The organism is bacterium SCSIO 12643 (assembly GCA_024398135.1).
In the GTDB taxonomy this organism is placed as follows: domain Bacteria; phylum Bacteroidota; class Bacteroidia; order Flavobacteriales_G; family Salibacteraceae; genus CAJXZP01.
Window position 1 is genome coordinate 749731 of record CP073750.1, and the last position, 57671, is coordinate 807401.

A 57671-nucleotide genomic window follows, 5' to 3' on the forward strand; every position below is an offset into this window, starting at 1 on the left:
ACTAATGCCGCCTTATTGTATTGTTTTACCAATTCATTTTCTGTTAGCCCTGAAACTGTAACCAATGAATCCTTTAAAGCACTTGCATTTTCTCGGACAAACTCATCATACTCAGAATAACGAAGGTCATACTTACCAATAAAAATAAGTTTATAACCCTTCTCATTTAATTTCAGATTAACAAAAGCCTTCAAAACAGAGACATGATTCTTTCTAGGTTCAATTCTACTTACATATAGAATATTTTTATTTCTTTTACCTTCATTCAGCCCCTTTAACGAAGCATTCACTGAATTAGGCGTTATTCCAATTCTCGAAATTGGTATATTATAATGTGTACTAATACTCTCTTGTGAATATTTAGAAACAGTCAATAATACATCCGCATTTACAGATGACCAATAAAATAATGGGCTTTTCACTAGTTTAAAAAGTAACGGAAAATATGCCTTAAACCTCTTTTCACGAAATAAAATATCATGATTTGTTACAATATATTTTCCAACCTTTATAATTGGTGATATATATTGAAAATGGCTATAATCAATTTTTCTTTTAAAAATAATATAGGGCAATTCAAAAATCAATCTAATATATTGATTTTTGAATTTAAATTTAATAAAATGTACATTCTCCAAATTGGGAAATTCTGAAGCCAAATTTGGAATATCATTCGCAACGAAAAAAAAATCCCAAGTTGGGTTTCTTTTAATTAATTCAGAGTATAAACCTTTTATATAAGTTCGGGTTCCTTGATACTTCCCGTCAAATATATGAGCATCAATTAATATTTTCATAGCGATTTTATGAGCTACAATAATAACTCGTAATAGTTATATTTTCTAATTCCGAAAAATTACTTTTCACCATCCATTAACTATTTCAATTAAACACTAATTCAAGATTATTTTACAGTTTCTTCCTACTCAAATCAAAATTGTCTTTAGCCAATATTTTATCAATTGATGAAGAAAAGGCCAATACCCAATAGCAGTAAAACAAAACACTTGAAGAATAACTTCCTGTAAATTGATAAATAAATATGAACCAAAATATAAGAAACCTAAAATCGGACTTTGAAACATTTGTAATTCTGTACAATACTATTTCGACCGCTAAAACTATTACCAGTCCAACATAACCGAATATTGTTAATATTTCCGTTAATACATTTGGTAAACCAAACTTAGAGGTGGGCGTTTGTGTATATGAATAAAAAGACCTAATTATTTCTTGGCCTAGTTCTCTAATTTGCCCCCAACCGACTCCAAATAAATAGCTTCCATGCTCTTTAAGGATTTTATTCGCTAGAAGCCAAGGTTCCGAAATTCTCCCTCTTGCAGAAGAATCATTCCCTGTTAGAATATTACCTAATCGTACAAACACTATGTTTTCCGGAAATAAAAATGATATTATTACAATAATGACAAATACCCCTAACATTAAATATCCTATTTGAGTTAATTTTTTTTTATCAATTCGATGCCTTGTCTTTTTTATAAACAGAATTAGTAAACTAAGAATTATTCCTCCCAATACTCCAAAAGATAAAGATGCAAACAAAGCTACTAAGAGAACCAATACTTTTGGTTTATCTCTTTTTACGATAAAGAAAAATAAAATAGGCGCAAAAGCCATAGAATAGTAGGATGGCTCAATTGTAAACAACCTAAAACGAGGTAATAGACCTACCCTACTAAATTTTGAAACCTCCCAGAACAAGTCCGCGTAACCAATTGATAAAGTCAAAATGGCCAGAATAAAAAACCAGGAATTAATTATTACAACTTTATCAAAAGTCCTAAGTACAATCTCCGGCTTTCTATTAACAGCATCATAAAACCAAATAACTTGGATTAATGTTAAGAAATGCAGCAGCATCGATCGATAATAATAATACCAACCTACATGATCATTAAAAAAATGAGCTATCAAGTATAATCCGCTTATCAAAACAAATCCTTTATATACTTTTCCATATTCATTAACTGACTGAAAAAAAAACAAAGGAGCTAATATTAATGTATATTGGATACCAAAAGGAAGACCCAAATTATTAATAAAGAGAAATATTAAAATAAATAAGGTTATATAATTAAACCGAATTATCATTTCAACCCAATTGTGTTTAAAAACGCCTCTGAGACTTTCTTAATATTAATATCTTCCATACATCTAGGGTCACTAATTGGGTCACTAATAATACCGGAATAGCTATTTTTTTTGATCCAATTTGAGTATTCAAGGTCAACTTCCTCTTTGTATTCTACAGAATCAATTAATGACTGCAAATTATTCTTAGGATCTCGAAGTAAAGTAAAATCAATATGTCTGCACATTGAAAGTCTATTAAAAAAGATTGGAATAAAAGTAAACGCAGGGGTTTTCATTAATGCTGCTTCATACGCAATCGTTCCGGAGATCGTAAAAACTGCTTTTGCTTTATCTATCAAGCTATATGAGTCTGCTCTATATTCTACAAATTCAACATTCTTTAAAGCCTGAATTCGATAATAAAAATCTAGATTTCGATCTCCAATGGCATTCGTATGTTCTTTTACAATCAAAAAAGTATCTTGTGGTAATATTCTCCAAATGTTTTTTATAATCTCAAACTGATTCTCAAAATACCTCCCAGTATTATCAATAGATGCTTCAGGTTGCTTATGTAATGTAAATAGAACAAAATCCTTCTTCAAAACGTCCTCTTCACGTTGTTCCTTGATAAACCAATGATACTTTTTCTTATTTACATAATAAGATAAAAAGCCAAACATAGCTCTCTTCAAACTATCTGGTTTTGTTGGATCATGACTTTCGTAAATTCTTTCACTAAAAAAGTACTTTGCCTTTTTAACAAAATAGGAAATTTTGGATTTTTCATCTAACAAGGTATCGTTTAATGCTAAATAACTTGGTTTTTTAGCCTTTAAAACTGACATATTCTTTTCATTTAATTCTGGATTCTGGCTTTCCAAAATTGAAGACTGAAATTCATCCTCAAAAAAAGCAAACCGGCCTCCTGGAATTCTTACGGTATGAGGAGATAAGAACTTACCTTTTAGCTCTTTATTTAAACTTAAAACCCGATGGGCCAAAATTTCATGAGCCCATGTTTGTTCCCCAAAAACAAAATCAATACTATTACCCTCAAAAAAGCTATAGTATTCCTGAGAAAGAATAGATAAATATTCTACTGCCCACTTTTCATACTTTAATACCCGATCACCCAGAAATAGTTCGTTTATCTTATATTTCCCAATATTTCCTTTATCTTCTTTTTTTGAAAGAATTGAAAATTTGTCAATGAACAACACACTGGATTTAGGATAATCAAGAATTAATTGATCATAGAGCAATTGATTCACAGTAATCCAATAAATATTACAATCCGTTAATTGCTTTGCAACCTGATCAAATAATTGAGACTTCCCGTAATTAGCCACAAAACATACATTCTTAACTTCCATTTCTTCGAATTTCACCATTCATAGATCAATGAGAACAACTCCTTACTTTACTTTTTCCAACTTGTGTGTTGAGTACACACCAGCAACCGAAATAGATTTATAGACAGTGGATAACGGACCTATAGAAACTTCATCACAAACAACTATACTCTTAGTAAACACACAGTTAGACCCAATAAAAATATTATTACCAAACTCCACCGTTCCAACTAACATATTTCTTTTGGTATCAAATCCATGTGTCCAAATTTCACTTCCATTCCCTCCAAACACCACATTGTTCCCAATTTTTATTTTTCGCACCACGTCAAAGTAATTACTTCTAAGAATACTGGAGCCTTCTCCAATGATTACATTTTGATCTTTGAACGACATTCCCGCAAACGCAAGTCCTTTTTTGGGGCCTCCCAAAAAATTCTTACTTGTAATTACTGAATTAACACCTAAAACAACTCGATTTAAACTCTTCAACCGATTTAGTTTAAAAATGGAAGATCCATTACTTAAAATTAGTTCTTCTACATTAATGTAATTCAAATATCCAATTCGTGCATTGCTTATTTTGACTTGGGAACACCTAAAAATATTCAACATTCCTATATGCGAATTATAATCCACTTCAAAACCTAACAACCCGCGATACAGGAATATTCGCACCTTATTGAAAGGTATAAATGCTATTATTACAGAAATAAGTAATTTCATAATTATACTAGTTTAAATTTCCTTTTTTTCAGAATAACTGCACTAAACGCAAAGGTCAAAAATGAACTAAGACCCATGGAAATTGTAACTTTTTCCAAAAAACCCACCCTCAACAAATTCAATAATAGAATAAATATCATCCCATTAAAAATAGCTAAATACAGTTTTATAATATTTTTTCCTTCACGACTATAATATAGTTCCAAATAGGAAGATATAGACCAAAAAAATGTAAACCCTATTATTAAAACAACATTTAAAATATCATACGTAATGTTGCTATATGTATAATACCCTCCTATTAAAACACTCACCCCGGACACCGAAAGAACCAATAAAAACAAATATTTCTTAAATAGATCTATTTTTATTTCCTTCTCGGCCCCAGAAACAAATATTTCTTTTGATAAAAATCCCAAAATTGCAGAATGGGTTAAAGTGATAAGCATGCTAAATCGTTGTGTCAGAGATAAAAATATTCCATCTTGCCCTTCTAAATTTTCAATTCCATTTATTTTACCGTAATTGGCCACATACATGATAATAAAAACTTGAAAAATAGTGGGCCACGAAAATACCACTGACCCTTTTATAGTTTCAATTAAGACATTCAACCTAATTTTAAAACCCATTAAACTCTTCCACAAAACACGCACAAAATACATAATGGAAAAAAGAATCTGACCTATAAATATTACCCATAACTCAAATTTTAAATGACCAAAGTAAAAGAAGATCAAAAGGCACAACGATACCAAATTGGAAGTTAACGTAATTAAAAGTGCTTTATGTGGATTATCAGTTATTCGATAATAAGAAGTTAGAAAAGTAAAAACCGAAATAAATAGGGATCTTGAAACGATAAAAATTATATAATCTTCAAATGGGAATATATAATAATGAATGGCTATTGCTAAAACACCTAGCAAAAATATGATGAAATAAATGTATTGAAAAGTCATTATTAGGCCTTGAATAACCTCCTTCCCATGACTTTTGTTTCTATATAGGTAAAAAAAATACCCACTCAACCCCATATCTAGAAATGGGACTATGACTGCCACAACTGAATAGATATATTCAATTTGAATATATATCAACTGCTCATCAAAAAAAGACAATACGGCTAAGGGCATTAAAAAAATAACAGCCTTATCTAAATAGCTAAGGGCCATAAAGCTCAAAAGCGACATATTATCTTTAAAGAGATTGATAATTCTACTCACTCAAACCATTTTATATGTTACTTAAACAGGTATAAAGTCCATTAATAATTGCTCAAAAACCAATTTATCTCAGCCTAATCGGCAATATTCACACAAGCTCCTTAACCCTAACACCTATTAATCTTATAGTTACAAATTGAATTGATCGCTGTGAATTTAAACTTTTCAAGACCATAAACTATATTGTTTCCAAAATCACTTTTTTGAAAAAGTTTATTTCTAAGCTCTATTACGAATGTTGGAAACATCATTCCATTCCAGACAATAATTACAAAATCTTTCTTTTCCATAGCTTTTCTAGATAATAGCCCTGACTAAATGTAACGCTTCAGCCAACCTTACCCCATTAGCCACGCCCCACATTTTTGCACGAATTTCAAGTGCCTCAGGTGATCTAGGATGGGGATATTCTCTTTTCTCAAATTCATATGCCTCCATAGCTGTGATTTTAGCATTTAAATCCTTTTGACCAATTTCGATAAATAGATTTGGAGTAAAGTGATGCGGATCAGTTGAAGCTCTCCATTCTGTTCCTGACATCGTTTCAAATGTAATTATTGTTTTAACCAATTCATGCTCCATTGGTCTACAGGCCGTAATTACAGCTTCAAAAGTTCTTTGATGATCAATATTTACATCGCCTCCATGATGTGTGAAAACTACTTCGGGTTGGAATTCTGCCTTCTCTTTTTCTATTACTTTAATGATATCAAGTAAAGCAACAGTATCAAAGCGATTATCCGGAAAGTCATAAATACCTACAGACTCATATCCAATTGCTTTCCTTGCTGTTTCAATGTTTTGACGATGTATATCTATTTCACTCTGCCATAGCTTTGGGTCGCGGTGATCAGACCTAGATGTAATCCCTTCACCTAAGATTATTGCTCTTACGGAACATTGAAATTCAGCTACTAACCTATGTACGGTTCCACCAATGCCCAATACCTCATCATCAGGGTGCGCTACTACGACAAATATCTTCTTATTTCTTAAAAATTCTAACATCTGATAAAATTGATTTATTTGATTTCAGAGAAGCTCGAGAAAATTCCATACGAAGATACTCAGTCTCTAAAAATGCTTTTGGATAACCTTCACAATCCAACATGCGTATATAATCAAACACCTCGTTTAACTCTTTTAATTCAGCTACATTTCCCTGATTGGGCTTCCGTCTTGAGAAAACAACAGGCTCACCCTCTTGGGGAATGGGCATAGGATTTAATTGAATAATTGTGTCTATCATTTTCGAGATTACCACAGCACCTCGAATAAAAATCTCCTCCGCTGTTCCAAACAACGATAATGGCGCTTTTAAATAAATAGCACCAGTATCAATTCCCTCTGAAACTTTAATAGCCGATATTTGAGTGTCTACATGACCTCGAACAATTAAATTCTGTAATGGACTCCCTCCTCTTCCATATGGAAGATCAGTCATGTGAAAAACAATACACTCAAATCTGTCAAATATTTCTGAAGGGATAATCTGAGACCAATGAGGAATAAATATTCTTTTTGGCTGAATTTCATATAATTTCTTCAAATGAAAGTCTTTTTCAGAAGAAATTCGAAACCAATTTTCATTCGCTCTTGCCGACAAGTTGTTAAATAAATCATCATGCCATGGCTTTGAAGTTAATAGAATATAATTCATATTATAAATCGTTCCAGGTAAGTGGGGTTCCTCTTTCAAAATCTTTGATGGCTACTTTACCTAATATAGATTCATAGTATCTGGGTTCCATACCATCACCCGGTCTGATAATGCGAACATTTTTTTCCGTAAACATTTCCCCCTTTTTAATCTCATTGACTACATATACCGATCGTTTAAATCGTAAACTGGCATTTTCATCTTTTAAAATTTCATATTTTACTTCACCTACCGCTTCCCAAGCACGCTTTGATTCTATAACCAGAGCCTGAAGCTCAGCAGGCTCAATAGAGAAGGCCGCATCTACCCCTCCCTCTTCTCTGGATATAGTAAAGTGTTTCTCTATTACACGCGCACCAAATGCTACAGAAGCAACAGCAGCCCCAATACCCCCGGTATGATCAGACAATCCTGTATAGCAACCGAACATTTCTCTCATATGACTAATAGTCGCTAAATTGGTATTCTTTGGACTTGCAGGATAGGTGCTCGTACATTTTAATAAAATCAAATCCTTACACCCGTTTTCTCTTAAAACACTCACCGAACCAGCAATATCACTTAAAGTAGACGCCCCAGTTGACATGATAACCGGTTTCCCCGTTTTGGCTACCTTTTTAAGTAATGGCCAATCCTTATTTTCAAAAGAAGCAATTTTATAGACGGGAACATCAAGCTCTTCTAAAAAGTCAACTGAAGTAGCATCAAATGGAGTACTAAACGGAATCAAACCTCTCTCCTTTGCCCGATCAAAAATAGGTTTATGCCATTCCCAAGGTGTATACGCAATTTGATAAAGATCATGTAACGTCTTACCGTGCCATAAGGATTTTGGATCATCAATATAAAACAAGCCTTTATCACAAGGGATCGTCATAGTATCAGCCGTATAGGTTTGTATTTTTAAAGCATGTGCTCCTGCATCTGCAGCCGCATCCACAATTTCTAACGCTTTTTCTAATGATTGATTATGATTCCCAGACATCTCTGCAATAATAAATGGAGCACTAGCATCACTAATTTCAAAATCGGCAATCTTAAAACTATTCATTTTCCTCGCTGTATATTTTTATTATGTATTTCTTTTTATTTATCCAAAAATAGGCCGGATAGCGCTCATTATCACACACTCGTAACATATTAAATTGCTCTGCCAAATTTTTTTGAATATCTAACGCACTATCTTTTGCGGTTCTTTTGGCATAAAACGACTCTTCTCCCTTTTGTTCCCGTGCACTAACATTGGGATATGCATTTACGAATCGAACAATTAAATCATTGGTAACTATTCCCTGTATATGTTTGATTTCAGGTAACAGTTCTTGCCCGGTTAATTCCATATATTCCTGATCATAAATCACTCCAGAATCAATAGATTCCGTTGCTTCGAACAGGGTAACCGGAATTCTATTTTTTCCTTCCAATATTTGCCAAGTCACAGGTGACCAACCTTTCCCCCTTGGCAAATCACTTTCATGAACCACCAAATTATGGGTATTTAATACCAAATTAGAAAACTTCTTTTCACACGCTAACAAACACAAAATATCGCCACTCTCCACTTCATCATGTTTATGAATCAAGGACACCTTGTGCCCCAACTGTTGTAACTTGGTTAATAGTTCTTTTGCATAGGGAATAATCCAAGAACCTTTATTGTCTACTAAAAGTTGAATCTTCATGATATGTTTTTAAATAGATTTTGATAACGACCTTTCACTTGGGAATCAATAATATGCGTATGTCTTTCTTGAATACTCTTCAATTCCAGAAGATTCAATTCTTTCCATGCACTAGCAAAATCTTTAAATTTATTGGAATCCACAAATGCATGAAGGGCCTTAAATCCATTAAAAATTTTCAATTGATTATCAGCGTAATAACCAGAAATTATGGGTAATCGCATAGCGATCGCCTCAAAAAGTAAACCACTTGCTGGCAAAACACCAAAATCAGCACCTTTCATTAACTGACACATTTCAATTTCAGATAGCCCTTGATGGACCTTCACTCTTTCATTTTGTATAAAAGGAGAAAGTGAATCCATGTAGGCATAACTATTCCCGATGACAACATCAAACTCCACTTTCGTATGCTTTACGAACCAATCAAGGGTCAATTTTGTCAGGTTGTAAAAATCAGCTCCACCAAAAGAAATTACTGCTTTTTTCAATTTATTTTTCACCTCATACCCATTAGTCATTGCTTGCAAAAATGCTGGTCTCAATAATGCGTACTTAGGACCTAATGCTGTACCAAAACAGTTACTAGGTAAGACATAATTCTTTTCTTCCACTCCTGGTGCATGATTAATTATTAGATCCACTTCATATGTTCCGCCACCATCATCTTCTATCATCACCACATAGACATCATTCCTTTTTAGTTTACGACAGTAGTCTAACCCAAACCAATATCCATCCAAGACCACAATATCAACCCCTTTAGCATAATCTCCTAAATCAAATGGTATATAGCCTATTCTCTCATCCGGAGTGGTATAAACGAAAGCCTTCAATTCTATTAAATTGAAACCACTTTCAATAATTACCTTCTGAAGACTTTGTGAAGGAGCAGAAACGGCAAAACTGATTTGAAAATTATCCGCTAACATTTTGGCCAGAGCTAAACATCTGTAAAAGTGCCCCCAACCAATTTTAGCATTAGCATCTACTCTAAAAAGAATTTTAGTCATTCAACATCAACTTATATTTTAACTCAGCTAGTAGCCAATCTGTTTCAGTATCAATATCCTGTCCTTCTATTTCAGAAATTACAATATAACCACTATTTGATGTGTAAAGCTTTTGGTTTTCCACAAATTTCTTTAAATCGCAAAAGTAAAACTGTCCCGCATCATGATACATTGTTTCTAAATCTTGTGATCGTGTATTCATATACTCTGGAAAATTCATAATAACTTTGTCGCCCTGAGTTTTTAACGACCTCTGAACAGGAAAGCCAAATGACATTATTGGAAATACAGTGTCAAAATTCCCCTTAACCAATTTAGTAAATGCTTCCGTCAACTTTTCTTTTGTAACGAAAGGAGCCGTTGGATAAATACACACTCCGTAATCAAAATGATTCCCTTGTTTAGTGTATTCTTCAATTACTTCAAGCATTACATCTGAAGTACTAGCAAAATCATCTGAATTTTTCATGGAACGCAAAAAAGGTACTTTTGCACCATATTTCAATGCGATTTCTTTAATCTCCAAATCATCTGTAGATACCATTACCTCATCAAAAAGTTTCGACTCAATAGCTGCGCGGATGGAATACGCAATAATCGGCTTTCCTGAAAATTTCTTGATATTTTTTCGTGGAATCCTTTTACTTCCTCCTCTAGCGGTAATAATCGCTATATTCTTAGGCATTGTAAAATTCGTTTATTTTATCAATAACAAAACACTGTTCCTCATCTGTCAAAGAAGGAAACATAGGTAAACTTAAGCAACGGGAATAATAAGCCTCCGCATTTGGTAGGTCACCTTCTTTCCAACCTAAACCACGATAATAAGGACTAAGATGAACAGGAATATAATGTACTTGTCCAAAGACACCATGTTCCCTTAAATAATCATAAAGTTCTTTTCTTCTATCAGTTAAAATCACATATAAATGATATGCATGTCCAATTCCTTGATCAACGAAAGGTGTCTTGATTTGACAAACATTTTCAAAAGCTTTATTGTATTTCTCAGCAATTTCATTTCTTCTAACTATTCCTCTTTTTGCCCTATCTAATTGAGAAATACCTAATGCACAATTTATATCTGACAAACGATAATTATACCCCAATTCCTGCATCTCATAATACCATCCTCCATGATTTTCATTTAGTTTATTCGGTTCCTTAGTAATCCCATGTGAACTGTATAACTTGAGTTTTTTATACAACTCTTCACTATTTGTTGTTACCATCCCACCTTCTCCGGTAGCGATATGTTTTACAGGGTGAAATGAGAATACTTGCAAATCGGAATAAGCTCCATTCCCACAATATTGAATCTTATTTTTAGAATCCACAAAATAACCTCCTGGTGCATGACATGCATCTTCAATAATCCACATGTCATATTTTAGCGCAATTTCCTTTAATCTTTCTGCATTAATCGGGTACCCTGCAAAATCTACAGGTATAATACCTTTGTATGTTCCTTTAGGAGCTTTTTCTAGTTTTTCTTCTAAGAGATCTAAATCCATCAAATAAGTTGAAGAATCTATATCTACAAAATCTATATCAGCTCCACAATACAATACCGAATTAGCAGATGCTGCAAACGTTATCGGTGTAGTAATAACCTTGTCACCTTTGTTTAACCCTAAAACCAAATTAGCCAAATGCAATGCATCTGTTCCATTTGTTACAGCTACAGCATACTTTGCTCCAACATAATTCGCAAATTTATCTTCAAACTCTTTAACCATTGGTCCCTGAGTCAAAAAGTCCGATTTTAACGTTTGGATAACCTTAGTTATATCCTCTTCTGTTATATTCTGCCTTCCATAAGGTATTATCTTCATAACAAATCAACTTCAATAAATATATTCCTAAATGGTACTATCCACGTGAGATTTAATTAAACTCCTTAAACTATCTATTGTTTCCCATTCGGTATTATCTCCAGAATTGTATGAAAACCCAGATGGAACTAATTTGGCATTTTGTTGTTCTATAAAAGAACTCAAATTAAAAGTTGGCTGCGATGGTAATATTGCATAATAGGTTCCTAGATCATATGTATAAAAAGCATCTGAAGTAGTTATCATCTCTTCATGGATTTTTTCACCAGGCCTTATCCCTACAACCTTTTTCTCACAATCTGGTCCAATCGCTTCAGCAACATCCATAATCCTGTATGAAGGAATTTTCGGAACAAAAATTTCTCCACCCCAAGCATTTTCTATTGCATGGAACACCATATCAATTCCTCCATCTAGTGAAATATTGAATCTTGTCATTTTTTTATCCGTAATAGGTAAAACTCCTTCCTTTCTTTTATCCATAAAAAAAGGTATTACAGATCCATTCGATCCCATAACATTACCATATCTCACCACTGAAAATCTCAAATCACGATCTCCCTTGATATTATTTGCTGCAACGAATAACTTATCCGAGGCTAGCTTTGTTGCTCCATAAAGATTAATCGGGGCACATGCCTTATCCGTAGATAAAGCTACCACGTCTTTAACCCCAGTTTTCAAACAAGCATCAATTACATTTTGAGCTCCAGAAATATTAGTTTTAACTGCTTCATCCGGGTTATACTCTGCTAGATGAACATGTTTCATTGCAGCGGCATGAATTACAATATCAATTCCCTCCATCGCTCTAATCAACCTTTCTTTATCTCGCACATCTCCAATAAAAAATCGAATCGCTGGATATTCATAATGAGGAAACTCCTGATCCATAACAAATTGCTTTTGTTCATCCCTAGAATAAATCACCACTCTTTTAACATTTGGCCATTGACCAAAAATCCTTCTAGTCATTTGCTTCCCTAATGATCCAGTTCCACCGGTAATTAGAATTGACTTACCATTTAAATCCAACATGTTTTTTATTTTATTATTTTAAACTTAGTTATAAGACTCTATTTTTTCTTTCCTAAACCAATTAAATAATGATTCAATTCAATCCCAATTAAAACCAATAACATCAATGAAATAATTACTAGAGGAAATCTAATCATTGACTTATCCATTGCAGAGTTTTTTTCAAATCCAACAGATTGGAAATTTGACACTATATTTAGAATTTCAGATTGTAAGATTCTTGATCTACTCAAGTCGTCCAGTCTTTTATTTACTTTTTGTTCTTCAGAAAAAAGTTTAAGCTCATTTGACGAATCTTTCTCTCCCCCCATATTGATGCTGGTTCCTTGAACAGATTCTTTTTTAGCTTCAAGCAACAAAACATCTTTATACACACTTCTTAGCGAATCTATTTCACTTAAAGAAGACTCCAAATATTGCTGGTTTCTGTCTAACAATTCTTTTTCAGACTCTTCTAGTCTTTTGAAATAGTTATTGTCTACGACATTAGAAACGATATCCTTTTCTAGTTTGATAAATACATTATTAGAATTAGACACAACAATAATCTCGTGTTGACTAAAAGAATATTCTGGAAAATTATCCTTGTAGCTTTCATAATCAAAATTTAGAGCAATTGTCGAGTCAATAGAACTTAAAAACTCATCATAAGTAGACAGCAAATAATTTTCATTAATTACTGGTTGAATCTCAAAACTAACCAAAGACTCCGCTTCCTCAGTTGAAATATGAAATACTTCAGAAAGCATTTTCGTATTTCCTTGCGCAATTAATTCGTCATAAAAACTAATATTTTTATATAGCTGGCGGCCGCTTTCATAGTTCGGTTTGACCACCATGGACGCCTCATATTGAGGCTCCGCTATATAATCCAATAAAAATCCAATTGCTCCACCTAATCCCCCAACTATCATCAACTTGATAATATGCTTTCTAAGAAATAGCAAACAGGCTAAAAAGATATTCAACAATCCAAATATTAAATTCTTAATAAAATCAACAAAACCCTTTATTCCATCACCAATAAAAGTAAACAACTGACTTAAATCTATTTCTTCGTCTTTATGGGAAGTATTATCTGACATGGTTCAAAATTTTCGCGCAAAAGTAGTAATTAATCCCCTTTAATGAAATTAAATTATTCTACCAAGAACCACTATTCTATACAACTCCATTTAAGAATATCATCTTCGGCCAAATCCTTGTTCACGGTCTTTCCTAAAACATTACTTATTTCGCTAGGAGAAATCCCACTTGCGGGTCTCTTCCATGTCAAATGATCACGCGTTAAAACTTCTCCTGAAGATATCTCCCTTGATAAAACCAAGCTTCTTCTTGCATTTTTTCTTGCAGGATTTTCGGTAACAAGAGGTTCCTTCCTTTGCTTACCGATCAGCTCATAAACCAAATCCATCTTTTTATGAAAAAGCTTTAAATCCTCCTTATCCATTGCATGGTAATGGTCATTTCCAGGTAAACTTTTATCATGAGTAAAGTGTTTTTCAAGAACTACAGCCCCTAGCAAATTTGCTATTTTCAAAACTTCCATATCTCCTGGTACGGTATGGTCAGAATATCCAGGAATCGTATTTGGATATCGCTTAAATTGATCAATAAGCATTCCTAAGTTAGCATTTTCATTTAATGTTGGATAATTTAATATACACCCCATCAAACATACAACCGAATCATACTTTGAGATTGTTTCTAAGGCTCTCTCTATTTCCCAATGATAAGATGCGCCCGTAGACAAAATAATTGGCTTTTTATAGCTAGCTAATATTTCAATGAAAGGTAAATTCGTTATATCAGAAGATGATATTTTAAAAACATCCATTAAGTCATTCAAAAAATGAGCCGATTCCACATCAAATGGAGTAGACATAAATTCAATATCCATTGAATCACAATACTTCTTCAATTGCTCAAATTCACTTTTCCAAAATTTATCATATTTCTTAAACAGCTCAAATTGACTTGCTGTTGGTTCTTTTTCTGTATCCCAATACGCAGGACTATCTTTAGAAGCTATCTTACCTGCTTTGTAAGTTTGAAACTTAATCGCATCTGCCCCCCCTTCCTTGGCTTCATCAATAAGACGTTTTGCCAATTCAATAGATCCCTCGTGATTGACACCCGCTTCAGCAATAATATATGGTCTCATTAACCTATCATCACCTTCCTTAAAAACTTTAAAAAAATCTATAATCTTCATTTTATCTATCTATCACGCTATTTATCAATTTCATTACCCTTTTTTTCCCGCCTTTCAAATCACTATCTAGCATCCTAGAACTCATAAACTCACGCACATCATGATTTAAGACTTTTCTAAATGTATCTAAAATTTCAACATCAGATGTTTCATATCCTAAACCAAGATTGTAAAATCCATTTTCTTGAGATGCAAAGAAATGTGTTAATTCTCTTTCATTTTGGCAAAGAACTATACTTGGAACTCCTATTGAAGCTGCTTCGAATGTTGTCCTTCCAGCTGAAGTAAATATTATGTCGGAATTTCTCATTACAGTAGAGATATCAGATACATTGGACTTTATTTCTACGTTTGAATACGTATTTTTCAACTTATTCACTTCTTGATATCCCAACCCAACGATTACCACCAAACTAATATTTCTACTTTCACACTCTTTATTTATTACCTTCAAAACTCTTTCAGTAAAATTATTAGGATCGACTCCTCCAAAGGACAACAAAACTCTAGATACTTTAGGATTAACGTATAGATTATCAGTATACAAAAACTCATTTCTTAAAATAAAATATTTGGCTCCAAAATAATGATTGGATATCATACCCTTTTCAGGATACATTGCGTTAAGTACTAAATCCGCTTTTTTGGCTCCTGAACCTAAATCTTCAAAGTTTATTACTGTACATCCTGCTGCTTTAAGTTGATCAACATAATTCGATTCCGTATCAAGTCTATCATTAATAATTACATCAGGACTCAAATTAAGAATTTCGGGAACAATGTCTTCTGTTTTCTGAATATATACTTCATAATTATATTCCGTTATTTTCTCATACGCTAATTGACTATCAGAATCAACCAGGAAAATAACTTTATGATTCAATATCTCATTTGCAATACTCAGCGTATTGTACACGTGCCCCATACCAACAATATTATTACCAGTAACCACAAATAATAAGGTTTTCTTATTCAAATAATACTCACATAAATTCCAATCCTCAAAGTCATCTATATCTATGGATTCTTTCTTTGATAAGGGGTAAATAGTTACATTATTTCCCAGTCTGGAACTTTCACTAACATATTCAGATTTTGTAATCAAAAAGCCTCCGGTTTCCTTGAAAACCTGAGGTAAATACTGTCTATTTACACGTTTTTCATAATTGGGTTCAAATCCAAAACTAGTTTTCTTCCAGGTTAAATGACTATCATTTACACCTGAAAGTATTGTATCAATATTTGAGTCATTCATCATAAGAATAGCCTGACGCAAACTATTAGATTTCAATAATGGAGAAGTAGGTTGCAAAGTAATTACATACTTATAATCATATCCTCTTGCATCTTTCATTCTGATATAAGCATCATATATTACTGGATCTAAAGTTACACTGTCTTCAGAGATTTCATTCTTTCGCTTTAATGGCACAGCTCCAAACTTCTCAGCAAGTAATAATATCTCATCATCATCGCTTGAGACACAGCAATCTAATTCAACCTTACAGTTTAAAGCATTACTAATAGAATAATAAATCAATGGCTTACTATTCAATGCTCTTAAATTTTTTTGAGGAATACCTTTAGATCCTCCACGCGCAGGGATAACAACAAGTATATCCGATTGTTTATTCTCGTTCACTAAACTCAATGTTCAAAATTAACTGGATTGTATAACTAATTTCATCTCAAATATACATCTAAGCCCTATTATCGCCTAAAGAATAATCAGAACCATTTGGCCTAGTAAGGAACAAATATCAATTTCTTTGTTTCAAAGAAATCTTCTTCGTAATACGCATTTAGGTTAACCTCCTGATAAGCAGATCGAATTTCACGCATTTCTTCATCCAAATCCCCTCCTTTTAATGCTAAAATCCCATTATTTACTCCTTCTATTCTTGGTGCATTTATTTTTTGATGTACCCAATGACGAAACGGTTTCATTCTGGTAACCGCTCGGCTCACCACAACGTTGAACTTTCCTTGTACTTTTTCAGCTCTTCCATGAATAGCTTTAACATTTTCTAATCCTAATGATTCTGAGACAGCCTTAACTACTTTAATCTTTTTTCCAATTGAATCTACCATTAGAAATTCCGCCTCCGGAAACATAATTGCCAATGGAATTCCTGGGAAACCACCTCCGCAACCCACATCTAAGACCTGCGTTCCGGAAGGAAAACTTGTAAACTTAGCTATAGCAAGACTATGTAACACATGTCTGGTATACAATTCATCAATATCTTTCCTGGAAATCACATTGATCTGTTCATTCCATTCCCTATACAAATCATTTAACGCGCTAAACAATTCTTTCTGGTGATCGGTTAAATTATCAAAATATTTCTCAATGATTTCTATTCCATCCATACCGCAAATGTATACCAGTATACCATAAAAAAATAGCCTCCCGCTGTTTCCCAACAACCGGAGGCCCTAACCTACTATACTAATCGTTAATATTGTAATGCAAACTGCGAGTTTCCTATCATATCCTCAAGCATCCCTCTTGCTCTATGAAGTCTGGTTTTCACCGTGCCTTCTGGCAAATCAGTCTGCGAGGCGATCTCAGCATAACTCAGTTCTTTAAAATATCTTAGCGTTATCAACTCTTTATAAATTCCTTTCAATTCGGAAACAAAATTTCGAATAGCTTCAATTCGCTCTTCTTTTTCTATCTCTTCTATTGGAGTTAAAACGTCAGATTTCAAATTATATTCTTGAATCTCTCCATATTCATTAGATATTGCATCTATTGATGTGGTAGACAATGTTTTCTTTCTTAAAGAATCTATCGTATGATTAATACTTACACGTTTTAACCAAGTGCTAAAAGCATGTTTTGGTTCATATTGATCCAATTGCTCAAACGCTTTGGCCATTGACTCCATCATCAAATCGTTGGCTAACTCCTCGTTCTGAACGCGCTTATAAATTTCGAAGAAAATACTCTTAGAGTAAAGATTCATTAATTGCTCATAAGCACGCTGGTCTCCATTTTTAGCTTTTAAGATTAACTCGTAATCTCTTTTTGCTTTGATTGTCAACATAATTCAAATTTTGAGTGAATAAGCGTACTTTTATTTCATATGGCAATTTTTGTCGTTAATGTGAAAAATAATTTTACGATACAAACGTAATTATATCCAACGTTTGCGTTGATCTTCTTTAACAATATTTAAGAAGCTTACCCAAGGGTAAAACAGCATCAAAGCCCACTCTAAAATCCAGCTCCACAGGAATAAATCCAATACTTTTAACCTTCTCATGATTAAAAACTGAATTATACCCTGTAACAATATTTTCACCCCATACATTCCTAAAACAAGCTCGAATCCGAAATTCAAAATCAGTAAAATCACAAACAAGGCATTAAGAATATATTGACTAATAGGATATACCAGTAGCAGTACTTTATGAATCAGTTTATACTTTGGAGCTGTAGTTAGATGTCTCCGTTTTTGAAACTCCCATTTGGCATAGGTACTCTTTGCCACACTATATGTAAATGACTCTGGCGACAACTCTACTCCAGTATTCTTTGAATTAGAAACTTCATTTATAAATAAATCATCATCTCCGGAAACCACATTTAAATGAGAAGTAAACCCTTTTGCATCAAAATACAGATACGAATGATATCCCATATTCCTACCGACCCCCATATATGGCACACCAGAAATGGCAAATGACAAATATTGTACAGCTATCTTATAAGCATCAAATCGAATTAGTTTATTCAGAAAACCGGATTCCTTTTTAAAAGGACTATATCCTAAAACGACTTTCTTAAACATCAAACGCTCCGCCATGTTTCTTAACCATAAATCCGAATCAGGGTAACAATCTGCATCGATAAATACCAAATGAGGATATTTAGCCGCTTTAATTCCCATGGTTATAGCATATTTTTTTCCTCCTTCAAAATCTCCACTTTCAACCAGCTTACTCGTCCTAAAATTAGGATACTTCTGAGAATATTCCCTTAGTACATCAACAGTATCATCCAAACTACAATCGTCTACCACAATAACCTCGAACTCTACATCCTTTTGTGTCATTATCGCAGGTAGATGTTCTCGAAGCATATTGGCATCATCTCGTGATGCAATAATCACGGAAACAGGGTCTGGATGAACTTTTTTATCCTTTTTTTTATAAAAAATAAGACGACTAAAAATGAATAAATGATAGATCATAAACAGGATCAGCGCAATACTATAACCCCACAATACAATAGCATTCAACCCATTAAGATTGAAATCGAATAATTCAATGTATCTCTGAAACTGCTCCAACTAAATTCATTACTGGTTATTTTCCAAAAATAGTCTCAGAATAGGGTCTACCTATAGCAATCACATATCTTTGCCCGCGACTTTTCAACAAATTATCATTGAGATTATTCGCTCTACTTTGATAAGTTTATTGACTATCGTTTAAATCAATTAAACATCTGTTTATAATGGAATTTAAGATTAAAGCAAAAGATGATAACTCTAAAGCCAGAGCTGGTAAAATAAAAACGGATCACGGAGAAATCCTAACTCCTATATTTATGCCTGTGGGTACTGCTGGTACTGTTAAATCGGTCCACCAGAAAGAGCTAAAAGAAGATATTAAGGCGCAGATTATTTTGGGTAATACGTATCATCTTTATTTAAGACCAGGGCTAGATACTTTACAAAAAGCAGGTGGATTACATAAATTCATAAATTGGGATAAACCTATTCTGACCGATAGTGGCGGCTATCAGGTATACTCTTTATCTGGCAGAAACAAAATCAATGAGGATGGGGTCAAGTTTTCTTCCCATATCGATGGGTCAAAACATTTGTTCACTCCGGAAAATGTAATGGACACACAACGAATTATCGGGGCCGATATCATGATGGCATTTGATGAATGTACGCCATATCCATGCGATTATCATTATGCTAAAAATTCCATGCATATGACGCATAGATGGTTAGATCGTTGTATCAATAGATTCAATGAAACGGAAGGAGTTTATGGTCATAATCAGGCTTTATTCCCAATTGTACAGGGGTCAACCTATAAAGATTTAAGAAAACAATCCGCTGAATATATCGCATCGAAAAACGCATTTGGAAATGCCATTGGGGGGTTATCCGTTGGAGAACCTCATGAAGATATGTATGCCATGACCGAGGTTGTTTGTGATATTCTTCCTGATGATAAACCAAGATATTTAATGGGAGTCGGTACTCCTGAAAATATTTTGGAATCTATAGCTTTAGGAGTGGATATGTTTGATTGTGTAATGCCCACCCGAAATGCCAGAAATGGTCAACTATTTACAAGAAATGGGATTATTAACATAAAAAATAAAAAATGGGAAAATGATTTTTCACCATTAGACCCTGATGGCACAACTTATGTTGATCAGTATTATTCTAAAGCATACTTAAGACATCTTATTCATTCCAAAGAAATTTTAGCAGCTCAAATCGCTTCTATACACAATTTGGGATTCTATCTTTGGTTAGTATCCGAAGCACGTAATCAAATTCTTAATGGTACATTTGATGCATGGAAAACTAAAATGGTTAAAAAAGTAACGCAAAGACTGTAAGTTGAAAAAATTAGATATCTATATCATAAAGAAATTCCTGACAACGTTTTTCTTTATTCTTGGGATTATGATGGTGATTGCCATCATTTTTGACGTTTCCGAAAAGCTTGATGACTTTTTAAAACATGATGTTCCAATGGAGGAAATCGTGTTCAATTATTATATCAATTTCGTTTTCTTTTACGGAAACCTCTTTAGTCCTCTATTGATATTCTTATCCGTTATTATTTTCACTTCAAGCATGGCTTTTAAAAGTGAAATTATTGCGATTCTAAGCTCAGGGATATCCTTTAATAGACTTCTCGTTCCATATTTTATCACTGCTACGATCCTGGCTTTAATTTCATTTTATTTTAATCATTTTGTGGTTCCTCATGCCAGTAAGGAAAGACTTGCATTTGAATTAGCCTATGTGGGGTATCACGCGAAAAACCCACATAAAAACCTCCATAAACAAATTAAACCGGGTCACTATATCTATGTAGAAAACTATAATGTGGATCGCGATATTGGTTATAAATTCACTTATGAGATTCTGAATGAAGGAAAACTTGAATACAAATTACTTGCTGATTATATCCAATGGGATACAACTGCTAACAAATGGGAGCTTCGTAACTACTACATTAGAGAAATTCAAGATGGTAAAGAAAAACTTTACGGAGGGAAAGTGATCGATACTACTATGTCGTTTCTACCTGATGAATTTGAACATAAAGATTATAACATTGCGATGATGGACACTCCTGAATTAATGGAGTTTATCGAAGATGAAAAACTACGAGGATCCGAGCTTATTCCCACTTATGAGGTAGAAAAAAATCAGCGAACTGCGATGCCTATTGCGACCTATATTTTGGTTCTAATTGGTGTCTCATTTGCGAGTCGTAAAGTACGTGGAGGAATAGGGTTGCACCTGGCTATTAGTGTGGCAATCAGCTTTATATATATTTTCGCTATGCAAGTCACCAAAGTCTACGCTATCAAAGCAGGCCTTAATCCACTTATCGCAGTGTGGATACCCAACATTTTCTTTGGGATTCTTGCATTTTACTTCTATTATCGCGCCCCAAAATAAATTTAGGGTATTTGAAACCGAGCGTATATGGATTATGCTTACTTTCGATCCTCAAATATTTTCTAAAATAAATTGACGTATGGCAGCATATTTAGAATTCGAAAAGCCTATTGCAGACTTAGAAGAACAATTGGAAAAGGCTTTAGAAATAGCGGATATAGGACAAGTTGATGCTTCACAAACCATCAATGATTTAAAAAAGAAAATCAACGAAACAAAAAAAGAAGTTTATGCCAAATTAACACCTTGGCAAAGAGTTCAGGTATCTAGACATCCTGAGCGACCATATACATTGGATTATATCACTGGAATGACTGATGGAAATTTCGTGGAACTTCACGGTGATAGAAACGTAAAAGACGATAAAGCAATTGTTGGTGGACTAGGTTCTATCGATGGTAAATCATATATGTTCATCGGACAGCAAAAAGGCATCAATACCAAAATGCGTCAATATAGAAATTTTGGTATGGCCAATCCAGAAGGATACAGAAAAGCACTTCGTCTAATGAAATTGGCTGAAAAATTTAATAAACCAATCATTACTCTAATTGATACTCCGGGAGCATACCCAGGATTAGAAGCAGAAGAGCGTGGTCAGGGTGAAGCTATTGCACGTAACCTATTTGAAATGTTCCAATTAAAAGTTCCAATCATTTGTATTGTAATTGGAGAAGGGGCTTCAGGAGGTGCTTTAGGTATTGGTATCGGTGATCGCGTTTTAATGCTTGAAAACACCTGGTATTCAGTTATATCTCCAGAGTCATGTAGTTCTATTTTATGGCGCTCTTGGGAGCATAAGGAAAAAGCTGCTGAAGCTTTAAAACTTACCTCAAAAGACATGCTTAAGAATAAACTAATTGATGGTATTATTAAAGAACCTGCAGGTGGAGCACATTCTAATAAGGCAGACATGGTAAAACGTGTAAAAAGAGAGGTGATCAAATCTGTTAAGGCTTTAGAAGAAATCGATCCGGAAGAGCTTATCGAAAACAGAATTCAAAAATTCTGTGATATGGGCGTCTACGCGAAATAAGCTTCCATAAATATTCTTTTACACAATTGTTCATAATATATATGGACAATTTGTTGAGAAATGTACATTATATTCATTACAATATAATGCAGGTATTCCTGTAACTTTGTGTAAACACATCACGTTAATGAGCGAACAAATTAGCAATACAAAATTCAAAAGAAATACTCCTAAAACATCTCCATTCGGAATGGAGATGGGAAAAATACCACCTCAAGCTCTAGAACTCGAGGAAGCAGTTTTAGGGGCTTTATTGCTAGAAAAAAAAGCCGTTGATGATGTGGTGGATATCCTTTCTCCGGATTCTTTTTATAAAGAAGCGCATCAAAAAATTTATAGTGCTGTAAAAGAGCTTTTCGGAGAATCCAAGCCTATCGATTTACTTACTGTTACAGAAAAATTAAAAAGCAACGGGGAGCTCGAATTTGTTGGTGGACCATATTATATTTCTCAATTAACCAATAGGGTTGCCTCAGCAGCTAATATTGAGTTTCATGCGAGAATTATTGCACAAAAACATATTCTAAGGGAATTAATCCGAATTTCTTCAAATACAATTACAAAAGCATTTGACGATACATCGGATGTATTTGATCTCTTGGACGAGGCTGAAGATGCTTTATTTCAAGTGGCCCAAAACAATATTAGTAAATCAGGAGAAAGCATGTCTTCTCTGGTGCAACAGGCCATTTCAAAAATTGAAGAATTAGGAAATAAAGAAGAAGGTGTTAGTGGTGTACCTACTGGTTTTAGAGATTTAGATGAAATGACCTCGGGGCTTCAACCATCGGATTTGATCATCCTGGCGGCAAGACCTGCAATGGGTAAAACCTCATTTTCTTTAACTTTAGCAAGAAATACTGCTGTGGACTTTGGTCAAGGTGTCGCGGTCTTTTCGCTAGAGATGTCCTCAGTTCAATTGGTTACCAGACTAATTTCTGCAGAAACACAATTGACATCAGAAAAACTTCGTAAGGGGAAGCTAACCGATTACGAATGGGAGCAATTAACTTCCAAAATTGATAATCTATCAAAAGCGCCAATATTTATTGATGATACACCTGCAATTTCTGTATTCGAACTTCGAGCAAAAGTAAGACGACTCAAATCTCAGCACGATATTCAATTGATTGTAATTGATTATCTCCAATTAATGACTGCAGGTGGTAGTGGTGGAAATAGAGAACAAGAAATCTCCACAATCTCCAGATCCTTAAAAAGTATTGCAAAAGAAATTAACGTTCCAGTGATTGCCTTATCTCAGCTAAGTCGTGCTGTGGAAACCAGAACAGGACACAAACGTCCTATGTTATCGGACTTGAGGGAATCCGGAGCAATTGAGCAAGATGCAGATATTGTAATGTTCCTATACCGTCCAAGTTATTATGGATTTACAGAAGATGAAGAGGGCAATTCTGTGGAAGGTATTACAGAACTTATTGTAGCTAAACACCGTAATGGTAAAGTAGATACCGTCAAGCTCAAATTTGTGGATCATTTAGCTAAATTTGTGGATAACGATTATAACGAAATGTCATTTGGAGGAGCATTGCCACAATCCGATGATTTTGGAGGAAATTACACGGTATCAAGTAAAATGAATGATGACCTTCCTCCTGCTGACGATGACTTTGCACCTTTCTAAAAAAAGAGCAACTTGATACGAAAAATATTATTCATACTTACACTGACCATTCTTAGCTCTAATCTTTTTGCGAGTTACATCCTTATTCCTATGGATGAAGATAACCAGAAAAATCATTTAAAAGCTTATGGTATTGCCTTTTGGGTTCTCCAGCAAGATGTTGAAGTTGAATGGTTACTCAACTATCAAGGTGGTAGTTTTATGATCAAAAATTTACAACCAATTGTAAATGAGTGTACCATTCGTAATGTATCTTACAAAATCATATCTGATGCCCAGGCGATTTCCATCAAACAAGAAATCGCAAACCCACAAGCAAATATGGACGTTGTTAAATTGGAAAAGACACCTAAAATAGCGGTGTATTCTCCTAAAAATAAACTTCCTTGGGATGATGCTGTCACTTTAGTTTTAACCTATGCAGAAATCCCATATGATGTGATTTATGACAAAGAAATCATTGAAGGTAAGTTAAATCTGTATGATTGGCTACATATGCATCATGAAGACTTTACTGGACAGTATGGCAAATTTTATCAGGCGTATAAAAATGCGAACTGGTATAAACAACAAGTTGCACAAATGGAGCAGTCTGCAAAAGAACTTGGATTTGAAAAAGTCTCTCAATTAAAACTTCAAGTAGCTCAGAATATCAAAAACTATATCATTGGAGGAGGGTTTCTTTTCTCCATGTGTTCCGGTACAGATTCTTATGATATCGCATTGGCGGCTCATAATACTGATATCTGTGAACGAATGTATGACCATGACCCAGCTGCTCCAAATGCACAGGCAAACTTGGATTTTTCTCAAACATTGGCTTTCACAAATTTCAAGTTAATTGTAAATCCACTTCAATACGAATATTCAAATATTGATGCCACTCCAATTCATGCAAGAACACCTGAAAACTCTGATTTATTTACTCTTTTCGATTTCTCTGCAAAATGGGATCCCATTCCTACAATGCTATGTCAAAACCATACACAAGTTATAAAAGGTTTTATGGGACAGACAACTGCATATTATAAAACGGTTATTAAACCCGAAGTTCTAATAATGGGCGAAAACAAAAGCCTTAACAGCGCAAAATACATTCATGGGACAATTGGTAAAGGTCAATGGACATTTTATGGAGGTCACGATCCTGAAGACTATCAACATTTGGTTGGAGACCCACCTACAGATTTAAACCTACACCCAAATTCTCCAGGATATCGATTAATTCTCAATAACATACTCTTTCCGGCAGCTAAAAAGAAAAAACAAAAGACTTAAACCTAACCAATTAGTTAAAGAAATCCCATCTTAATCCAACAGAAAAACCAAAGTCTTGCATTGGGTAAAATGGAGCCATCATATAATTTGGTTCCTGGAGAACTAACTGTGCAAGGTTCTGAAAATTAACAAACCCTTGAGCTCCTTTAATTCTTGCACTGATGTAAAAATTTAAATAGGGATAATCACCCACTTGATATTGCTCTTGATAGGTAAATGCTCTAATAAATGGAGCATAATTATTTGCGTAATACTTTGTATTCTGCCAATAATCGATTCCATATCGCAATTCCATCGCACCTTTAAACAAATATCTTTGATAATAAAATGAAACCATCCAGGTCCATTCAGGAACATTAACCGGTGCAGATGCATCTACTTGTTGATGAACAACTCCAAAATCAAAGTAATAGGACTTTATTTTAATTTTTTTCGACAGCTTAAAAGAATATTGATTAAAAGACTGCTTATACTGTTTAGGCAAAGCCAAAGAATCGTAATACGTATAATTATCCATGGTCCCGATTTCCCCATCTAATCGTAAGCCCAATCTCTGACTAATAAAACTAGCAGACACTTCATTACTTGTTGAATAATCAAGAATTCTAAACCAACTCAATTCCGACCCTGAATAAAACTGATATTTAACCTCGGGTAGTGATTTTTGCGATTTTCCTCGAACTATGGCTTTAAAGCTTTTATTAATAGGAATGGTTATACTCAACTGAGTTAAATATCCATCACTATTAAAGCCAGATAAGCCTTTTTTAAATTCTCCGTTTAAAAGCACCTTACCTACTTCCAAATCTGATACAGAAAAGATAGCATAATTCTCATTCAAAATAGTATCTCTACCTAATGTCTTAAATTCTGACCAGTTAGCCCCTGCTCCTAATCGTATCTTCATTCCATTACTAAAACCTGAATATTGATAAGTTAATTCATTATTTAAGCCAAATTCATGAAACTTATCTACATATTTAGTAGTATCCGTAAGATCTATTCCAAATCTACTATAATAGGTACTGTCTAATATGGTATCATTAAACCAATAATCACTGACAAAACCAACAGTATTCAACATAAATGACCCTGTTTTTCTACGTCCGTTTACCGTATCATTTTTAAACAAATTAAAATACTGTGCAACATGTACTTTCCTAATATCATAATGATTCGTTGCATTTTCCAATTCAACCTGTACTCCTAATTTATTTCCAGTAAATACGCTCAAATTTGCAGAGTCTCTTTTGATACCTCCATTTTCACCAGCCAAACCAGATTTAACTACATACTTTAACAAGAATCCATATTTGTCCTTTTTTGTGGCGTAACTTGATTGCCCAGAAAAGATCCGCGCAGTTGTTTTTTGATTTAAATAGAATCCATCTGATCCAAAAGTTCTAAATCCCGCTGTTATGTTAAATCTGGAATTATAGTTCTGAGTATATAAAACAGAAAAATCTTGAAGCCTCTTAGGCCCCACTATATATCCCGCCCTAACAAATGGCACATTAGTTTTATAAATATGGTCACCATAAAAATTAGTATGTAATCTATTAAAAGCAAATTCTCCTGAACGAATCCCATAAGAAAGTGACTTGAACTTCATAGAGTCCAGAGCCAAACCAGGGTTTCCCAAAAAAATATTCAATTCCTTACCGTCTGGGTTATAATGATAAAATTCACTTAAAACCGTATCAACCGGTTCAAAATTATAATCACCATTAATAGGAAAAACAACACTTGACTTCTCAACTTTGTGAGCAATTGTAGTATCATTTTGCGAAAAAACATTGTTAATCAACAATGTAGCTACTATAAAAACAAGATATTTCACACGAACAATTTTACAACAAGAAGTTGGTATAGGCACAAAAAAAAAGGTGTCAATTTATAAAAATTGACACCTTCTGAAAATTGGCAACGACATACTCTCCCGCCTATTACAGCAGTACCATCTGCGCTGGTGGGCTTAACTTCTCTGTTCGGAATGGAAAGAGGTGATCCCCACCGCTATAGTCACCATAAACTATTCAATATTTTCGAAATTTTGAAGATAGACTTAATAACTTATACATCATCTCGGTTATTAGAAAGCTACGGGTAATTAGTATTGCTCAGCTTTGACATTACTGCCTTTACACTTGCAACCTATCAACGTCATCGTCTTTAACGACCCTTAAAAGAAGCCTCATCTTGAGATGAGTTTCGCGCTTAGATGCTTTCAGCGCTTATCTCATCCGAACGTAGCTACCCTGCAATGCAACTGGCGTCACAACAGGTACACTAGAGGTTCGTCCAACCCGGTCCTCTCGTACTAAGGTCAGGTTCTCTCAAGCTTCTAACGCCCACAACAGATAGGGACCGAACTGTCTCGCGACGTTCTGAACCCAGCTCGCGTGCCACTTTAATGGGCGAACAGCCCAACCCTTGGGACCTTCTCCAGCCCCAGGATGTGACGAGCCGACATCGAGGTGCCAAACCCCCCGTCGATGTGAGCTCTTGGGGGAGATCAGCCTGTTATCCCCGGAGTACCTTTTATCCTTTGAGCGATGGCCCTTCCATGCGGAACCACCGGATCACTATACCCAACTTTCGTTCCTGCTCGACTTGTAGGTCTCACAGTCAAGCACCCTTATGCTATTACACTCTTCGTACGGTTACCAAGCGTACTGAGGGTACCTTTGGGAGCCTCCGTTACTCTTTTGGAGGCGACCACCCCAGTCAAACTACCCACCAAACAATGTCTCCTTTGAGGATTAGATATCAGATAAATAAAGGGTGGTATTTCAAGGATGACTCCACCAATACTAGCGTACCAGCTTCATAGTCTCCCACCTATCCTACACATCATTTACCCAATATCAATGTTAAGCTGTAGTGAAGGTTCACGGGGTCTTTCCGTCCCGTTGCGGGTAATCGGCATCTTCACCGATACTACAATTTCACCGAGCTCATGGCTGAGACAGTGCCCAGATCGTTGCACCATTCGTGCAGGTCGGAACTTACCCGACAAGGAATTTCGCTACCTTAGGACCGTTATAGTTACGGCCGCCGTTTACTGGGGCTTCAATTCAGAGCTTCTACCGAAGTATAACCCCTCCTCTTAACCTTCCAGCACCGGGCAGGTGTCAGGCCTTATACATCATCTTTCAATTTAGCAAAGCCATGTGTTTTTGATAAACAGTCGCCTGGGCCTTTTCACTGCGGCCAGCTCGCGCTGGCGCCTCTTCTCCCGAAGTTACGAGGCCATTTTGCCTAGTTCCTTAGCCATGAATCACTCGAGCACCTGAGGATACTCTCCTCGACTACCTGTGTCGGTTTACGGTACGGGTAGTATAAACTTAAGTTTAGAAGTTTTTCTAGGAAGTAAGATTAGGGAAACTATCTGCTCGCCCGAAGGTTTGCAGTACTATCTGCTTTCAGCAAAGACTAGCTCTTAACCTGTCCATATACGTACGGCATTCAACGTACTATTCCGTCAGTACGCGTTCCTTTCACCTCTCCGTCACTCCATCACAATTTATACTAGTACGGGAATATTAACCCGTTATCCATCGACTACCCCATTCGGGTTCGCCTTAGGCCCCGACTAACCCTGAACCGATTAGCGTTGTTCAGGAAACCTTAGTCTTGCGGTGTGCAGGTTTCTCGCCTGCATTATCGTTACTCATTCCTACATTTTCTTTTCTAGCCGTTCCAGCATACATTACCATACACCTTCAACACAACTAGAATGCTCCCCTACCACTTTTATAAAGTCCATAGCTTCGGTGGTATACTTATGCCCGATTATTATCCATGCCAGATCGCTCGACTAGTGAGCTGTTACGCACTCTTTAAATGAATGGCTGCTTCCAAGCCAACATCCTAGCTGTCAATGCAATCCGACCTCGTTAGATCAACTTAGTATACACTTGGGGACCTTAGCTGATGGTCTGGGTTCTTTCCCTCTCGGACATGGACCTTAGCACCCATGCCCTCACTGCTGGTAAGCATTTTATAGCATTCGGAGTTTGTCAGGGTTTGGTAGGCGGTGAAGCCCCCTAGCCCTATCAGTAGCTCTACCTCTATAAAACTCAAAACCAACGCTGCACCTAAATGCATTTCGGGGAGTACGAGCTATTTCCGTGTTTGATTGGCCTTTCACCCCTACCCACAACTCATCCAAAGACTTTTCAACGTCAACTGGTTCGGTCCTCCACTTTGTGTTACCAAAGCTTCAACCTGGTCATGGGTAGATCACACGGTTTCGCGTCTACCTCACCTAACTCTTGCGCCCTATTCAGACTCGCTTTCGCTACGACTACGGTACTGAATACCTTAATCTCGCTAGATGAGAGTAACTCGTAGGATCATTATGCAAAAGGCACGAGGTCACTCTAAAGCTCCCTCCGCTTGTAAGCGTATGGTTTCAGGTACTATTTCACTCTTCTATTCGAAGTTCTTTTCACCTTTCCCTCACGGTACTAGTTCACTATCGGTCTCTCAGGAGTATTTAGCCTTAACGGATGGTCCCGCCAGATTCACACAAGGTTTCACGTGCCCCGTGCTACTCAGGATACTGTTAGGTAATACTTCAATTTCATATACGGGACTATCACCCTCTACGGTTGAACTTTCCAGTTCTATTCTATTATCAAAGTATAGTCCATATTACAGTCCTACAACCCCAGATTTGCCTAAACAAATCTGGTTTGGGCTATTCCCCGTTCGCTCGCCACTACTTAGGGAATCACTTTTGTTTTCTTTTCCTCCAGTTACTTAGATGTTTCAGTTCACTGGGTTTGCCTCCTTTCGGATGATATCTCTTCAAGATACCGGGTTTCCCCATTCGGACATTCACGGGTCAAAAGTTATTTGCACCTCACCGTGACTTTTCGCAGCTTATCACGTCCTTCATCGCCTCTGAGAGCCTAGGCATCCACCATACGCCCTTACTACTTTCGTAATAACTTAAATCGAAATGATTTACAGTTATTAAGCCTTTTATAATAATATCTCTATTGTTAATGTTATCTTCAAAATTTCAAAGAACTTTTTTGATACCAATGTATCAATTGTGAAAGATTTGGAGTTGAACCATTTTCTCGCTTACCTTATTAAGCTTCTTTCTTTATTCCTTTTACAGATCTTTTGGCTCGTAAGCCGTTTTTGAGTAATTAGCGTTCCAATATACTCTTGTGGAGAATATCGGAGTCGAACCGATGACCTCCTGCGTGCAAGGCAGGCGCTCTAGCCAGCTGAGCTAATCCCCCGTTATTGTAGTCCCAGGCAGACTTGAACTGCCGACCTCTACATTATCAGTGTAGCGCTCTAACCAGCTGAGCTATGGGACTCTATTCCCTTTCCTCTTACCGATAAAAACCCTACCGAGATTTCCGGGATCTCAATAATTTTAAATAGCGAAAAGCGCAAATATCCAACAGATATATAATTGTGTAGTACACTCTAAAAAGGAGGTGTTCCAGCCACACCTTCCGGTACGGCTACCTTGTTACGACTTAGCCCCAGTTACTAGTTTTACCCTAGGCAGCTCCTTGCGGTCACCGACTTCAGGCACCCCCAGCTTCCATGGCTTGACGGGCGGTGTGTACAAGGCCCGGGAACGTATTCACCGCGCCATGGCTGATGCGCGATTACTAGCGATTCCAGCTTCATGGAGTCGAGTTGCAGACTCCAATCCGAACTGAGACAGGCTTTTGAGATTCGCATCTCCTCGCGGAGTAGCTGCCCTCTGTACCTGCCATTGTAGCACGTGTGTAGCCCAGGACGTAAGGGCCGTGATGATTTGACGTCATCCCCACCTTCCTCTCCGTTTGCACGGGCAGTTTCTCTAGAGTCCCCGACATTACTCGCTGGCAACTAAAGATAGGGGTTGCGCTCGTTATGGGACTTAACCCGACACTTCACAGCACGAGCTGACGACAACCATGCAGCACCTTGAAAATTGTCCGAAGAAAAAACTGTTTCCAGTCCTGTCAATCTTCATTTAAGCCCTGGTAAGGTTCCTCGCGTATCATCGAATTAAACCACATGCTCCACCGCTTGTGCGGGCCCCCGTCAATTCCTTTGAGTTTCAATCTTGCGACCGTACTTCCCAGGTGGATTACTTAATGCTTTCGCTTTGCCACTAACAGTTTATCGCTAATAGCTAGTAATCATCGTTTACGGCATGGACTACCAGGGTATCTAATCCTGTTCGCTACCCATGCTTTCGTACCTCAGCGTCAATATTGGCTTAGTGAGCTGTCTTCACTATTGGTGTTCCATGACATATCTATGCATTTCACCGCTACATGTCATATTCCGCCCACTTCAACCAAATTCAAGATAAACAGTATCAATGGCAGTTCCGAAGTTGAGCTTCGGGCTTTCACCACTGACTTATTTATCCGCCTACGTACCCTTTAAACCCAATGAATCCGGATAACGCTTGGACCCTCCGTATTACCGCGGCTGCTGGCACGGAGTTAGCCGGTCCTTATTCGTGTAGTACCGTCAAACAGATACACGTATCTGCGTTTCTTCCTACATAAAAGAAGTTTACAACCCATAGGGCATTCATTCCTTCACGCGGCATGGCTGCGTCAGAGTTCCCTCCATTGCGCAATATTCCTCACTGCTGCCTCCCGTAGGAGTCTGGTCCGTGTCTCAGTACCAGTGTGGGGGATCATCCTCTCAGAACCCCTAGACATCGTTGCCTTGGTAAGCCGTTACCTTACCAACTAGCTAATGTCACGCATACCCCTCTTCAACCGATAAATCTTTGATATAATGATGATGCCATCTCTATATATTATAAGGTATTAATCCACGTTTCCATGGGCTATCCCTTTGTTGAAGGCAGGTTGTATACGCGTTACGCACCCGTGCGCCACTCGTCATCTTCTTGCAAGCAAGAAATGTTACCGTTCGACTTGCATGTGTTAAGCCTGCCGCTAGCGTTCATCCTGAGCCAGGATCAAACTCTCCGTTGTAATAAACTTAATTGTCTATCACTCTTAAATATCTTGGGGGATATTTGCTTAAATTTTTATGCTTTTCAACTATTCAAAGAACTTTAATATTCTTTTCTCTTATTCACTTCGTCTCGTTCCCGAGACTCAACTCTTAAGAGCTTATTTCTTTTAATCTTTGCCCCTCGAAAGGGGCGGCAAAGGTAACTCTAGTTTTTATTCTGACAAGCTTTTTCTGAAAAAATATTTTTTTTCTTCCTAACTCACCACTTCAAAACCGCACCAACCTTTTCAAAAACTATCCCCGCGAACGGGGCGGCAAAGGTAACTCTATTTTCTTTCCAAACAAGAAAAAATTAAAAAAAATATTTTTCTTTTTTCTCGCTCCTCCTACTCCTCAATCTCTCCCGTTACCTCAACTTTTTCTTTACCCCCGAAAGGGGCGGCAAAGGTATGTCGTTTATCCTTCTCCTCAACCATATTTTTGAACTATTTTTTAAATATTTTTAGTTTAAACACATAACTCCCTCTTATACCATTACATACAGCACGATTTTTTTTTAGCTTTTCTTTAACCAATTCCACCTCACAATCCAACTCCTTAATCATCCCTGCAAGACACCTTTATTATATAGGAGTTATATAAATACTAATTCACTGGATTTACTTACGAGATCTTTCTACAAAAAGATTCATTTCTGGGTTATTTAAGAGATAAAAAGTTTTACTTAAGGATTTGTAATCGCAACAGACAGGGTTTTACCATTATAAAATTTATACCCGTGACTCGCGAAACTATAAATATACGCCCCCATTTCGACAGGATTGATTGTTGCTTGATAATCCGGGAAAGCTTTTTGTAACATTTCTGTATTTACAGAACCTATGGCCAAAGCATTCACATGAATATTTTTTTTTCCATATTCTACAGAAGCACTCTCCAACCAGGATCCTAATGCTGCTTTAGACGCCCCATAAATAGACAAGCCCCCAAATCTAACACTGCCTTGATATCCTGACATAGATGTTATACCTAAGATATTAGCTTGTTCACTTTTTTCCAGATATGGTTCTAATAATTGAGTGAGCAATACAGGCACATTAAAATTCACTCTAAAAACTCGGTCTATATGTGCTTGATCAATATCAGAACAATCTTTGACTTCCAAAACTCCAGCAACATGAATCGCAGCATCTAATTTTTCTACATTTAGATGAATGAGTTTTTCTTCAACCTTTTCAACTACCTGATCATCCAAAAGGTCAACATTGATCATATTCAATTCTCCTGAGTAGTTTCTCGCCAGAGATTCTAAATCTCTTTGTTGATCTTTATTTCTTAAGACTCCGATAACATTCCAACCATTCTTCAAGAAACTAAGACATGTTTCTTTTCCAATACCAGATCCAACACCGGTGATAAAAGCACAATTCTTCATTAAACTAAAGCCTTCTTAAACACACGTTTCTTCAATACAAATTTCAACATTCCACCCGGCACATTATGGGTATTCATCATAAAGTTATTTGAACTCATATAAATCTTGCGTATTGAAGCTATTGTTATCACATCCAATATTGGCATGTTCACATTTATAGGTTTTGATATAATCATAGCCACCACTCCATCTTTTGCACTCACCAATTGCGCAGAAACACTTTCAACATTATTGGCATCCACTAATGTTTCTGATATGGAAACCAGAAATCTAGTAATAATATTTTGCTCGTTTTCTTCAATCATGTTGAAGTTGCCACTATAATTGAATTCAAATCGAATGCCATTTATAGTATTTAGATCTTTTAAATGATGCTCAATTCCAGAAACCCATAGAGGTGTTTTTACTTCATGCGTTTCTTCAAATAAACCTCCTGCACGTTTTGACAGAATCAACTCGGGAGAAAGACGCTTTGATTCCTGTTCTGCTTCTTTATTCTTTTCGTTCTCAATCATGTCCTTTTTTTTTTCGTCACCATCAGGTTCTGACGATGGATAGTTTTCATTTTCGTTTGTATCAGGGCTAACATCTAAAACCTTCTTTTCTTCAATATAGCTTACTGGCACCTTTGTTTGTGAACCTGAAACTTCAACAAATGAATCATACTGTAGAGCCATACGATTTCGAATCATCATATAAGAAGTCATCAGAAGCAATAGCAACACAATTGCCCATAGATAATATTTCAAATCCGCTAACTGTGCTTCTTGTTCATTAGTTTCTTTAGGTACATTTTTCACTACTACAGGAGCAGACTCATAAGGTACAATATCGGTTTCAACAACCTCTAACTCCACCTCTTCTCTATTATCTACTTCTTTTTTCCAGTCCACTTCAGGTAACGTATTCAAAATACTTTGATATTCTTTCAAGAAACCTTTAGCTAACCTCTTATTGCCTTGCTTTGAGTTAATTTTATACAACAATGCATTAGCATAAAGTTCACTTTTTATGAAAGAATATTTGTATGCCACATTTTTTAACCTCCACGCATAATTCTTAGCTAAATCCAATTCATCCAACTGAAAATAGGTTAGGGCTATTTTATGCAAAGACTCTGCTACCTTCTCATAATTTTTTTGCGCATAGAAGATATCATACTCCACTTGATAGTCTAGCAAGTTTGCATTCATCAGCTGCATTTTATCCCCAGGCAAATCCATATTATCTACTCCATAAAGGTGATCCTCTATAGACAAAGACTCTCCATTCACTCCACCTACCCAGCAAAAGCTCAAAATCAACACTATCCAACCAATCTTGCTCATACCATTCGTTTTCTACTACTAATTTAGCCCTTTGAATCGCTGAAAAAGCCTATTAATTCTTAGACTTATTCACTACAGACCATGGATAAACATCAAAGCATCTGGTTCTTTACCTTTGCCCCCCAAATGAATCATCAACATGAAGAAAAATGTAGTTCTAAACTGGAGCGGGGGTAAAGATGCCACCATGGCTTTTCACCAACTCTCACATCATGAGAATATTGAGGTTATATCTTTACTCACATCCATTAACTCCAAAAGAGAAAGAATTACAATGCATGGTGTACCATTATCTTTACTGAAAAGACAAGTAGATGCTCTGAATCAACAGCTTGATTTAATCACTTTGCCGGAAAACATTTCAATGGAAAAGTATTCATCAATCGTTAGAGAAAAAGCCCAACAACATCATCAAGATGGTATTTCTCATTATGCTTATGGTGACATTTTCCTACAAGATCTCCGAGATTTCAGAGATGAGGAAGCCGCTAAATCACAATTAAAAACACTCTATCCATTATGGGGATTAAACACTAAAGAACTAGCCATGCAATTTATTCACTTGGGCTACAAAGCCATTGTTGTGGCGGTTAGCTCGGCTAAATTGTCTCAAGAATTTGCCGGCAGAATTTATGACAAAGAATTTATTACAGACCTTCCATCTAATATAGATCCGTGTGGTGAAAATGGTGAATTTCACACTTTTGTTTTTGACGGTCCACTATTCAAACATCCCATTGATTTCACCAAAGGAACAACTTCTCTACACCGATATGCCTCTTCAGATAATTCCGATTCAAAATGGGACAATGGAGTTTGGTTCTGTGATATTAGCTAAGTCTTTCGTTTATGAATTGTATAGCTTGATCTAAACGTTTTTCCAAAGTTTCGTTTATTTCCAGCACATTTTTTTTATCCTTCAAATCATTCTTATACAACTCAAATAAACGATCTCTGTCGGTTTTATTCTCTCGCAGTTCATCATACACCCATGGAATATTGGGCTTACACAATAAGATCAGATCATAAATTTGTCGCTTTTCCAGACTTCGTATTTCCGGATCAACTTCATTATACTTTTCCTGGCTCCAAATTTTTATAACTTCGACTCCAGTATCTGAAAACACATAACCGAGTTGCCCTTGATACACTTCTTTTTCCAATTTAAATTGTCCTTTTGCAATATTCAAAAGATCATCCTTATAATAATCAGATTTATTGCTTAAATAAATCCTAGCATACTCTTCAACTATCCCTCCATCATAGTACTCAGCCAAAGCTTTTGCCAAAAAACTCTTCCCACTAGATTCCGGTCCTGTTATTAAAATCTTATACATAGAACAATGCGCAAATACTATCCACAAAAGTAAAAATTGCCATATTCATTGAATATCCATAGGTGCTTTATTATTTAATTCTAATTTTGGCTTTTATGTTTAGAATATTCTCTTTATTACTTTCAGTCTTACTTGTAGGCATCTTTCTATTCTGGGGATTTAAACAAATCAAATCATCTCATTTACCTGAAAAAGATATTTACACTTATGTACCACAAAATGCTTATGTGATCATTGAAGTGGAGAAGCCTTCTAAACAATGGAAAGACATTCTTTCTAACAATATCATTTGGGATGAACTACTCACCTTTGACCAAATTCAAAATTTAGAATTTCAAATCAATACTTTGGATTCAGCTTTTGCACAAAATTCCAAAATCACCTCACCAGATCAGTTGATTCTAAGCTTTGTTTCTGATTCATTGGATCAAAATGCTGTCGTTTTTCAATCAAAAATTTCGTCAGTCGTTACTACAGATATCCTTTTCGAATCTATTTCAAAAGTTCTTAATGGTCATAAAAAAGTTCTGGTTTCAGAAAACCAAATGGAACTGGAAACTGATTATGGTATTTTGTACATACTTTATTCTGATCAAATTTTAACCATAAGCAGACAAAAAAGCATTTTGGACGAAATCCAAAGACAAGTTGCAAATAATCAATCTCTACTTTCCGATTCCTTATTTGTTTCCGTAAAAAAGACTTCCTCTAAAAACTCAAATCTCCGGGTTTTAATACAACCAAATATACTATTCCAACAAACAACACCCTGGACCAATGGAAGAACCCAGGCGCATATTAGCACTTTACCCACCATATCAAATTGGATAGAATTAGATAGTGATATCAAACCCGATGAAATTAGTTTAAATGGTTTTGCAACCGCTTCAGGCACACAGGACATATGGCTTTCCTTGTTTAAAAATCAAGATCCGATTACTCCCAGAGTTATTGAGTTTCTACCTGATAGAACAGCATTTCTTATGCATTATGGGTTTAGTGATTATCAAAAACTCCGTATAGAATATATTCAAAACAAAACACTTACATCAGGTTACAACTATAATGACGTCATTCATACCTGGGACACGACTTATGACATTTCTATTCAGACAGATTTTTTAAACTGGATCGATAATGAAATAGCCCTCATTATTGCCGAACCTGACCGCTTTGATTATTCTAACGACATCATGTTATGGGTTAGCTCAAATGATTCCAGAGCCACATTTGACTTTTTAAAACATATCTCCACTAAAATTGCAACAAAAAAGGATCAGGAAATCCAAATCATAAATTATCGAAATTATCAAATTGTACAGTTAGACATTCCTGATTTTATCCAAATGACACTTGGAGATCCTTTCAAGGATTTACAGGAAAACTACTTTACTCAAATTGACGATTATATTGTTTTTGCAAATTCTCCTGGAACATTGCAATGGACCATCGATAAAATTGAGAAAGGGTTGACATTAGAAAATGATCCGCATTATGAAAATTACACTCATAGAATTTCTAACGAATCCAATATTTACATTTATTCTAACATCGCACAGTCCACTAACATTTATGCACATCTATTGAATAGTAAACTCAAGTCTGAGATTGATACACACAGGGAATGGATTCAAAAATTTCAGGTGTTTTCAACCCAAATTAGTTACGAGTCGGATGATTTATACTATGTAAATGGATATTTCAAATACAATCCGATATACAAAAAAGAGTCCAATTCACTATGGGAAACCCCACTTCAATTCACATCTAATTTCAAACCACGATTTGTCAAAAATCATTACACGCAAGCCACGGAAATATTCACTCAGGACACGAACAACATTATATACCTCATAGATAATAAGGGGAATATCTTATGGAGCAGACAAATCGATGAGACCATCATTTCTACCGTAAAACAAATTGACGCACTTAAAAATGGTAAACTTCAACTGGCATTTAACACATCTTCTCAACTATACATTATTGATCGAAATGGACACGATTTAAAGCATTTCCCAATAAAACTTCCCGCACCAGCAAGTGCACCGGTAACCATTGCTGATTACGACAACAATTTAAACTATCGCTTTTTGGTTCCTTGTAGTGATCAAAATATTTACAACTATGATATCAAGGGGAATTTAATCACCGGTTGGATCTACAAAAAGAATGGTTCAACAATAAATCACCCACTTCAGCATATAAAAATAAAAGGTAAGGATTATATAATTGCTTCATACAACGATGGACATGTTAAAGCTCTTGACCGAAGAGGTAATATCAGAATAAATCTTCAATCAAAATTCAATTTTGATTTGATTGGCGCTCCATATGTTCAAGTAAGTTCTGAACTTGAAAACTCATATATTCTTGGTGTAACCCAGCGAAATGAAATTGTAAAAATTGATCTATCGGATCAGAAAACAAGACTTTTCTCTGTTTCACAAGATAGTATTAATAGTGTTTCATTTAAAAATGTGGACGATGATGGATCAATTGAAATCATATTCACATCACCTGATTATATCTCTGCGTTTAAAACAGACGGCAATCAGGTTTTTGAATTTAAAACAGAAAGCACTACATCTTACAAAGCCAGTGTATACTACTTTGGCCAACAGCATTATATTGGTTATTCTTCATTTAAAGACAATCGAATATATTTATCCGATTTCGATGGTAATATCATTCGATCGTTCCCTTTAAAGGGCGCTTCTCCGTTTAGCATTTCGGACATTAATAATGATGGTCGTTTTAATGTTGTAACAACTGATAAAGATGGCTTTATGTATACCTATACTCTCGAAATTTAATCTCAAAAAGTTGTTATATTATTCTTAATAAGAAATTCCGTGAATAGACCTTATTTAGTTATTATTTCTTAATTTTCGGAACAATCTAACAAACCCCAAACAACAAAATGAAACGGTTAATATTATTAGTACTATACAGTATTACCACCTCTTTATCTGCTCAAAATGTCTTGAGTATATATAATATGAGGCATATTCCTCAAGTGGTTTATGCAAATCCATCCTTTATTCCTTTGGGACGTGTAAACGTCTCTATTCCAGGACTAGGCTCTACCTATGCCCAGGTTGGAAAATCAGCTTTTGTAACGCAAGGCGTAGCCAATGTGGATGCAAATGGCACATTAAGATTAGACGTTGACAAGTTTTTAAATGGACTAGAAGATGAAAATCTGGTATATGGAGGTACATCCATAGAAGCGCTACATGTTGGGTTCTCTGCAGGAAAAAATTACATCTTCTTCGCTTCAAATGATAAAATTTCTGCGGATTTTGAGTTCCCGAAATCTCTTGCCATTTTAATTTCTGAGGTTTATGAAGATTTAGGAATTCCGAATGGTTATCATAGAATTGATGATACCAAAGTTCAGTATACACATGTCAGAGAGTATTCTGTTGGCTGGGCCAGAAGAATCAACAAAGACCTTAACGTAGGCGTTCGTTTTAAACTTCTATCGGGAATTGCAAATATTAGAACAAACAGTACCGGTATTGTGATTGATAGCGCTACAGCTGACAACGAACTCTCAGGCTTGATTAATATCAATATGCAAACTTCCGGAATTACTGAACTGACAGACGATCCTTTACGTGCTGTAGCGGGTTATTCTAATTATGGTTATGCCCTGGATTTTGGTTTCGACTATAGGATCAATCAAAAATTTAAAATTGCTGCCAGTGTGCTTGATTTAATGGGCACGGTAAAATGGAAGGATAACATCAATAACTACGAAGCTGAAAATGTTCGTGTTGATTTTAATACTGTGGATTGGGCATCTATTATTAATCCGGGAAGTGGAAACGGTTTTGGTGCAATCTATGACTCTATTGTCGAAAATGTAGATCCAAACGCGGTGAAAACACCATATGAAACGCATACACCTACAAAGGTAATTGCTTCAGGAACCTATTTCATTACACCAAAAATAGAAGCTACTGTGGTTGGTGAAGGACTCTTTGCACCAGACTTTTTCCAACCTTATGTCAGAGTAGGAATCCAAGGTCGAGTAAAACGTTTTCTAAATTACATGATTTCGTACTCTATTGTAGATGATCGTGAAGACTTTAAAAATTTGGGCGTTGGATTTGCAATCAACCTAGGTCCATTCCAGCTACATGCTTTAACTGATAATATTTTCGATCCCTACATCACCTCTTACAAAAATTTCAACCCAAGTGTTCGTGCTGGTATAAATCTAACAATTGGACGTGACTATGAATAATCAGAACTTTAATACTTCTAGGATAATCGAACGTATTTTATTTATCCTGATGCTCGTTCCGTTCATTGCTTATACTCAGGATGATCAGAAATGGGAAAAGGAATTTAATAAACTAGAGAATCACTATAAGCATGGGAGATATTTTCAGGCTTCAAGTGGTGCTAAAGCGTTATTGAACAAAATCACAAAGAAAGGAGAACTAAAACAATTTTATCTGCCCAGTCAGGCCCTTTATTTAAAGTATCAAGCGGCTCTGGGCTTAAGAAAGGATAATGACATCCAGTTAGATTCTATTATTGCGCAATGGGATACTTTACAAAGCTTTCCTTCTGACTCTTTTACGCTTATGAGTAATATAGCGATTGCCTCATCTGCATTTGCTTATTCTAAATTCGAACAAGCGGATTTAAAATATAATACTGCACAACAATCGATAAATAAAAATAGTGACCCCTATAAATATTGGGCGCAATATATCAGAATTGCCAGAATGGAATTGTTTCTCCAAACCATGAGTTACAACAAAGCAAAGCGATACATCGATGAAACCATCTCCTATCAAAGAAACCTGACCAAGAAAAAGGAAAAGGTTTACAATGAAAAGAAAGGGGTTGAAGAGTTTGTGAAGGTTAAAAAGAAAGACTATAACAACAGATTAAGTACGCTTGGAGAGTTAATGGTCATGAAAGCGGATATATTTTTAGGTCAGGGCGACCTCGAAATGGCCGATTCTATTTATGTCAAAAATGAAAAAGACCTCTTTCAACTTGTCAAGAAAAAGGATATCAGTTATATCAAAAACTGGTATGGGTATACTAAACTCCAGGTGCTTAAAGGAGATCCTTATGCTGGACTGGATTTACGAAAAGTTCGCAAAAAATATGCAACCAATGTAAAATACAATATTCCAAACCTACTCTATTTTGACATGTTTGAAAATGAAATTCGAGCGGATGCACAACTGGAGAATTTTTCTAAATACTCTAAAGCATTAAAACAATATGAAAGAGAGGTTTTGAAAAACTTCCCTAAAAAATCAAGTCATCAGTTCACCGCAGATTATCTGGGACATCTTGAAGATTTGAGCAAAGGGAAATACAAGACATATGGTAAGCGTATGTCCAGGCAAGCGGAAGACTTACATAATTATTATGGTCTGAATGATGCCGGACAACTTCCATTTTTATACGATTTAGCCAAAGCTCAAATAAGTCTTTATGATTATACCGGTGCAAAACTTACCTATGAGAAAATTCTACAAATCGCTGATATTAATAATTCTGACTCCAATTCATTTTATTATAATGCGAATTTGGAATTGGGGTCGTATTATTTGAATTATACCACCAACTACAAAGCTGCGGATTCGATTTACAACAAGTATTTTGATGTGTTCGTTTTAAAGGAACTACATCCATACCATCCTTTCTATGGTAAATTCCTGAATGATTATGCTTTAATCAATACCAAGCAAGATGATTTTACAGAGGCCATTACCAAATACAAACGTCTGGCTGAAATCAATAAGGTCAAATATGGAGATCAATCCGAAGAATATGCTTTAGTTCTACAACGCATGGCTCGAGCTCAAGTCGATATCGGAGATTATACTTCTGCCGAAGAAAATCTAATTAGTGCATTAACTGCATATAAAACTGAAAAGAAAACCAAAACGCAAAACTACGTTTACACGCTTCAAGCAATTGGTGAATTATATGCTATTAACGGAGATTTTGTCAATTCAAAGAAAAAACTGGAAGAAGCCTATGCTTTGGCTAAAAAGTATGACATCGTTAATGAAATGCTTCCGGTAAATATGAACGAAGGTTTAGCTGAACTGTATTTTGAAGTGGGAAAATACGATCAGGCAGAGGATATTTTAGAAGCTACAATTAAACTAAAAACTGAAAAACTAGGTGCTGAGCATATTGAGTTAATCAAACCATACGCATTACTGGGACAGGTCGATTTAGTTCAGGGGAGACTTATTGACGCAGAAAAAAATATCTCAAAATCGGTAGCAATTAGTAAAACAAACTTTGGCGAAAACTCTCTTAGATATCTGGAACGTAAAGTTCTTCTTGGTCAGGTATATTATAAAATGGGCGATTATGAGCGTTCACTAGAAATTTATAATTCTGTTATTGCAGCTTATGAAGAAAAGTTTGGTTCCGTATACCTCAATATTTCTGATATTTTGATTAGAAAGACTCGAGTACAAATGGAAATGGATGTGGAAATGAGTCAACTCATGGATAATCTGAATCGTGCCAATCAGATTATTACCACAAATGTTAATGACCATCACCCTAAGGTAGCTGAGGTGATTGAATTAAAAGCTCTCATCTATCTTAGAGAAAAGAATTACGATGAAGCCCTGATTCAATTACAAGCTGCAAACCTTATTTATACATCTACTTATGGTGATCAACATTTTAAAACCGCAGATAATCAGGTAAATATTGCCCTACTCTATTATAAAAAGGGTAATTATGTTAACGCTCATACCTATTATAATAAGGCCTTAAGCATCTACAAAAAGATCTTTAGTACAGCGCATCCCAAATATGTATCTACTCTTAGTAAAATTGGTCAAACATTCTATGCACAGAAGAATTACAAAAAGGCGGCTGAAGTTCTAAGAACTTCCACTAGCATGTATTTGTCATACATCAATAGTTATTTCCCTTCACTATCAGAATCTGAAAAGTCAAAATACTGGGCGAGTATTCGTGGTGACTTTGAAATCTTTAATTCGTTGGTACTTCAATATTATAAAGAAGACCCTTCGATTATTGGAGACATGTATAACAATAGACTGGCAACCAAAGCATTATTACTTAATTCATCTGTAAAACTCAAGGAGCGTATTATGACCTATGGTTCTCCTGAGTTAATTGCCAAATATCGAAACTGGCTTTCCCAAAAGGATTTATTGACCAAAGCAATTGGTATGAATCAGGAAACTTTGGATTCTAATGAAATCAATATTGCCCAGTTACAAAATGAGATCAATGTTTTGGAAAAAGAATTAAGCGAAAGTGCACAGGGCTTCTCGCAGAATTATGAAAATAAATCAGTCAACTGGGTATCAGTTAAGAACACATTAACTGATCAGGATGCTGCTATGGAGATTATTCGCTTCAACTATTTTGATACTGAATTTACAGACTCGGTAGTTTACGTAGGCTTATTCGTTACAAAGGCTTCCAGAGACCAACCGGAAATTGTAATTCTTCCAAATGGAAATGAATTAGAAGGAAAGTACTTCAGTTATTACCAAAATGCGATTAAAGAAAAATCAAGTGATCGAAAATCTTACGCTCAATACTGGGAGTATTTTGATTCGAAACTGTATGGCAAAAAACGTATCTACTTTTCGGGTGATGGGGTTTATAATCAAATCAACCCTGAAACATTTATGGATTACAACAAAAACTACCTGATCAACACTTATACTTTTTACTTTGTATCAAACACTAAAGATATCGTTGACCAATCTCGGGGTGGAGCTACTGTTTATACGAATACCACAGCGGCATTATTTGGGAATCCATATTTTGGAAATTCTTCTTCCACAAACAGTATTACTTCTATTGAATCTCTTCCAGGAGCAGAAAAAGAAGTGCAAGAACTCAATGCATTTTTAACTGAGATGAAGTGGACTACTCAAAAGTTTATTGGTAAAGATGCAAGTGAAGGAGCACTTAAGGAATTGGAAAGTCCACGTGTATTACATATTGCCACGCACGGATTCTTTATGGCTGATGAAAAACAAACTTATCAAAATGAAAGTATCATCGGAGAGGAAAACCAACAGATCAGTAATCCGTTAATGCGTTCCGGATTATTATTTACTGATGCAAGTGACTTATTAAGTACTGAAAATGTATTTAAGTTCAATCAGCACGATGGTGTTTTAACAGCATACGAAGCTATGAACCTGAATCTGGACCATACAGAGATTGTATTTCTAAGCGCGTGTGAAACGGGCCGTGGAGAAGTCAAATCCGGTGAAGGTGTATATGGTTTACAGCGTTCTTTTATTGTGGCAGGTGCACAGAATGTAGTAATGACCTTATTCAAGGTAGACGATGCTGTTACTCAGAAACTCGTGAATCTATTCTACGCGGAATGGATCAAAACAAATGATAAACGAACTGCTTTTATTAATGCAAAGAAAGCCATCTTAGATGAATACAAAGATCCTATTTACTGGGGCGCATTTATTATGGTTGGGTTAGATTAAAGCTAGCTCATATCTTTGAATAAGATTAGATCAAACACGAAATTTCAACCACAAAAAAGGGCTGTTACATTGTAACAGCCCTTTTCAATTTATTCATTCTAAAGAGAGACTTCGTGTATATTATTTAATCTCTTTAACGTCTTCTAATCCAATCTTGAATAAGAACATATTATATGCATTTTGGTACTCTACAATATTTGGTTCTTTTTCAATAGCACTTTCATAATAAGGAATTGCATTTAGAAACAATTCTTGTTCTTCAAAATACGTAGCGATTACCATATCACCAATAGCAGAATTTGCAGGCACTTCACTCTTTAACATCCCCAGATCAGTTTCATATTTCGCCATTTCTGATCTGGTTGGCACCTGTAAGGAAACAAAACCAGAATTTTTTGAAGGATCGTTTGCATCCGCTATTTTCATCTTATACACCTGTCCAGGATTTAATCCCAATTTCGAGAAATCTATAGCGATAAATTGCTCATTCGTATTCTGAGAAAAAACGGACTCTTCGTAAAGATTGAAAATTGAAACATTGTAAGAAGAAGCATCGATTTTAGGGAACCATTGTACACTTCCTGAAGTTCCGGTGATTTTAGTCGTTTCTGGCAAAAATACCACGATATCCTTGTTCTCGATTGAACGTTCCACAGAACCTGTATACTTCATGTTTCTAGCTGTGTTATCATCCACCTTGCTCATATCCTTAACCAAAAGATCCAAATACTTTTGAGCCAATGAAGTCTCACCGCTTGCCAAAGCATTAGACAATTCAGAAACATAATATACCCCTCCTTTTTTCAGCTCTACGGCTTTGCCATCCATACTTACCAAGCCCACGTAACTCGTAGATCCGGTAATAATGATTTTGTCGTCTTGATATATCTTAACCCCTGTGGATATTGGGGTGTACTCATCAGGGTTCGCTCCTCTCTGAACCATACAGGTACCCTTTGCTGCCAGTGTTTTAAACAGTACTTCTTGAGCATACACCCCAACGCTCAAAAAACTAGCAAACAGAATTATTGCTATCTTTTTCATTATTTTAGTTTGTTTAGGAAAATTTTAATTCGAGAATCAAAAAAATATAAAAGAATATTTAATAAACCACTCAAAATCAACGATAAAAATAAATATTATTTTTGGATAAACAAAACCGGAGATCATGAAAATATTTCTGCGAAAGAGCGTATTCATTTGTACCATTTTTATCTTCGGATTCCTTTATCTGCTTGCAAAAATCCCAATGCAGTTCGAGTTATTAGATCCAATTGGAAAGGCTCTAAAAGACTTCGAATTGACGGATTTGGTATACAGCCAATTACGAACTGAACAAACATTAGACACCAATATTGTCCTGGTCAATATTGCGCATCTTTCCAGATCCGAGATTGGAAAACAAGTTGAGATTATCAATAAATATGAGCCTCAGGTTATTGGTATTGATGCTTTCTTCAGGTCAAAAAAAACCTTTCAGCAAGACATTCAATTGATCATGGCTTTATCTCAGGTAAAGAATCTGGTATTGGTTTCGGATTTAGAAAGACCAAATGCAGATGCAACTTGTTTTGACTCCCTGGGCACTTCTCATCCACAATTCAATGATTTTGCTCAAAATGGTTTTGCTGACGTTAAAACCAGTGAAGTCAGCTTTCGAACCATTCGAAAATTCACACCATCTTTTTGTTTGAAAGACACCAACTATCTTTCGTTTCCAGCTAAACTAGTTGAATTATATGATCCATCTAAGGTAGAGAAACTACTAGCCAGAAATAACGAACTTGAGATTATTAATTGGCGTGGAAATTATAGTAAGTTCTACAGAATAGATGCTCAACAACTCCTGGATGAAGAAGGTGATTTTTCTTTTATCAAAGGGAAAATCGTTATTATGGGATTTCTTGGTGAACGAGAATTAGGGGAAAAGTCATTGGAAGATACATTCTTTACCCCATTAAACCCTCAATCTGCTGGGCGCGCATATCCAGATATGTATGGAGCTACAGTACATGCCAATGTAGTCTCTATGATATTGAGTGAAGATTATATCAATCAACCGCCAGATTGGATCATGATTTTAATCGCGTTTCTACTTGTATATTTTAATGTAGCGATTTTTATCTGGATTGGAGATCATCATAAAGTTTACTACGACCTCATTACTAAAATGTTGATTTTGGTTGAAGTCGCATTACTTTTTGGAATCGTCATGTTTATTCTCCTTTACCTCCAAATCAAGATAAATCTTACTGTGGCTATTATTGCGATTATCTTTTCGGGTGACCTTACTGAGCTTTATGTTGGGTCACTTAAAGATTTAGCCATTATTGGACTCCGAAAAATTGGTTTAAATCCGGATAAATACAGATCCAAAGAGAATTAACTTCTTCTCAGATAGATTTTCTGACCAGGCTTTAACTGTGCGTTTTTAGATAGATTATTGTACTTCATAATCTTCTTCATCTTTACACCATATTTCTGAGAAATTGTCCAAATCGAATCCCCGGATCTCACAATATGATATGTTTGCGCTCCTTTATTTCTTTTTGGTTGCAGGTATACGATTTGGCCTTCAATAAACTTATAATCTTTTGATACGTTGTTGTATAATTTTATCTGCCATGGTCCCATTTCCATTTTTCTTGCAATGGTTTCCGGGGTATCTCCTTTCGAAGCTACGATATACTTGATCTTGTTTTTGGATAGCTTCACCATAGGTTTTGCATAGTAATCTACGTCTCCAAATTGATCGTTATTATCATATGATTCGTTTGGCGATTTCACCTCAGTATTAGGTGTCTCATTCCCTTCGTTTTTTTGATCTTTCGGCTTCTTCTTACCCAAAGCAATTTGATCATATTTATACAATTGATGATCTTCAATAATTTTAATTAAAAGCTTTGGATACTTTGGGTTTGTAGCATACCCTGCCCTCTTCAATTCATTCGCCCATCCTTTATAATCCGTGATTTTTAACTCAAAGCATTTGGCATACCGTTTTTTATGTAAAAAATCTGCATGGTCTGCATACGAATCATAGACTGATTTATATACCCTAAAGCACTCTCCCTTCTTATCATCATCATGATACGTACGTTCTCCTGTCCAGGAACTATGACATTTAATCCCAAAGTGATTATTAGACTTTTTTGCCAATTCACTATTTCCATTGCCACTTTCCAGAAGTCCTTGCGCTAGTGTAATACTCGCTGGCACCTTATGTTTACGCATATTCTCAATCGCAACATCTTTATACTTCGCAATATATTGTTCACGTGTCATCTTTGATTGTCCACTTGCACTACTATACAACGCAATCATCAATACACTCCAAATAACATATTTCAACTTTCTCATGTGAATTTCAATAAATCTTAACCAACAAAGTTACATGTGTCTCCAGACGTCTTTCAGCATATCTTCTATTGGATACAAACAGGTTAGTGTTAGTATTCCTATCTAATCTGATGCCAGTGGAATATTGAATCCGAAACGCTCATTTAATCCTCTATTTCCCTGTACACCACCGGTATGAATTGCCGTAATAACGCTACCTTTTGGGAAATAGTCTTGGGTTATCATTTTATATAGTCCAAACATCATTTTGCCGTTGTAAATTCCATCCAAAACAAAACCATGTTTTTCATAGAAAGCCTTTAGAAAATCTGCTAATTGTACATCCATTTTAGCAAAACCACCAAAGTGATATCTAGTCTCTACATTATAATTCTGCATATTCACACCTGCGTCTCTCAAAAACTTGTTAACCTCATCAACCATGAAATCACCTCCTTTCATAGCCGGAAATCCAATTACTTTCTGATTTTCTTCGGTTCCTGCTACAATTCCTGCCATTGTTGAACCTGTTCCACACGCCACGGTTATATGTGTAGTTTCTTTTGGAATTTCACTCACTATTTCTTTGCTCCCCCTCATTCCCAAAAGGTTACCTCCTCCCATTGGAACAAAAACAAATTCACCTTCTTCTTTCCTTAATTTGTTGAAATAATCCTGATTAATATCGTTGTAATCCGACTTCGAAAAAAAACGAATCTCCATTCCTAATTCCTCTGCCCGACTTAAAGTTGAATTACTCCTGTAAGATTCATAACCTCGAATTAATCCAATAGTATCAAAACCAAATAACTTTCCAGCCTCTGCTACTGCTGCGATATGATTTGAATAAGGACCTCCAACTGTGACTATTTTGTAGATTCCTTTTTCAGCCGAATCCAATAAATTATACTTCAACTTACGCCACTTATTACCTGAAATACCGGGATGTAACAAATCATCTCTAAGCATAAAAACCTGCACATCTTTACCATCAAATAAAGTATCCTCCAGCTTTTGAACATTAGATTTTTTTTGTGGCCAAATCATATCGCAAATAAAGCGGTTTTCTACAGAGAATGCAGAAACTGAGCACCTAATTTTTAAAATCAAAAACACTTATTATTCAATCAACAATATCCTTAATTTTGCAGCTTATTTTTTTGACACATGAACATATCATATAACTGGCTTAAAGAGTATGTAGACGTTGACTTAGACGTGAACAGAATTGGTGAATTACTTACAGATTCAGGACTTGAAGTGGAAGGTATTGAAGATTTCATTTCTGTTCCTGGTGGCTTTGAGGGATTATTTGTAGGTGAAGTTTTGACATGTGAAAAACACCCTAATGCAGATAAATTAAGTGTAACAACTGTAAACATCGGATCAGATGAACCTTTGAATATTGTTTGTGGTGCTCCCAATGTTGCAGCTGGTCAAAAAGTAATTGTAGCCACTGTGGGTTGCACATTATATCCAGTTTCTGGAGAATCATTCAAAATCAAAAAAGGAAAAATCCGTGGAGAAGTGTCCATGGGAATGATTTGCGCTGAAGATGAAATCGGTCTGGGAACAAGTCATGATGGAATTATGGTTTTAGATAATTCGTTAATTCCAGGCACACCTATTTCGGATGTTTTCAAAGTAGAAAAAGACAAAGTCATTGAAATTGGTCTTACGCCAAATCGCGCTGAAGCTGCTTCACATATCGGTACAGCACGTGATCTTGTAGCATTGTCAGTTGTTACTGCCGACCTAAATGTTCCAGAGATCAAATGGCCTAATGTTGACACGTTCAAAGTTGACAATACCGATTTAAACATTGATGTAACCGTTGAAAATACAGAAGCATGTGTCAGATATACCGGTGTTTCTATGACCGGTGTTGAAGTAAAAGAATCTCCGGAATGGTTGCAAAATAGATTAAAGGCTATTGGGTTAAGCCCAATCAACAATATTGTAGATATCTCTAATTTCGTTTTACATGAAATCGGACAACCACTACACATTTTTGATGCGGATCAAATTAAGGATCATCAAGTTAAAGTGAAAACTTTAGCTTCCGACACAAAATTCACCACGCTAGATGAAGCAGAAAGATCATTAAATGAAAGAGATTTAATGATTTGTGATTCTTCGGATGCAATGTGTATCGCAGGAGTTTTTGGTGGAATGACTTCCGGAGTTTCTGAAAACACTAAAAATATTTTCATTGAATCAGCTAACTTCAACCCAGTCTGGGTTAGAAAAACAGCAAAGCGCCATGGTTTAAATACTGATGCTTCCTTTAGATTCGAAAGAGGTGTTGATCCAAATCTTACGGTATATGGATTAAAAAGAGCTGCATTATTAATTCAGGAAATCGCTGGGGGGCAAGTATCTTCTGAAATTTCTGATTTCTATCCAAACCCGGTAGAACCTTACGCTGTTGATTTTAGAATTTCCTATTGCAACCGAATTATTGGGAAAGAGATTTCTAAAGAGGAAATCATTAAAATCCTAAATGGATTAGAAATTACAGTTTCGGAAGATCAGGGAGACCTATTGAAACTTGCCGTTCCTTATTACCGTGTAGATGTACTTAGAGAAATTGACGTCATTGAAGAAGTACTTCGTATCTATGGCTATAACAATATAGAACTTCCTACCAAGTACAATGCTTCGGTGATTTCTCAGGATGGTTTGGATCATGAAATTCTTTTAAATAAGGTTTCCGACCACTTAACCAGCAACGGCTTTATGGAAGCCAAGTCCAACTCATTAACATCATCTGCATACTACGAGAATTCTGAAAACTGGCCAGTTGCCAAATCTGTCAGAATGAAAAATCCATTAAGTCAGGATTTAAATGTGATGCGACAGACTATGTTGTTTGATGCTTTGGAAGCTGTAAGACACAATCAAAATCGTCAAACCAATGATTTAAAGTTTTACGAATTTGGTAAAACATATCAATTAAATGATCAAATTCAGGAAAGCCATAAATTGTCATTGACTTTGGTTGGCCGAAGATATCCTGAAAACTGGAGTACTGATAGCGAAAAGGTGGGTCTACAAGATTTAAAAGGCTACGTGCATTCTGTATTTAATTTACTACATCTGAACAACCAAAACATTGAAATTTCTGATCAGGTAATTTCAGATTTTGAATACGGTATCGTTCTAAAAGTAAATAATGAAATTATTGCACAAGGTGGTCTTGTTTCTAACGAACACGTGAAGACTTTCGGTATTAAAAGTGATGTTTTCTTTATTGAAATTGATTGGTCATTTATTAAAGAACTTTCCGGCACACATAAAATCAAATATGTCCCGGTTCCAAAGTTTCCTCAAATGAGAAGAGATTTATCTCTATTGTTGGATAATCAAATTCAATTTGGACAGATTGAAGAATTGGCAAAAAAAGTGGATCGCAAACTTCTAAAAGAAGTCAATCTGTTTGATGTTTATGAGGGGAAAAATCTTCCTAAAGGGAAAAAATCTTATGCAGTTAGTTTCACCTTCCAACACGCGGATAAGACACTTACTGATAAACAGGTAGACAAGATTATGCAGAAGTTGATTAAAGAATTAGGTAGTCAGCTGAATGCTGAATTGAGATAAGGTTTCAACAAAACTTCAAGAGCCCCTATTTGAAAGAATCAGGGGCTTTTTTGTACAATTAAACAACTAGTAACCAAAACCATATTAATCGTTTCTTCCTTTAAATTCTTGTCTATCTTTATGTATCTTTGGTATTTAACGCTAATACATCTACGATGGCTCGAACCAAAATCTCAGTACTTACGGAGGATAAGTGGCTGGAAGAAAAAACTGCTTACGAAATCCAGAAATCTGAATATGCGGTAGGATTTATAGGTGTCTCCGAATCACATCTTCTTAACTACCTCAAAAAAAACACCATATATAATCACATACTACTCATTAAGCCTACACCCGAAAATCAAATGGCATTTAGTGAAACTTTTTTAAGGTCATTATGTAAGATTAACGTAATCATTATTGGTGGTCCTTTAGCCGATGAGCATAAAGCTATTATTCAATCCAGTCATATCAGCGGGTACCTCACCTTAAAAGATATACATGCGACTACAATAAAAGAAATGGTTTTTCAGATAAACAAATTAGGATATTTCCCAAATGATCATATTCCTATCAGGTACTGGATCAACTCTCCAAAGAAAACCCAGGAGTTAGTGCAACCCAAATTCACGAATAAAGAAAAGCTTATCCTTTTCCATATGTGTCATGGATTTACCAATGTTGAAATTGCTGAGATTATTAAATCAAGTATCTCAAATGTTCGCAACCACGTTGAAAGAATGAAAGCCAAAGCACAGGTACAAACCAATATAGAAATGGTCGCAGTAAGCGTCTCCAACAATTGGATACAATTGTGTCGTGAAAATTTTAAAAGACATAACCCATATATCATGAAATTAACCCGTTAAAATCAGCCATGTGGTAAAACCACCACATTTTTTTTCATCAATTTGTTTCAAGCCCCAGCCTTAATATTTCAATATCCTATTTACTCTAGATTTTATAAAAGTTAATTATTTACCATTTCTGTGGTAAATCTACCATTTGTTTCAATTCTTGTTTTTAGCAACTTTACTCTGAGCAATATTGCTCTTTTTAACTTTAACTTATTATTTATATGAAACGATTAATCTTATTCTCTACATTAATTCTATTTCACCTAATCTCAAATGCTTGTATCATAAATTCTCCGATCATTACTAATGCCTCCTGTTTAACAACAAGTGATGGAGTAGTTAATTTTCAAACAGCAAATTGCGGTACCCTTCAATTTCTTTGGAATGATGGTGTATCATCAACAAATGTTAGAACTAATATGAGTCATGGAACTTATACTGTAACTATAACAGACCCTTTGCAACCAAATAACAGACCTATTACGAAAACAGTCATCATACCTGTTGATGATTTTTACTTAACAACAACCTCTACAGATGTTTCATGTCCAATTAACTGTGATGGGACTGCTACTGTTGTAGCGGTTTCGACCAGTCCCAGTATTAGCTATCTATGGAGCAATGAGAAACTAGCAATTCACTTCTCTCACTTTGTCAAGGAACATACAGTGTCACTGCAACGAATAACACTTGTGGCACTAGCTCTTCTAGTTCGGTTGTCGTAAATAATGCTCAAGCACAAAACAATACTAGCCACCTAAATACAATAAATCAAACCAATCAAAATGATATCATAACAAAAACCATAAAAGATGACGATGGAAATATTTATATTTTAGGTGATTTTACTGGTGAAAGTATAATTGGAGGATTCACTATTGATGCAGGAGGGAACTCTATTCAACAAAACGGAGTTTTTTTAGCTAAATATGACCCCTGTGGAAATCAAGCATGGGTATTTTATATTCAGAATGCTAACACTATACCTTACGATATACAGTCTATTGATTTATTTTTCCCTATCTGGAATCAAAACACAATTTATTTTTCTACTAATTTAGAAGGCTCCCCTCAAGGAAATTGGTTTAACTATAATTCATCAATTGGAAACTCTACGAATTTCGGAATAAGTTCTGCAAATTCTGGTCATAGGCTTTTTACTACTGCAGTAAGCACAAGTAATGGTCAATTTTCAGCGAATTGGAGTTACCCTCTAGCTTTAGGTGATCAGATTAAATGCGTTAGAGTTACAGGACACTTAAACAATAAAGTGTTTTTATATGGCGGACAAATAAATGGGCAAGCTAAAGTATTAAGAAGACAAAATACCAATATAACCGAAGTAATTGAAGATAAAAACCTAGGTAACATTGTTTCTGATTTTGAAATTAATGATAATGGAACAGAAATTTATGCTGCAATAAACTTAATCAGCTCCTCTGCCATATTGGATGGAGTAAATTCGGTTTCAGCGCAAGGAGATGCTGTTATATTAAAAGCTTCAATTTCCTCAACATGGCAGGCACCTTCATATATTAAAGAAGCTAAGGGCTCAAATGTAATCATTAATGATATCGATATTGGTCTAGACGATTACGATTGGCTTACTGCTGTTGGTACATATAATGGTACAACTCCAAACTGGAGCACCCGCTACACTCAAATTACCTCTAATACGGAAACGGCTTTAATCGCCCAGTTCAACAAAAGCAATCTTTCAAATTCTGGGACCTATCAATTAGATGGAGATTTTACTTCCGCAAGTGCAACAGCTGTAACTACAGATTATGATGATGTCATGGTAACAGGTATTATCAAAGATGGAGATTGGTACAGTATTGATGCCAACGGAAGCCAGAACAGTACTTCCTCAGTAGGCAGCGGACCAGGAGTCAACACCATGTGGGCAGCCAAATTTAGTTCTGGTCCTACGCAAACGACATGGCTAACCGGAGCCGTGAGCACCCAAAAAAGTATGGTTGTCAATGATATCGTTTATGATGCAGGGACAGATTTATTCTTTATTGGTGGAGGGTATGGTGACAATGTCTCTTTTTATCCCCACTCTCAATTACTCTTTCCTAGCTCTATAGGAAGTGACCAATTGGGATATGTGATCAGAGGAGTTAGTTCTACTGCCTTTTTCCACAAAACAGCACTTGGAAACGAAACAGATCAACAATTATCCGATGTTGAAAATATAGTGACCATGTATCCTAATCCCAATAATGGTACATTTAACTTAAACATTCAATCAGAAACAACAGGCACATTACAAATTACTATTTACAATGTAAATGGCACCAAGGTATATTCCAACGAATATGATAAATCATCTCATTCATTTGATCAACAGTTATCTATTTCTGATCTGACCTCAGGAATTTATATGATGCATATTAGCATTAACGGCACGACTCAATATCAAAAGTTTATGGTTAAGTAATTGGGGCTTTATATAAAATTTAAAACAGCTATGGTTTTATTTCCATGGCTGTTTTATCCTCCAACGCGTTTCACGTTATAACCATCTTTTTTGAGTAATTCCATCACCTTATCTCTCACCTCGCCCTGAATAATTATTTCTCCGTCTTTTACAGAACCTCCTACTCCACATTTAGATTTTAATGCTTTTCCCAAATCTTTCAAATCTTCGGAAGAACCAATAAAGCCTTCGACTATCGTTACGGACTTTCCCTTTCTCTGCTTACGATCAATTAATACACGTAAAGTTTGCTCTTCAGGAGCAAGGGTTTCCATTTCTTCATCTTCATCGTATGAATATCCATAATCCGGATTTGTTGAATACACAACGTCTACTCTTTTTTTCTTTTTCGCCATTCTACAAAGTTATATGAAGCTAAAAAGCTTACTACAGGTTTTCATATTTTTTCATCGTATTGTCGCTTCTTTTCTTTTCGTAGCTAATTTTGCCTCGCATTAAAAATACATTTATGAATACGTTAGGAATTATACCAGCTCGATTTGGTTCAACAAGATTAGAAGGCAAACCTTTGGCGGACATTGAAGGAAAAACAATGATCCAACGTGTTTATGAACAAGCTTCTAAAGCTATGGACGATGTGTATGTGGCTACGGATGATCAACGTATTGAACAAGCTGTTCTTGATTTTGGTGGTCAGGTGGTGATGACATCTCCACATCATACTACAGGGACTAATCGCTGTTTAGAAGCTTATCAAATTATTAAAACTCTATCTGACAAGAACTTTGATGTAGTTATTAATGTACAAGGAGATGAACCCTTATTGGTGCCAGAGCAATTAAACGAGTTGATTTCTTGTTTCGAGGATTCTAGATCAGAAATCGCTACATTGATCACTCCGGTTTTAAGAATGGATGATCTTTTCAATGAAAGCGAAGTCTTTGTGGTCTTTAATAAAGAGCAATTCGCTCTTTACTTTAGTCGCGCTGTTATTCCTCATATTCATGGGACGCACAAGACTAAATGGATGGATCATAATACCTACTACAAACATTTAGGGCTTTATGGATATACACCTAAAGCCTTAGAGCAATTTGCTCGACTTCCACAAACCAATTTAGAACTTACGGAAAGTTTGGAACAAAACAGATGGATCGAAAATGGTGGTAATATTAAATTGGCCATCACCCAATACGATAGTATTCCTGTGGATACTATTGATGACCTGGAAAGAGTTCGTAAAATTGTCAGAGAAAGGCAAAAGTAAGCTACAGCATAGTTAACCCTATCCAAAAACCATCTACATTTGCCACATATTCGGGGTGCTTTTAAAGCTGAGATTATACCCGTTCCCGCATGGGGATATACCTGATCCGGATAATGCTGGCGTAGGTAAATAGTTATCTCGATTCCGAATACGTATATATTTTATTATTCATTCTAATACTTTTAGAAATGCGTATTTTTTCATTCAAATTTATTCTCACATTTATAATTGTTGTTTTACAATTTTCACTTTCCGCACAACACTCTATTTCGGGAAAGGTCACAGATACACAACAAAAACCACTTATCGGAGCTACTGTTTATATTAAAGGAACGTATACAGGAGCATCTACTAATATTCATGGACAGTACAATATTAAAAGTGTACCCGAAGGTAAACTAACCATTGTTGCATCCTATCTGGGGTATCAACTCATTGAGAAAACAATTACGGTAAAGAAAGCAATCACCAATCTTAACTTTGAACTACCAGTATCAGCTGTTAGTATGGAAAAAGATGTGGTCGTAACAGCCAATAAAGCTACCATTCAGACACCTATTGCTTTTCAAGATTTGGATAGTACATATTTGTCCGAGAACAATATCGGTGTAGACTTACCTTACATTCTTCAAAATGCTACTTCAGTTGTTGCTTCAAGTGATGCCGGGAATGGTATTGGTTATACATCCATGCGTATTCGAGGTAGCGATGCCACTCGTATTAACGTAACCATTAATGGAATTCCTTTTAATGACCCTGAGAGTCAGGGTACCTTCTTTGTAAACCTTCCAGATATTGCCACTTCTGCGAATGATATTCAAATTCAGAGAGGCGTGGGGACATCTACCAATGGCGCAGGAGCTTTTGGTGCCAGTGTAAATATCAATACTACTGATTTAATCAAAGAGGCTTATGGAAAATATACTTTTGGAATTGGTTCTTTCAATACTTTAAGAAACTCGCTTTCTTTTGGTACCGGACTTACTGAAAATGGATTCGCTTTTGATGGTCGATTATCCTTGATTTCATCTGATGGCTATATTGATCGTGCAACAGCAGATTTAAAATCGTACTATGCGAAAGCCGGTTATTATGGCAAAAAATTCTCCGCAAAATTCATCACATTTGGA

42 protein-coding genes, 2 tRNA genes, 3 rRNA genes and 1 riboswitch (2 of these 48 only partly in view) are annotated in these 57671 nt (G+C 35.6%); of the genes, 15 read left to right on the top strand and 32 right to left on the bottom strand.

Features of this window, described 5'->3' with window-relative positions:
- The 19 genes from KFE94_03280 to KFE94_03370 form a co-directional block, all read right to left on the bottom strand.
- Positions 1–797: the 5' portion of a glycosyltransferase family 4 protein gene (locus KFE94_03280; GenBank protein UTW67154.1), read on the bottom strand. Its footprint begins 283 nt before the window's first position; only the first 797 of its 1080 coding nucleotides appear in the window; its start codon is at positions 795–797; the stop codon falls past the left edge of the window.
- Positions 798–909: 112 nt separating this feature from the next.
- Positions 910–2052, bottom strand: a complete 1143-nt coding sequence (locus tag KFE94_03285) for a hypothetical protein (protein ID UTW67155.1) — start codon at positions 2050–2052, stop codon at positions 910–912.
- A 56-nt stretch (positions 2053–2108) separates the two neighbouring features.
- Complete coding sequence (locus KFE94_03290) at positions 2109–3470, bottom strand: hypothetical protein (protein ID UTW67156.1); 1362 nt, start codon at positions 3468–3470, stop codon at positions 2109–2111.
- 42 nt (positions 3471–3512) lie between these two features.
- Complete coding sequence (locus KFE94_03295; protein UTW67157.1) at positions 3513–4175, bottom strand: hypothetical protein; 663 nt, start codon at positions 4173–4175, stop codon at positions 3513–3515.
- Positions 4176–4177: 2 nt separating this feature from the next.
- Positions 4178–5401 (bottom strand): hypothetical protein, encoded by a 1224-nt coding sequence (locus KFE94_03300; GenBank protein UTW67158.1) that lies wholly within the window; start codon positions 5399–5401, stop codon positions 4178–4180.
- A 297-nt stretch (positions 5402–5698) separates the two neighbouring features.
- Positions 5699–6409, bottom strand: coding sequence for a PIG-L family deacetylase (locus KFE94_03305; GenBank protein ID UTW67159.1), 711 nt, complete (start codon positions 6407–6409; stop codon positions 5699–5701).
- Complete coding sequence (locus KFE94_03310) at positions 6387–7061, bottom strand: methionyl-tRNA formyltransferase (protein UTW67160.1); 675 nt, start codon at positions 7059–7061, stop codon at positions 6387–6389. Before KFE94_03310 ends, KFE94_03305 begins: the two co-directional genes overlap by 23 nt.
- 1 nt (position 7062) lies before the next feature.
- The gene (gene pseI, locus KFE94_03315; GenBank protein ID UTW67161.1) at positions 7063–8112 is read right to left on the bottom strand and encodes a pseudaminic acid synthase; all 1050 of its coding nucleotides are present in this window, start codon (positions 8110–8112) and stop codon (positions 7063–7065) included.
- Positions 8105–8746, bottom strand: a complete 642-nt coding sequence (locus tag KFE94_03320) for a methionyl-tRNA formyltransferase (GenBank protein ID UTW68201.1) — start codon at positions 8744–8746, stop codon at positions 8105–8107. Before KFE94_03320 ends, pseI begins: the two co-directional genes overlap by 8 nt.
- The gene (gene pseG / locus KFE94_03325; protein ID UTW67162.1) at positions 8740–9756 is read right to left on the bottom strand and encodes a UDP-2,4-diacetamido-2,4,6-trideoxy-beta-L-altropyranose hydrolase; all 1017 of its coding nucleotides are present in this window, start codon (positions 9754–9756) and stop codon (positions 8740–8742) included. Before pseG ends, KFE94_03320 begins: the two co-directional genes overlap by 7 nt.
- Positions 9749–10441, bottom strand: coding sequence for a pseudaminic acid cytidylyltransferase (gene pseF, locus KFE94_03330; GenBank protein ID UTW67163.1), 693 nt, complete (start codon positions 10439–10441; stop codon positions 9749–9751). The genes pseG and pseF overlap by 8 nt, the downstream gene beginning before the upstream one ends.
- A complete protein-coding gene (gene pseC / locus KFE94_03335; protein UTW67164.1) occupies positions 10434–11591 on the bottom strand; it encodes a UDP-4-amino-4,6-dideoxy-N-acetyl-beta-L-altrosamine transaminase in 1158 nt (385 codons plus the stop codon). The genes pseF and pseC overlap by 8 nt, the downstream gene beginning before the upstream one ends.
- Before the next feature lie 27 nt (positions 11592–11618).
- Entirely contained in the window at positions 11619–12629 is a 1011-nt protein-coding gene (pseB, locus tag KFE94_03340; protein ID UTW67165.1) for a UDP-N-acetylglucosamine 4,6-dehydratase (inverting), read from the bottom strand.
- 38 nt (positions 12630–12667) lie between these two features.
- Complete coding sequence (locus KFE94_03345; GenBank protein UTW67166.1) at positions 12668–13714, bottom strand: hypothetical protein; 1047 nt, start codon at positions 13712–13714, stop codon at positions 12668–12670.
- A 71-nt stretch (positions 13715–13785) separates the two neighbouring features.
- Positions 13786–14844: an N-acetylneuraminate synthase family protein gene (locus KFE94_03350; protein UTW67167.1), complete on the bottom strand. Its 1059-nt coding sequence runs from the start codon at positions 14842–14844 to the stop codon at positions 13786–13788.
- A 1-nt stretch (position 14845) separates the two neighbouring features.
- A complete protein-coding gene (locus tag KFE94_03355) occupies positions 14846–16486 on the bottom strand; it encodes an acylneuraminate cytidylyltransferase (GenBank protein UTW67168.1) in 1641 nt (546 codons plus the stop codon).
- A 101-nt stretch (positions 16487–16587) separates the two neighbouring features.
- A complete protein-coding gene (gene rsmG, locus KFE94_03360) occupies positions 16588–17217 on the bottom strand; it encodes a 16S rRNA (guanine(527)-N(7))-methyltransferase RsmG (GenBank protein UTW67169.1) in 630 nt (209 codons plus the stop codon).
- 86 nt (positions 17218–17303) lie between these two features.
- Positions 17304–17897, bottom strand: coding sequence for a sigma-70 family RNA polymerase sigma factor (locus tag KFE94_03365; GenBank protein UTW67170.1), 594 nt, complete (start codon positions 17895–17897; stop codon positions 17304–17306).
- Between the two features lie 90 nt (positions 17898–17987).
- Positions 17988–19145, bottom strand: a complete 1158-nt coding sequence (locus tag KFE94_03370; protein UTW67171.1) for a glycosyltransferase — start codon at positions 19143–19145, stop codon at positions 17988–17990.
- A 167-nt stretch (positions 19146–19312) separates the two neighbouring features.
- Between KFE94_03370 and tgt the strand changes: the two genes are divergently transcribed.
- The 5 genes from tgt to KFE94_03395 all read left to right on the top strand — a co-directional run bounded on the left by tgt (position 19313) and on the right by KFE94_03395 (position 25480).
- The gene (gene tgt / locus KFE94_03375; protein UTW67172.1) at positions 19313–20443 is read left to right on the top strand and encodes a tRNA guanosine(34) transglycosylase Tgt; all 1131 of its coding nucleotides are present in this window, start codon (positions 19313–19315) and stop codon (positions 20441–20443) included.
- 1 nt (position 20444) lies between these two features.
- Positions 20445–21521: an LptF/LptG family permease gene (locus tag KFE94_03380; GenBank protein ID UTW67173.1), complete on the top strand. Its 1077-nt coding sequence runs from the start codon at positions 20445–20447 to the stop codon at positions 21519–21521.
- Positions 21522–21600: 79 nt separating this feature from the next.
- Positions 21601–22557 (top strand): acetyl-CoA carboxylase carboxyltransferase subunit alpha, encoded by a 957-nt coding sequence (locus KFE94_03385; protein ID UTW67174.1) that lies wholly within the window; start codon positions 21601–21603, stop codon positions 22555–22557.
- Positions 22558–22684: 127 nt separating this feature from the next.
- Positions 22685–24202 carry a replicative DNA helicase gene (dnaB, locus tag KFE94_03390; GenBank protein UTW67175.1) on the top strand — a complete coding sequence of 506 codons (1518 nt, stop codon included), beginning with the start codon at positions 22685–22687 and terminating at the stop codon, positions 24200–24202.
- 12 nt (positions 24203–24214) lie between these two features.
- Positions 24215–25480, top strand: coding sequence for an asparagine synthetase B (locus tag KFE94_03395; GenBank protein ID UTW67176.1), 1266 nt, complete (start codon positions 24215–24217; stop codon positions 25478–25480).
- Positions 25481–25490: 10 nt separating this feature from the next.
- On the opposite strand, the gene KFE94_03400 is transcribed toward KFE94_03395, so the two are convergent.
- From KFE94_03400 to KFE94_03435, 8 genes are all read right to left on the bottom strand, one after another.
- Positions 25491–27320, bottom strand: a complete 1830-nt coding sequence (locus KFE94_03400; GenBank protein ID UTW67177.1) for a hypothetical protein — start codon at positions 27318–27320, stop codon at positions 25491–25493.
- A gap of 78 nt (positions 27321–27398) precedes the next feature.
- Positions 27399–27510, bottom strand: a 5S ribosomal RNA gene (gene rrf, locus KFE94_03405).
- A gap of 60 nt (positions 27511–27570) precedes the next feature.
- Positions 27571–30434: ribosomal RNA gene (locus tag KFE94_03410) — 23S ribosomal RNA — on the bottom strand.
- 233 nt (positions 30435–30667) lie between these two features.
- Positions 30668–30741: transfer RNA gene (locus KFE94_03415), tRNA-Ala, on the bottom strand.
- Positions 30742–30748: 7 nt separating this feature from the next.
- Positions 30749–30822, bottom strand: a tRNA-Ile gene (locus KFE94_03420).
- Between the two features lie 116 nt (positions 30823–30938).
- Positions 30939–32463: ribosomal RNA gene (locus tag KFE94_03425) — 16S ribosomal RNA — on the bottom strand.
- The 16S, 23S and 5S rRNA genes sit together here with 2 tRNA genes alongside, the layout of an rRNA operon.
- Before the next feature lie 707 nt (positions 32464–33170).
- Positions 33171–33881 carry an SDR family oxidoreductase gene (locus tag KFE94_03430; protein ID UTW67178.1) on the bottom strand — a complete coding sequence of 237 codons (711 nt, stop codon included), beginning with the start codon at positions 33879–33881 and terminating at the stop codon, positions 33171–33173.
- Entirely contained in the window at positions 33881–35209 is a 1329-nt protein-coding gene (locus tag KFE94_03435; protein UTW67179.1) for a hypothetical protein, read from the bottom strand. Before KFE94_03435 ends, KFE94_03430 begins: the two co-directional genes overlap by 1 nt.
- A gap of 139 nt (positions 35210–35348) precedes the next feature.
- On the opposite strand from KFE94_03435, the gene KFE94_03440 reads away from it, so the two are divergent.
- Positions 35349–36047: an ATP-binding protein gene (locus tag KFE94_03440; GenBank protein UTW67180.1), complete on the top strand. Its 699-nt coding sequence runs from the start codon at positions 35349–35351 to the stop codon at positions 36045–36047.
- On the opposite strand, the gene KFE94_03445 is transcribed toward KFE94_03440, so the two are convergent.
- Entirely contained in the window at positions 36040–36546 is a 507-nt protein-coding gene (locus KFE94_03445; GenBank protein UTW67181.1) for an ATP-binding protein, read from the bottom strand. The two genes, KFE94_03440 and KFE94_03445, sit on opposite strands and share 8 nt — an antisense overlap.
- Positions 36547–36641: 95 nt before the next feature.
- On the opposite strand from KFE94_03445, the gene KFE94_03450 reads away from it, so the two are divergent.
- The 3 genes from KFE94_03450 (at position 36642) to KFE94_03460 (ending at position 45050) form a co-directional block, all read left to right on the top strand.
- Complete coding sequence (locus KFE94_03450; GenBank protein ID UTW67182.1) at positions 36642–39362, top strand: hypothetical protein; 2721 nt, start codon at positions 36642–36644, stop codon at positions 39360–39362.
- A 107-nt stretch (positions 39363–39469) separates the two neighbouring features.
- Positions 39470–40801, top strand: coding sequence for a hypothetical protein (locus KFE94_03455; GenBank protein UTW67183.1), 1332 nt, complete (start codon positions 39470–39472; stop codon positions 40799–40801).
- Positions 40794–45050, top strand: a complete 4257-nt coding sequence (locus KFE94_03460; GenBank protein ID UTW67184.1) for a CHAT domain-containing protein — start codon at positions 40794–40796, stop codon at positions 45048–45050. Before KFE94_03455 ends, KFE94_03460 begins: the two co-directional genes overlap by 8 nt.
- Before the next feature lie 120 nt (positions 45051–45170).
- Here KFE94_03460 and KFE94_03465 read toward each other — a convergent pair whose 3' ends face one another.
- Positions 45171–46094: a hypothetical protein gene (locus tag KFE94_03465; protein UTW67185.1), complete on the bottom strand. Its 924-nt coding sequence runs from the start codon at positions 46092–46094 to the stop codon at positions 45171–45173.
- 124 nt (positions 46095–46218) lie between these two features.
- Between KFE94_03465 and KFE94_03470 the strand changes: the two genes are divergently transcribed.
- Entirely contained in the window at positions 46219–47436 is a 1218-nt protein-coding gene (locus tag KFE94_03470) for a CHASE2 domain-containing protein (protein ID UTW67186.1), read from the top strand.
- Here KFE94_03470 and KFE94_03475 read toward each other — a convergent pair.
- Both KFE94_03475 and KFE94_03480 read right to left on the bottom strand, forming a co-directional pair.
- Positions 47433–48410: a glucosaminidase domain-containing protein gene (locus KFE94_03475; protein UTW67187.1), complete on the bottom strand. Its 978-nt coding sequence runs from the start codon at positions 48408–48410 to the stop codon at positions 47433–47435. The two genes, KFE94_03470 and KFE94_03475, sit on opposite strands and share 4 nt — an antisense overlap.
- A gap of 102 nt (positions 48411–48512) precedes the next feature.
- Complete coding sequence (locus KFE94_03480; GenBank protein UTW67188.1) at positions 48513–49436, bottom strand: 1-aminocyclopropane-1-carboxylate deaminase/D-cysteine desulfhydrase; 924 nt, start codon at positions 49434–49436, stop codon at positions 48513–48515.
- Between the two features lie 120 nt (positions 49437–49556).
- Between KFE94_03480 and KFE94_03485 the strand changes: the two genes are divergently transcribed.
- The 3 genes from KFE94_03485 (at position 49557) to KFE94_03495 (ending at position 55274) form a co-directional block, all read left to right on the top strand.
- Positions 49557–51992 carry a phenylalanine--tRNA ligase subunit beta gene (locus KFE94_03485; protein ID UTW67189.1) on the top strand — a complete coding sequence of 812 codons (2436 nt, stop codon included), beginning with the start codon at positions 49557–49559 and terminating at the stop codon, positions 51990–51992.
- A gap of 155 nt (positions 51993–52147) precedes the next feature.
- On the top strand, positions 52148–52840 hold the full coding sequence (locus KFE94_03490; GenBank protein ID UTW67190.1) for a response regulator transcription factor: 693 nt from the start codon (positions 52148–52150) through the stop codon (positions 52838–52840).
- 1258 nt (positions 52841–54098) lie between these two features.
- Positions 54099–55274 (top strand): T9SS type A sorting domain-containing protein, encoded by a 1176-nt coding sequence (locus tag KFE94_03495; GenBank protein ID UTW67191.1) that lies wholly within the window; start codon positions 54099–54101, stop codon positions 55272–55274.
- Positions 55275–55327: 53 nt separating this feature from the next.
- Here KFE94_03495 and KFE94_03500 read toward each other — a convergent pair whose 3' ends face one another.
- A complete protein-coding gene (locus KFE94_03500) occupies positions 55328–55669 on the bottom strand; it encodes a translation initiation factor (GenBank protein ID UTW67192.1) in 342 nt (113 codons plus the stop codon).
- Between the two features lie 113 nt (positions 55670–55782).
- Between KFE94_03500 and kdsB the strand changes: the two genes are divergently transcribed.
- Together kdsB and KFE94_03510 are read left to right on the top strand one after the other, a co-directional pair.
- Complete coding sequence (kdsB, locus tag KFE94_03505) at positions 55783–56541, top strand: 3-deoxy-manno-octulosonate cytidylyltransferase (protein UTW67193.1); 759 nt, start codon at positions 55783–55785, stop codon at positions 56539–56541.
- Positions 56542–56582: 41 nt separating this feature from the next.
- A riboswitch (TPP riboswitch) is annotated at positions 56583–56686 on the top strand.
- A gap of 43 nt (positions 56687–56729) precedes the next feature.
- Positions 56730–57671 carry the 5' portion of a TonB-dependent receptor gene (locus KFE94_03510; GenBank protein ID UTW67194.1) on the top strand. 1539 nt of this gene lie beyond the right edge of the window, so the window shows 942 of its 2481 coding nt (coding positions 1–942); the start codon lies at positions 56730–56732; its stop codon lies off the right edge, out of view.

Excerpts from the sequence above, each read along its gene's own strand:
- KFE94_03290 (UTW67156.1), bottom strand. The coding sequence starts at position 3,470 with ATGGAAGTTAAGAATGTATGTTTTGTGGCTAATTACGGGAAGTCTCAA.
- KFE94_03295 (UTW67157.1), bottom strand. The coding sequence starts at position 4,175 with ATGAAATTACTTATTTCTGTAATAATAGCATTTATACCTTTCAATAAG.
- KFE94_03305 (UTW67159.1), bottom strand. The coding sequence starts at position 6,409 with ATGTTAGAATTTTTAAGAAATAAGAAGATATTTGTCGTAGTAGCGCAC.
- KFE94_03310 (UTW67160.1), bottom strand. The coding sequence starts at position 7,061 with ATGAATTATATTCTATTAACTTCAAAGCCATGGCATGATGATTTATTT.
- pseI (UTW67161.1), bottom strand. The coding sequence starts at position 8,112 with ATGAATAGTTTTAAGATTGCCGATTTTGAAATTAGTGATGCTAGTGCT.
- pseG (UTW67162.1), bottom strand. The coding sequence starts at position 9,756 with ATGACTAAAATTCTTTTTAGAGTAGATGCTAATGCTAAAATTGGTTGG.
- pseF (UTW67163.1), bottom strand. The coding sequence starts at position 10,441 with ATGCCTAAGAATATAGCGATTATTACCGCTAGAGGAGGAAGTAAAAGG.
- pseC (UTW67164.1), bottom strand. The coding sequence starts at position 11,591 with ATGAAGATAATACCTTATGGAAGGCAGAATATAACAGAAGAGGATATA.
- pseB (UTW67165.1), bottom strand. The coding sequence starts at position 12,629 with ATGTTGGATTTAAATGGTAAGTCAATTCTAATTACCGGTGGAACTGGA.
- KFE94_03345 (UTW67166.1), bottom strand. The coding sequence starts at position 13,714 with ATGTCAGATAATACTTCCCATAAAGACGAAGAAATAGATTTAAGTCAG.
- KFE94_03350 (UTW67167.1), bottom strand. The coding sequence starts at position 14,844 with ATGAAGATTATAGATTTTTTTAAAGTTTTTAAGGAAGGTGATGATAGG.
- rsmG (UTW67169.1), bottom strand. The coding sequence starts at position 17,217 with ATGGATGGAATAGAAATCATTGAGAAATATTTTGATAATTTAACCGAT.
- KFE94_03365 (UTW67170.1), bottom strand. The coding sequence starts at position 17,897 with ATGTTGACAATCAAAGCAAAAAGAGATTACGAGTTAATCTTAAAAGCT.
- tgt (UTW67172.1), top strand. The coding sequence starts at position 19,313 with ATGGAATTTAAGATTAAAGCAAAAGATGATAACTCTAAAGCCAGAGCT.
- KFE94_03385 (UTW67174.1), top strand. The coding sequence starts at position 21,601 with ATGGCAGCATATTTAGAATTCGAAAAGCCTATTGCAGACTTAGAAGAA.
- dnaB (UTW67175.1), top strand. The coding sequence starts at position 22,685 with ATGAGCGAACAAATTAGCAATACAAAATTCAAAAGAAATACTCCTAAA.
- KFE94_03430 (UTW67178.1), bottom strand. The coding sequence starts at position 33,881 with ATGAAGAATTGTGCTTTTATCACCGGTGTTGGATCTGGTATTGGAAAA.
- KFE94_03435 (UTW67179.1), bottom strand. The coding sequence starts at position 35,209 with ATGAGCAAGATTGGTTGGATAGTGTTGATTTTGAGCTTTTGCTGGGTA.
- KFE94_03440 (UTW67180.1), top strand. The coding sequence starts at position 35,349 with ATGAAGAAAAATGTAGTTCTAAACTGGAGCGGGGGTAAAGATGCCACC.
- KFE94_03445 (UTW67181.1), bottom strand. The coding sequence starts at position 36,546 with ATGTATAAGATTTTAATAACAGGACCGGAATCTAGTGGGAAGAGTTTT.
- KFE94_03450 (UTW67182.1), top strand. The coding sequence starts at position 36,642 with ATGTTTAGAATATTCTCTTTATTACTTTCAGTCTTACTTGTAGGCATC.
- KFE94_03455 (UTW67183.1), top strand. The coding sequence starts at position 39,470 with ATGAAACGGTTAATATTATTAGTACTATACAGTATTACCACCTCTTTA.
- KFE94_03460 (UTW67184.1), top strand. The coding sequence starts at position 40,794 with ATGAATAATCAGAACTTTAATACTTCTAGGATAATCGAACGTATTTTA.
- KFE94_03465 (UTW67185.1), bottom strand. The coding sequence starts at position 46,094 with ATGAAAAAGATAGCAATAATTCTGTTTGCTAGTTTTTTGAGCGTTGGG.
- KFE94_03470 (UTW67186.1), top strand. The coding sequence starts at position 46,219 with ATGAAAATATTTCTGCGAAAGAGCGTATTCATTTGTACCATTTTTATC.
- KFE94_03475 (UTW67187.1), bottom strand. The coding sequence starts at position 48,410 with ATGAGAAAGTTGAAATATGTTATTTGGAGTGTATTGATGATTGCGTTG.
- KFE94_03480 (UTW67188.1), bottom strand. The coding sequence starts at position 49,436 with ATGATTTGGCCACAAAAAAAATCTAATGTTCAAAAGCTGGAGGATACT.
- KFE94_03485 (UTW67189.1), top strand. The coding sequence starts at position 49,557 with ATGAACATATCATATAACTGGCTTAAAGAGTATGTAGACGTTGACTTA.
- KFE94_03490 (UTW67190.1), top strand. The coding sequence starts at position 52,148 with ATGGCTCGAACCAAAATCTCAGTACTTACGGAGGATAAGTGGCTGGAA.
- KFE94_03500 (UTW67192.1), bottom strand. The coding sequence starts at position 55,669 with ATGGCGAAAAAGAAAAAAAGAGTAGACGTTGTGTATTCAACAAATCCG.
- kdsB (UTW67193.1), top strand. The coding sequence starts at position 55,783 with ATGAATACGTTAGGAATTATACCAGCTCGATTTGGTTCAACAAGATTA.